General features: G+C 42.3%; 49 protein-coding genes and 2 tRNA genes (1 of these 51 running past the window's edge). 30 read left to right on the plus strand and 21 right to left on the minus strand.

What is annotated here, in order from left to right:
• The coding region (locus tag JWQ34_RS08390) for a WcaF family extracellular polysaccharide biosynthesis acetyltransferase (RefSeq protein WP_367278605.1) at nt 1-560 on the plus strand (560 nt) is incomplete at its 5' end.
• A 61-nt stretch (nt 561-621) separates the two neighbouring features.
• On the opposite strand, the gene obgE is transcribed toward JWQ34_RS08390, so the two are convergent.
• From obgE to JWQ34_RS08405, 3 genes are all read right to left on the minus strand, one after another.
• Nucleotides 622-1,623: a GTPase ObgE gene (obgE, locus tag JWQ34_RS08395; RefSeq protein ID WP_299356409.1), complete on the minus strand. Its 1,002-nt coding sequence runs from the start codon at nt 1,621-1,623 to the stop codon at nt 622-624.
• A gap of 128 nt (nt 1,624-1,751) precedes the next feature.
• Complete coding sequence (locus tag JWQ34_RS08400; RefSeq protein ID WP_299356411.1) at nt 1,752-2,327, minus strand: adenylate kinase; 576 nt, start codon at nt 2,325-2,327, stop codon at nt 1,752-1,754.
• A 56-nt stretch (nt 2,328-2,383) separates the two neighbouring features.
• Nucleotides 2,384-2,457: transfer RNA gene (locus JWQ34_RS08405), tRNA-Arg, on the minus strand.
• A 201-nt stretch (nt 2,458-2,658) separates the two neighbouring features.
• Here JWQ34_RS08405 and JWQ34_RS08410 point away from each other — a divergent pair.
• The 17 genes from JWQ34_RS08410 (at nt 2,659) to ilvA (ending at nt 21,869) form a co-directional block, all read left to right on the plus strand.
• Complete coding sequence (locus JWQ34_RS08410; RefSeq protein ID WP_299356413.1) at nt 2,659-3,042, plus strand: DUF2809 domain-containing protein; 384 nt, start codon at nt 2,659-2,661, stop codon at nt 3,040-3,042.
• Nucleotides 3,020-3,505: a hypothetical protein gene (locus tag JWQ34_RS08415; RefSeq protein ID WP_299356415.1), complete on the plus strand. Its 486-nt coding sequence runs from the start codon at nt 3,020-3,022 to the stop codon at nt 3,503-3,505. The genes JWQ34_RS08410 and JWQ34_RS08415 overlap by 23 nt, the downstream gene beginning before the upstream one ends.
• On the plus strand, nt 3,502-4,260 hold the full coding sequence (locus JWQ34_RS08420) for an oxygenase MpaB family protein (protein ID WP_299356417.1): 759 nt from the start codon (nt 3,502-3,504) through the stop codon (nt 4,258-4,260). Before JWQ34_RS08415 ends, JWQ34_RS08420 begins: the two co-directional genes overlap by 4 nt.
• A 69-nt stretch (nt 4,261-4,329) precedes the next feature.
• On the plus strand, nt 4,330-5,052 hold the full coding sequence (locus JWQ34_RS08425; RefSeq protein ID WP_299356419.1) for a DUF4369 domain-containing protein: 723 nt from the start codon (nt 4,330-4,332) through the stop codon (nt 5,050-5,052).
• A 55-nt stretch (nt 5,053-5,107) separates the two neighbouring features.
• The gene (locus JWQ34_RS08430) at nt 5,108-6,094 is read left to right on the plus strand and encodes an NAD(P)H-quinone oxidoreductase (protein WP_299356421.1); all 987 of its coding nucleotides are present in this window, start codon (nt 5,108-5,110) and stop codon (nt 6,092-6,094) included.
• Between the two features lie 232 nt (nt 6,095-6,326).
• A complete protein-coding gene (gene atpD / locus JWQ34_RS08435; RefSeq protein WP_299356423.1) occupies nt 6,327-7,832 on the plus strand; it encodes a F0F1 ATP synthase subunit beta in 1,506 nt (501 codons plus the stop codon).
• Nucleotides 7,833-7,913: 81 nt separating this feature from the next.
• The gene (gene atpC / locus JWQ34_RS08440) at nt 7,914-8,162 is read left to right on the plus strand and encodes an ATP synthase F1 subunit epsilon (protein WP_299356425.1); all 249 of its coding nucleotides are present in this window, start codon (nt 7,914-7,916) and stop codon (nt 8,160-8,162) included.
• Between the two features lie 571 nt (nt 8,163-8,733).
• The gene (gene ilvD, locus JWQ34_RS08445) at nt 8,734-10,443 is read left to right on the plus strand and encodes a dihydroxy-acid dehydratase (protein ID WP_299356427.1); all 1,710 of its coding nucleotides are present in this window, start codon (nt 8,734-8,736) and stop codon (nt 10,441-10,443) included.
• A 96-nt stretch (nt 10,444-10,539) separates the two neighbouring features.
• Complete coding sequence (ilvB, locus tag JWQ34_RS08450; protein ID WP_299356429.1) at nt 10,540-12,279, plus strand: biosynthetic-type acetolactate synthase large subunit; 1,740 nt, start codon at nt 10,540-10,542, stop codon at nt 12,277-12,279.
• A 12-nt stretch (nt 12,280-12,291) separates the two neighbouring features.
• The gene (gene ilvN, locus JWQ34_RS08455; RefSeq protein ID WP_299356431.1) at nt 12,292-12,897 is read left to right on the plus strand and encodes an acetolactate synthase small subunit; all 606 of its coding nucleotides are present in this window, start codon (nt 12,292-12,294) and stop codon (nt 12,895-12,897) included.
• A 126-nt stretch (nt 12,898-13,023) separates the two neighbouring features.
• Entirely contained in the window at nt 13,024-14,082 is a 1,059-nt protein-coding gene (gene ilvC / locus JWQ34_RS08460; RefSeq protein WP_299356433.1) for a ketol-acid reductoisomerase, read from the plus strand.
• Nucleotides 14,083-14,195: 113 nt separating this feature from the next.
• Nucleotides 14,196-15,380, plus strand: coding sequence for a 2-isopropylmalate synthase (locus JWQ34_RS08465; protein ID WP_299356435.1), 1,185 nt, complete (start codon nt 14,196-14,198; stop codon nt 15,378-15,380).
• Nucleotides 15,381-15,394: 14 nt separating this feature from the next.
• Nucleotides 15,395-16,801 carry a 3-isopropylmalate dehydratase large subunit gene (leuC, locus tag JWQ34_RS08470; RefSeq protein ID WP_299356437.1) on the plus strand — a complete coding sequence of 469 codons (1,407 nt, stop codon included), beginning with the start codon at nt 15,395-15,397 and terminating at the stop codon, nt 16,799-16,801.
• An 88-nt stretch (nt 16,802-16,889) separates the two neighbouring features.
• Complete coding sequence (gene leuD / locus JWQ34_RS08475; RefSeq protein WP_299356553.1) at nt 16,890-17,486, plus strand: 3-isopropylmalate dehydratase small subunit; 597 nt, start codon at nt 16,890-16,892, stop codon at nt 17,484-17,486.
• Between the two features lie 227 nt (nt 17,487-17,713).
• Nucleotides 17,714-19,231, plus strand: coding sequence for an alpha-isopropylmalate synthase regulatory domain-containing protein (locus JWQ34_RS08480; RefSeq protein WP_299356438.1), 1,518 nt, complete (start codon nt 17,714-17,716; stop codon nt 19,229-19,231).
• Nucleotides 19,232-19,371: 140 nt separating this feature from the next.
• Nucleotides 19,372-20,430 (plus strand): 3-isopropylmalate dehydrogenase, encoded by a 1,059-nt coding sequence (gene leuB / locus JWQ34_RS08485; protein ID WP_299356440.1) that lies wholly within the window; start codon nt 19,372-19,374, stop codon nt 20,428-20,430.
• 200 nt (nt 20,431-20,630) lie between these two features.
• Nucleotides 20,631-21,869, plus strand: a complete 1,239-nt coding sequence (gene ilvA, locus JWQ34_RS08490) for a threonine ammonia-lyase IlvA (RefSeq protein ID WP_299356442.1) — start codon at nt 20,631-20,633, stop codon at nt 21,867-21,869.
• A gap of 51 nt (nt 21,870-21,920) precedes the next feature.
• Here the strand turns inward: ilvA and JWQ34_RS08495 are convergent, their stop codons facing one another.
• The 7 genes from JWQ34_RS08495 to JWQ34_RS08525 form a co-directional block, all read right to left on the minus strand.
• Nucleotides 21,921-22,607: a hypothetical protein gene (locus JWQ34_RS08495; RefSeq protein ID WP_299356444.1), complete on the minus strand. Its 687-nt coding sequence runs from the start codon at nt 22,605-22,607 to the stop codon at nt 21,921-21,923.
• Between the two features lie 115 nt (nt 22,608-22,722).
• Entirely contained in the window at nt 22,723-24,825 is a 2,103-nt protein-coding gene (locus tag JWQ34_RS08500; RefSeq protein WP_299356446.1) for a M1 family metallopeptidase, read from the minus strand.
• A 152-nt stretch (nt 24,826-24,977) separates the two neighbouring features.
• Nucleotides 24,978-25,325, minus strand: a complete 348-nt coding sequence (locus tag JWQ34_RS08505; protein WP_299356448.1) for a Spx/MgsR family RNA polymerase-binding regulatory protein — start codon at nt 25,323-25,325, stop codon at nt 24,978-24,980.
• A 5-nt stretch (nt 25,326-25,330) separates the two neighbouring features.
• The gene (pth, locus tag JWQ34_RS08510; protein ID WP_299356554.1) at nt 25,331-25,891 is read right to left on the minus strand and encodes an aminoacyl-tRNA hydrolase; all 561 of its coding nucleotides are present in this window, start codon (nt 25,889-25,891) and stop codon (nt 25,331-25,333) included.
• A gap of 211 nt (nt 25,892-26,102) precedes the next feature.
• Nucleotides 26,103-26,690, minus strand: a complete 588-nt coding sequence (locus JWQ34_RS08515) for a 50S ribosomal protein L25/general stress protein Ctc (protein ID WP_299356450.1) — start codon at nt 26,688-26,690, stop codon at nt 26,103-26,105.
• A 110-nt stretch (nt 26,691-26,800) separates the two neighbouring features.
• Nucleotides 26,801-27,745, minus strand: coding sequence for a ribose-phosphate pyrophosphokinase (locus tag JWQ34_RS08520; protein WP_299356452.1), 945 nt, complete (start codon nt 27,743-27,745; stop codon nt 26,801-26,803).
• A gap of 148 nt (nt 27,746-27,893) precedes the next feature.
• Nucleotides 27,894-27,964, minus strand: a tRNA-Gln gene (locus tag JWQ34_RS08525).
• A 212-nt stretch (nt 27,965-28,176) separates the two neighbouring features.
• Here JWQ34_RS08525 and JWQ34_RS08530 point away from each other — a divergent pair.
• Nucleotides 28,177-31,305 (plus strand): DUF2723 domain-containing protein, encoded by a 3,129-nt coding sequence (locus tag JWQ34_RS08530; protein ID WP_299356454.1) that lies wholly within the window; start codon nt 28,177-28,179, stop codon nt 31,303-31,305.
• A gap of 163 nt (nt 31,306-31,468) precedes the next feature.
• Here the strand turns inward: JWQ34_RS08530 and JWQ34_RS08535 are convergent, their stop codons facing one another.
• Together JWQ34_RS08535 and JWQ34_RS08540 are read right to left on the minus strand one after the other, a co-directional pair.
• Nucleotides 31,469-32,425 (minus strand): acetyl-CoA carboxylase carboxyltransferase subunit alpha, encoded by a 957-nt coding sequence (locus JWQ34_RS08535; protein WP_299356455.1) that lies wholly within the window; start codon nt 32,423-32,425, stop codon nt 31,469-31,471.
• Between the two features lie 48 nt (nt 32,426-32,473).
• The gene (locus JWQ34_RS08540; protein ID WP_299356457.1) at nt 32,474-32,977 is read right to left on the minus strand and encodes a hypothetical protein; all 504 of its coding nucleotides are present in this window, start codon (nt 32,975-32,977) and stop codon (nt 32,474-32,476) included.
• Nucleotides 32,978-33,205: 228 nt separating this feature from the next.
• On the opposite strand from JWQ34_RS08540, the gene JWQ34_RS08545 reads away from it, so the two are divergent.
• The 3 genes from JWQ34_RS08545 (at nt 33,206) to JWQ34_RS08555 (ending at nt 38,739) form a co-directional block, all read left to right on the plus strand.
• Complete coding sequence (locus tag JWQ34_RS08545; RefSeq protein ID WP_299356459.1) at nt 33,206-34,414, plus strand: carboxypeptidase-like regulatory domain-containing protein; 1,209 nt, start codon at nt 33,206-33,208, stop codon at nt 34,412-34,414.
• A gap of 157 nt (nt 34,415-34,571) precedes the next feature.
• On the plus strand, nt 34,572-36,053 hold the full coding sequence (locus JWQ34_RS08550) for a glycine--tRNA ligase (protein ID WP_299356461.1): 1,482 nt from the start codon (nt 34,572-34,574) through the stop codon (nt 36,051-36,053).
• Between the two features lie 505 nt (nt 36,054-36,558).
• Nucleotides 36,559-38,739 carry a tetratricopeptide repeat protein gene (locus tag JWQ34_RS08555; protein WP_299356463.1) on the plus strand — a complete coding sequence of 727 codons (2,181 nt, stop codon included), beginning with the start codon at nt 36,559-36,561 and terminating at the stop codon, nt 38,737-38,739.
• Between the two features lie 177 nt (nt 38,740-38,916).
• Here the strand turns inward: JWQ34_RS08555 and JWQ34_RS08560 are convergent, their stop codons facing one another.
• The 7 genes from JWQ34_RS08560 to JWQ34_RS08590 form a co-directional block, all read right to left on the minus strand.
• Nucleotides 38,917-40,521: a RagB/SusD family nutrient uptake outer membrane protein gene (locus JWQ34_RS08560; RefSeq protein ID WP_299356465.1), complete on the minus strand. Its 1,605-nt coding sequence runs from the start codon at nt 40,519-40,521 to the stop codon at nt 38,917-38,919.
• Nucleotides 40,522-40,545: 24 nt separating this feature from the next.
• Complete coding sequence (locus JWQ34_RS08565; RefSeq protein WP_299356467.1) at nt 40,546-43,509, minus strand: TonB-dependent receptor; 2,964 nt, start codon at nt 43,507-43,509, stop codon at nt 40,546-40,548.
• Between the two features lie 626 nt (nt 43,510-44,135).
• Complete coding sequence (locus JWQ34_RS08570; RefSeq protein ID WP_299356469.1) at nt 44,136-46,328, minus strand: DNA/RNA helicase domain-containing protein; 2,193 nt, start codon at nt 46,326-46,328, stop codon at nt 44,136-44,138.
• Nucleotides 46,325-46,654, minus strand: a complete 330-nt coding sequence (locus JWQ34_RS08575; RefSeq protein WP_299356471.1) for a nucleotide pyrophosphohydrolase — start codon at nt 46,652-46,654, stop codon at nt 46,325-46,327. Before JWQ34_RS08575 ends, JWQ34_RS08570 begins: the two co-directional genes overlap by 4 nt.
• Nucleotides 46,655-47,592: 938 nt before the next feature.
• A complete protein-coding gene (locus tag JWQ34_RS08580; RefSeq protein WP_299356473.1) occupies nt 47,593-48,012 on the minus strand; it encodes an OsmC family protein in 420 nt (139 codons plus the stop codon).
• Nucleotides 48,013-48,116: 104 nt separating this feature from the next.
• Nucleotides 48,117-49,181: an NADH:flavin oxidoreductase/NADH oxidase gene (locus JWQ34_RS08585; protein WP_299356475.1), complete on the minus strand. Its 1,065-nt coding sequence runs from the start codon at nt 49,179-49,181 to the stop codon at nt 48,117-48,119.
• Nucleotides 49,182-49,261: 80 nt separating this feature from the next.
• Entirely contained in the window at nt 49,262-49,627 is a 366-nt protein-coding gene (locus tag JWQ34_RS08590) for a hypothetical protein (protein WP_299356477.1), read from the minus strand.
• A 150-nt stretch (nt 49,628-49,777) separates the two neighbouring features.
• On the opposite strand from JWQ34_RS08590, the gene JWQ34_RS08595 reads away from it, so the two are divergent.
• The gene (locus JWQ34_RS08595) at nt 49,778-50,116 is read left to right on the plus strand and encodes a single-stranded DNA-binding protein (protein ID WP_299356479.1); all 339 of its coding nucleotides are present in this window, start codon (nt 49,778-49,780) and stop codon (nt 50,114-50,116) included.
• Nucleotides 50,117-50,162: 46 nt separating this feature from the next.
• Nucleotides 50,163-50,450: a hypothetical protein gene (locus JWQ34_RS08600; protein ID WP_299356481.1), complete on the plus strand. Its 288-nt coding sequence runs from the start codon at nt 50,163-50,165 to the stop codon at nt 50,448-50,450.
• Nucleotides 50,451-50,551: 101 nt separating this feature from the next.
• Here JWQ34_RS08600 and JWQ34_RS08605 read toward each other — a convergent pair whose 3' ends face one another.
• A complete protein-coding gene (locus JWQ34_RS08605) occupies nt 50,552-51,256 on the minus strand; it encodes an SDR family oxidoreductase (RefSeq protein ID WP_299356483.1) in 705 nt (234 codons plus the stop codon).
• Nucleotides 51,257-51,274: 18 nt separating this feature from the next.
• Entirely contained in the window at nt 51,275-52,243 is a 969-nt protein-coding gene (locus JWQ34_RS08610) for a lysylphosphatidylglycerol synthase transmembrane domain-containing protein (protein WP_299356485.1), read from the minus strand.
• 201 nt (nt 52,244-52,444) lie between these two features.
• On the opposite strand from JWQ34_RS08610, the gene JWQ34_RS08615 reads away from it, so the two are divergent.
• The 6 genes from JWQ34_RS08615 to JWQ34_RS08640 form a co-directional block, all read left to right on the plus strand.
• The gene (locus JWQ34_RS08615) at nt 52,445-53,314 is read left to right on the plus strand and encodes a carbon-nitrogen hydrolase (RefSeq protein ID WP_299356487.1); all 870 of its coding nucleotides are present in this window, start codon (nt 52,445-52,447) and stop codon (nt 53,312-53,314) included.
• A gap of 126 nt (nt 53,315-53,440) precedes the next feature.
• Complete coding sequence (locus tag JWQ34_RS08620; protein WP_299356489.1) at nt 53,441-54,478, plus strand: agmatine deiminase family protein; 1,038 nt, start codon at nt 53,441-53,443, stop codon at nt 54,476-54,478.
• A gap of 48 nt (nt 54,479-54,526) precedes the next feature.
• Entirely contained in the window at nt 54,527-55,096 is a 570-nt protein-coding gene (locus JWQ34_RS08625) for a YbhB/YbcL family Raf kinase inhibitor-like protein (protein ID WP_299356491.1), read from the plus strand.
• Between the two features lie 122 nt (nt 55,097-55,218).
• The gene (locus JWQ34_RS08630) at nt 55,219-56,070 is read left to right on the plus strand and encodes a DUF5668 domain-containing protein (RefSeq protein ID WP_299356493.1); all 852 of its coding nucleotides are present in this window, start codon (nt 55,219-55,221) and stop codon (nt 56,068-56,070) included.
• 28 nt (nt 56,071-56,098) lie between these two features.
• Nucleotides 56,099-57,133 carry a sensor histidine kinase gene (locus JWQ34_RS08635; RefSeq protein WP_299356495.1) on the plus strand — a complete coding sequence of 345 codons (1,035 nt, stop codon included), beginning with the start codon at nt 56,099-56,101 and terminating at the stop codon, nt 57,131-57,133.
• A protein-coding gene (locus JWQ34_RS08640; RefSeq protein ID WP_299356497.1) for a LytTR family transcriptional regulator DNA-binding domain-containing protein crosses the window boundary here: on the plus strand, nt 57,134-57,671 show its 5' portion. The gene runs 209 nt beyond the window's last position; only the first 538 of its 747 coding nucleotides appear in the window; the start codon lies at nt 57,134-57,136; the stop codon falls past the right edge of the window.

The following is a 57,671-nucleotide window of genomic DNA, read 5'->3' on the forward strand; positions in this document are numbered from 1 at the left end:
TTAATATGCAAAAAAAATCAGATCTGGTATTGTACAATAATTACCCCTATAATCCGGGTGGCAATTTTATAAAACGAATATTGTGGCATTATATAAACGCCTTAGTTTTTAAAACCAGCTTGTTCCCATTTTATTGGATCAAGAATTTTTTATTGCGCTTGTTTGGCGCCAAATTAGGTAACATGGTTGAAGTTAAACCAGGCGTTAATATAAAGTATCCCTGGAACCTTACTATAGGGGATGAAGTTTGGATAGGCGAAAATGTTTGGATAGATAACCTGGTGATGGTTACTATAGGCTCAAATATTTGTATATCACAAGGTGTAATCTTGTTGACGGGGAGTCATAATTATAAAATTCCCTCATTTGATTTGATAACCGGTACTATAGTATTGGAAGATGGTGTTTGGCTTGGCGCAATGTCTATTGTCAACAAAGGCATAACGGTATCATCGCATGCCATACTTTCCGCCGGGTCGGTAGCAACAAAAGATCTGGATGCTTATGCTATTTATCAGGGCAATCCGGCAGTAAAAGTCCGCGACAGGGAAATAAATTAATATTAACTGTACCCAGGTACACATAGATACACGTGGTACCACATGGGTACACCTGAATACACTACTGATTATTGATCTCTTTCCAAAGCAGATCTTTCAGCTCAACAATATTCTTCTGAGCTACTGATGATATAAATACCGATGGTACATCCGTTGGTACCTGCGCTTTCATCTCCTCAATTAATTCATCATCCAGCATATCAGATTTTGTAATAGCTAATACACGGGGTTTGTGCATTAGTTCGGGGTTGTATTCGTTCAACTCTTTTAATAATATATCATACTCTTGTTGTATGGTACGGGTAGTATCAGCAGGCACCATAAACAATAATACCGCGTTACGCTCAATATGCTTTAAGAAACGTATACCTAATCCTTTTCCCTTTGACGCGCCTTCTATTATCCCCGGTATATCAGCCATAACAAACGATTTGTTGTTACGGTAAGCCACAATACCCAGGTTAGGTACCAACGTTGTAAAGGCATAATCAGCAATCTCCGGCTTTGCTGCAGTTACTACCGAAAGCAAGGTTGATTTACCGGCGTTTGGGAAGCCAACTAACCCTACATCCGCTAATATTTTAAGTTCGAGGATATTCCACACCTCCAGGCCTTCTTCGCCGGGCTGTGCAAAACGCGGGGTTTGGCGGGTTGCTGTTTTAAAATTAGCATTACCCAGGCCACCACGGCCACCTTTGGTTAATACCTTTGTTTCACCATCGGTATTTATTTCGAATAAGATCTCGCCTGTTTCCGCATCGCGGCATATAGTGCCAAGAGGCACTTCCAGTATCTCATCGCGGCCGGTTTTACCGCTGCTTAGTGAGCTGCTGCCCGGGTCGCCATCGCCGGCAATTACGTGTTTTCTAAATTTCAGGTGCAACAAAGTCCATAGTTGCGCATTACCGGTTACAATAATATGTCCGCCACGGCCACCATCACCACCATCGGGTCCGCCGGTTGCCGTACGTATGTCACGATGTAAATGTGCAGAACCTGCCCCGCCCTTACCAGAGCGACAACAAATTTTTACATAATCAACAAAATTTGAACCTTGAGACATTTTGATTTTATTTCGGATATCGGAATTACGATTTCGGATTTACTTTAATGGACTATTGATAACTAAGCAAGTAACAATATTTACGCTACCTGCATCCGAAATCGAACATCCAAAATCCGAAATTAGAATTACGCCTTGTCGGCAATAACAGCGCTTATCGAGTCAAAAATATCATGTATTGAGCCGATACCACTTATGCTTGTAAATTTATTTTGAGCCTTATAGAAGCCGGCTACAGGGGCAGTTTTATCATTATATTCTTTTATCCTTCTGCGTATAACCTCTGGGTTAGCATCATCCGGGCGGCCAGAACCTTTACCTCTTAATAATAAACGATGCTCTAACTCATCGTCATTTACTTCAAGTGCTATCATAACAGTAATAGCAGAGTCTTTACTTTTTAATAAGCTATCCAACGCTTCGGCTTGCGCAACTGTGCGCGGGAAACCATCAAAAATAAAACCTTCGGCATCCCTGTTAGCATCAAGTTTATTGCTTATCATGCCTATTACCACTTCATCGGGCACCAACATACCTGCATCCATCAGCTTTTTAGCCTCTAAACCAAGTTCGGTACCTTGTAGTATCTCATTGCGCAACAGATCGCCTGTTGATAAATGGATTAAACCATATTTTTCAATAAGATGTTGTGATTGAGTACCTTTCCCAGCTCCGGGCGGGCCAAATAATACTAAGTTGAGCATGCTTTTTTCAAATTAAAAGCCTTTCGGTACTATACTGAAAGGCTTAACTTTAAGGGTGCACTTGAAGGGAGTCGAACCCCTAACCTCCTGATCCGTAGTCAGGTGCTCTATCCAATTGAGCTACAAGTGCAGTATATCCGCTTTTTTTAACGGACTGCAAAAATAGGATTTCTTTTTAAAAGTGTCGAAATTATTTGAAAATTACTTCACTTTCTCTGCAATAGCCCCAAAATCAGCCCCTTTTAGCTTTTTCGATTATAAATTTATTGCATCCAAAGCTTGCTGGTGTAAATAATTATATTTTACTTTGCATTACAAAGTACTTTTAATAATGATATTTAATAAATTTTATTTCTTACTTACAGTATTGCTATTTATAACCGAAGTTTTTATTGGTCAATATTTGGATGATGCTATTATACGCCCCTACGGCGGTGATTTTTTGGTAGTGATACTGATTTACTGCTTTGTAAAGAGTTTTGTTAATACGCCGGTTATTGCCACTGCGATTAGTGTATTAATATTTGCTTACCTGATTGAAGTGTCGCAATACTTCCATTTAGTTAACCTGTTAGGTTTGGAACACATGCGGGCAGCAAGGATAGTGTTAGGCACCTCATTCTCATTTGTTGATCTGTTAACTTATACATTGGGAATCCTGGTGGTAATAATCATTGAAAAAAATTTAGATTATGGAAAATCAGTTAAAAAATAAACTACGGCACCATATACGGGTGTTGATCTGGATAGTAATAATAGGATTATTTTTAAGTGGCGTTACCGCTTTCCTTATCGAAACCGAATTAGCTTTACTCATTAACCACCCGCCATTGCAAAACCCAACAATGGCCATATGGCTTAATAAAGTTTACCAGGCCGTTAGTACTACCAATATTGATTACCCCTTTTTAAGCTACGGCACCGACTGGCTGGCCTTTGCGCATTTAATGCTAGCAATTTTATTTATAGGCCCGTTAAAAGACCCTGTTACGAATATTTGGGTAATTGAATTTGGGTTGATAGCAAGTGTAGCCATTTTCCCGCTGGCGTTTATTGCTGGTAACATTAGGGGCATACCCCTTTTCTGGACCATGATCGATTGTTCTTTTGGCGTGGTTACGCTTACTTTGCTGATACCATGCTACCGCGCGATTATTAAATTAAGGAGTTTGACATGAAATACTTTGTAAACGAGGATTCTATCGTACGTAAAATCTGGGGCAAGGCAGATACTACACTATTCATTTTTGCAGGGTCGGCGGCAGAGTTTGCCCTTAATAAAGCGGTAGACTGGTTATACTTTACCGGCCGTTTGCCTGCCGACCCACTTGGCCGGTTATTCTCTACCGTAACCTATGCACGGCAGATCATTTTTGCTGAAGAGGACGCAGCATTAGCATCAATTGATAAAATTACCGCTATACATAAAGGCGTTGAGCAAAGCCGCGGCGCGCAAATACCCGACTGGGCCTATCGCGATGTATTGTTTATGCTGATAGATTATTCTATACGTTCGTTTGAACTTTTAGACAGGCAACTTACCCTTGCCGAAAAAATAGAAGTTTTTAATGTGTTTAACCAGGTAGGCCTACGTATGGGATTGACCGGCTTACCGGCAAATTTTATACAATGGAAACAAATGCGCGAAGACCACCTGCAAAATAACCTGGCGCAAAGTACCTACACCCATCATTTATATCAACAATATAAAAAACACCTGGGCTGGCTTAGATATGCTTTACTGATAAAAGTACAATTATTACTGGTGCCCCAAAGGGTAATCGAGTTGCTGAACTTTGGTAAACCAACATGGATAAAGCCAATATTGAGCCTTTATAAATTTTTTAGACGATTAAAAATTGAAAGTATTTTAAGGAATACTTTGCTACCAACAGATTATAAAATACAGATAAAAAAACTAGACACTGTATAGCCATAATTATTTTATAAAATCTATTGCAAATAAAATTTTATAATTAATTTGGATGGATAAACCTGTATCATGAAAATCCTGCTATTTTTATTAGTTACCCTCACTTTGGGCACTGGTGTGACATATCCGCAGCAAAAAAAAACTACAAATAATTTTACGTTAACTGGCCATATTAGCGGTAAGCAAACCCTGCCTATTTGGTTTAGGTACCCTGATGGTAATGGTAAGATAATACAGCAGAAAGTAACTGTAAAAAATAATTTGTTTGTGATAATGGGTTACACCAGCAGCCCCGCCAATGTAGAGTTTTCGAATGATTTTGAACCAAACGGCAGGATAATTAAAAACTATTTTGGCGATTTGTTTATAGGCCCGGGTGCAATAACGGTACTTATGACTGGAGATGACCTTTCTAGCGCGAAAATAATCGGCTCTATGATGCAGGATGATTGGAATAAGTTAGAGCAACAAAAGCAGCCGTTGTATAAGGTGAGAGATTCTTTAAATAAAGAGATGTGGAAACTCTCAAGTGCTGGTAATACACCTAAAAACCATGAAGCGCACATGTTAGTGGGGCATAAAGTTAATATATGCGATGAGCAGCTAAAACAAGCAGACTATAAGTTTATTATCACACATTCAAACTCTTATTTAAGCGCCTATTTAACCAACTACTATTATGATTGGCAAAAGATTAAAGCCGATTCTGCAAAAATATTCTACAATACATTTACAACCCCGGTAAAATATAGCGTATCTGGCAGGTTATTACAAAAAGGGTTGGCAAAATAAAGCAACAAACATTCATTGATCTGTAAGGGTTTATTATGCTGATATTAGTTCTCCTATGAAAGCAATAATAATTACCCAACCCGGCGCGCCCGAAGTTTTGCAAATAGCCGAAAGGCCCATACCGCAATTTACTGCTAATGAAGTATTGGTAAAAGTTGCGGCTGCAGGCGTTAACCGCCCTGATGTTGCGCAGCGCAAAGGTCACTATCCCCCACCTGTTGGTGCACCGCAGGATATCCCGGGATTGGAAATAGCCGGGATAATTACCGAGGTAGGTAGCGGCGTTACCCGCTTTAAAATTGGCGATAAAGTTTGCGCCCTGGTTGCAGGCGGCGGCTATGCCGAGTACTGCAATGTACCCGAAGGACAATGCCTGCCTATCCCCGATAATCTAACTTTCATAGAAGCCGCATCCCTGCCGGAAACCTTCTTTACCGTATGGAGCAATGTGTTTGATCGTGGCCGCCTGCAACCCGGCGAGAGTTTGCTGGTACACGGCGGATCAAGCGGTATTGGCGTAACAGCCATACAAATGGCAAAAGCCATGGGTAGTGTAGTGTATGTTACCGCGGGCTCATATGAGAAATGTAAGTTTTGCGAAGACCTTGGCGCCACCAAAGCCATCAATTATAAAACCGAAGATTTTGTGGCTGTGTTGAAAGAAATCACTAATGGCAAAGGCGTTAACGTTATTTTAGATATGGTTGGCGGCAATTATGCGCCACGCAATCTGCAGGTATTGGCTGATGATGGCCGACTGGTAATGATTAATATGATGGAGGGCAAGGATACTCAGATCGATCTTTCGGTGATACTACGCAAACGGCTTACCATAACCGGCTCTGCTTTAAGGGCCAGGGACGTTGGTTTTAAAGCCGATATAGCGGCTTCATTGCAAAAAAATATCTGGCCGTTAATTGCATCGGGGCAAATAAAACCGGTTGTTAACGCCATATTTCCCGCCAGCCAGGCGGCCCAGGCTCATGCCTTAATGGAAAGCAGTAAACACATTGGTAAAATAGTTTTGAGTTTTGAGGGCTAAATTAGTTTATACAACTCATTAAATATTAGTGATTTATAAATCATAATTCGGTTTTTATAAAATATCCTGCTATAAGTAATAGTTTATATCGCTTTCATTAAAAAAAAGCCTAAAAAATCTTACTTTAAGTATTTTAATATTGTATTATAAACCTTAACTTTGCGCCCTGAAATAGCGCGAAAAGGTTTCAAGTTATTTTAAAAAAGTATATTTAAAAAATACCCGGTTATATATGCCAAACATTGGAAAAATATCACGGATCATCGGTCCGGTAGTCGACGTTAGTTTTGCAGAGAATGCACATCTTCCTAAAATTTACAGTGCGTTAGAGATCACTAAAGATAACGGCCAAAAGGTTGTTTTAGAGGTTCAACAGCACTTAGGCGAAGACCGCGTACGTGCGGTTGCCATGGATTCAACTGATGGTTTATTGCGCGGTATGCCCGTTTTAGACTTAGAATCGGCAATAAAAATGCCTGTCGGCGATAATATTAAAGGCCGTGTGTTTAATGTGGTTGGTGATGCTATTGACGGTATTGCTAACTTAGATAAAACCAATGGTCGTCCAATTCACGCGGCACCTCCGCGTTTTGAAGATCTTTCAACCGAGTCTGAAATATTGTTTACCGGTATTAAAGTTATCGACTTATTAGAGCCTTACGTAAAAGGTGGTAAAATTGGATTGTTTGGTGGTGCCGGTGTAGGCAAGACTGTATTAATCCAGGAGCTGATCAACAACATCGCGAAAGCGTATGATGGTTTATCAGTATTTGCCGGTGTGGGTGAGCGTACACGTGAAGGTAATGACCTTTTGCGTGAGATGCTGGAATCAGGCATTATAAAATATGGTGACGCATTTATGCATTCAATGGAAGAAGGTGGTTGGGATCTGACTAAGATCGACAACGAAGCTTTGAAAGAATCAAAAGCAACTTTCGTTTTCGGACAAATGAACGAGCCTCCTGGTGCACGTGCACGTGTGGCGCTTTCTGGTTTAACTATTGCCGAGTATTTCCGCGATGGTGATGCAGAAGGTAAAGGCCGTGATATATTATTCTTCGTTGATAACATCTTCCGCTTTACACAAGCCGGATCAGAAGTATCAGCGTTATTAGGTCGTATGCCTTCAGCGGTAGGTTACCAGCCAACTTTGGCAACAGAGATGGGTACCATGCAGGAGCGTATTACTTCAACCAAACGCGGATCTATTACATCAGTACAAGCGGTTTACGTACCTGCGGATGATTTGACCGACCCTGCGCCGGCTACAACCTTCGCCCACTTAGATGCTACTACCGTATTGTCACGTAAAATTGCCGAGCTTGGTATCTACCCTGCGGTAGATCCTTTGGATTCAACTTCACGTATCCTTAGTCCGTCTATCTTAGGCGACGAGCATTACAATACTGCTCAACGCGTTAAAGAAACTCTACAACGTTACAAAGAGTTACAGGATATCATCGCCATCTTAGGTATGGACGAATTATCTGAAGAAGATAAATTAGTAGTATCCCGCGCTCGTCGTGTTCAGCGTTTCTTGTCTCAGCCATTCTTCGTAGCAGAGCAGTTTACCGGCTTAAAAGGTGTGTTAGTTGATATTAAAGACACCATTAAAGGCTTTAACATGATCATGGATGGCGAAGTAGATCAATATCCTGAAGGTGCATTTAACCTTGTAGGCAGCATTGAAGATGCTATCGAAAAAGGTAAAAAATTATTAGAAGAAGCAAATAGCTAGTAGCAAATAATTAGTATCAAGTAGTAAGACAATTTAACCTTGCTACTTGATACTTGATACTAACTACTTAATACTAACAAAATGACATTAGAAATCCTTACTCCCGATAAAAAAGTGTTTGAAGGCGAGGCTACCTCGGTAACCCTTCCGGGCACTTTGGGTTTTTTTGAGATATTAAACCATCACGCACCTATCATCTCTACTTTACAGGATGGTAAATTAACCGTGCGTGGCAGTGGTAAAGAAGAAGTTTTTTTTATTAAAGGCGGTGTTGTTGAAGCTTCAAACAATATAGTAACTGTATTGGCCGAAGGTATAGAGCAACACTAAAATTTTATAAGACAATTTTTAAAGGCTCGGATAGTTTATCCGGGCCTTTTTTGTTTCGATCGTTTCTTATCAGCGTCGTAGCGCTCTTGACCGCTAGGGCCCATTACTTTTTGCTTGAGTGGCTGTTGCGCAACAGCCACTCAAGACAAAAGGAACAGCCTTAGCGGCAATTGAGCGTCACCAAGCGATAGGTAATCGAGCTGCTTGTCTTGGATAGACAACGTGCGACAAGTTTACCCTATAGTCAGCCTAAAAACACAACCCATTTTAACCAACTATTTTACCCCCTACCCCCATTTTAGGCAGAAAAAACGCCATTTGCTATGCATGCATAAAAACCATACCGAATACCGTTTTAAACTTTGGTATAGTAGCTTAAAAATATAATTCTGATTTTATTGCCATAATAAGAATTATATAGATATATTTAACTAATAAATAAGAATATAGTATTTATTTAAAAAAAGTTAGATATGCTATTGCCAGTTTTTTTGGGGATACCTATCTTAACAGTAACATAAAAGCAATCATCAGGAAACCTAAATCCTGCAACAAAAAATACTACTAAAAAATGAGTTCATCTAAAAGCACAACCGGCGTAGAATTAAATAAGTACAGCAAAACTTTTACGCAGGACCCTACCCAACCAGCCGCACAGGCCATGCTTTACGGCATCGGCCTGACTGATGATGACATGAAAAAAGCGCAGGTAGGTGTGGCAAGTATGGGCTATGACGGCAATACCTGCAACATGCACTTAAATGACCTGGCTAAGATTGTTAAGAAAGGTATTTGGGACGAGGATTTGGTTGGCTTGATATTTCACACTATTGGTGTGAGTGATGGTATGAGCAATGGTACCGAAGGTATGCGCTACTCGTTAGTAAGCCGTGATATAATTGCTGATTCGATTGAAGCCGTTACCGGCGCGCAATATTATGATGGTTTAATTACCCTGCCGGGATGCGATAAAAACATGCCTGGCTCTATTATGGCAATGGGCCGATTGAACCGTCCATCTATAATGGTATACGGTGGCACTATAAAACCGGGCCACTGGAAAGGTGAAGACCTTAATATTGTATCTGCTTTTGAAGCTTTAGGCAAAAAGATTGCCGGCACAATGGATGATATTGATTTTATGGGCGTAATTAAAAATGCCTGCCCAAGTGCGGGTGCCTGCGGTGGTGTATATACGGCTAACACTATGGCTGCCGCTATTGAAGCATTGGGCATGAGCTTGCCTTATTCGTCTTCAAACCCTGCGCTTAGCGAAGAAAAGAAAGCCGAGTGTTTAGCGGCTGGCAAAGCCATTAAGATATTATTAGAGAAAGATATTAAACCAAGCGATATCATGACCCGCAAAGCATTTGAGAATGCGATGGTGGTAATTATGGTATTAGGTGGAAGTACCAACGCGGTATTGCACATGATAGCCATGGCAAAAAGTGTTGATGTTAAAGTAACGCAGGACGACTTCCAAACTGTCAGCAACCGCATACCGGTACTGGCTGATATGAAGCCAAGCGGCAAATACATGATGGAGGATCTGCACAACGTTGGCGGTGTACCTGCGGTAATGAAATATTGCCTTAAACAAGGCTGGCTGCATGGCGAGTGTTTGACTGTAACCGGTAAAACTATTGCCGAGAACTTAGCAGACGTACCCGAGTTAGGCTTTGATACACAAAAAATTATATGGCCGGTTGAAGCGCCTGTTAAGGCTACCGGTCACTTACAGATACTTTACGGCAATATTGCCAAAGGTGGCAGCGTAGCCAAGATAAGCGGTAAAGAGGGAACTCATTTTGAAGGACCTGCCCGTGTGTTTGACGGCGAATTTGAACTGATAAAAGGCATATCAAGCGGCCGAGTCAAAAAAGGTGATGTGGTGGTTATCCGCAACGTTGGCCCTAAAGGCGCGCCCGGTATGCCCGAAATGCTTAAACCAACATCAGCCATTTTTGGCGCAGGCTTAGGCAGCTCGGTAGCTTTAATTACCGATGGACGTTTTAGCGGCGGAACACATGGATTTGTGGTAGGCCATATCACCCCTGAAGCTTTTGACGGCGGGGCGATTGCCTTAATTAAGGACGAGGATAAAATTATTATTGATGCGGTAACTAACCGGATCAATGTAATCTTATCAGACGAAGAAATGGCAGCCCGTAAAGCAGCCTGGATTCAACCCAAGTTAAAAGTTACAAAAGGTTTACTATACAGGTACGCCAAAACTGTTTCAAATGCAGCCGAAGGTTGCGTAACAGACGAGATGGAGTAAGGTTGTACGTATGACGTTATACGTTGTACGTATTCAAATCAAATAGAAAAACAAAACGTATAACATAAAACGTACTACGTATAACAAACATAAGGTATGGAAGTTGCACAACAGGAAATACTAACACAAGCGCCCGCAAAAGAAACCACAAAGGTTTCCGGATCGGTTGCATTATTAGAAGCATTAATTGCAGAAGGCGTTGATACCATCTTCGGTTATCCGGGTGGTGCCATTATGCCTATTTATGATGCTTTGTATGATTATAATGATAAGCTTAATCACATATTAGTTAGGCATGAGCAAGGCGGCACACATGCCGGCCAGGGTTATGCACGTACATCAGGTAAAGTGGGTGTGGTTTTCGCAACCAGCGGTCCCGGCGCTACCAACCTGGTAACAGGCTTAGCCGATGCACAAATAGACAGTACGCCATTAGTTTGTATCACCGGCCAGGTTTTCGCGCACCTTTTAGGTACCGATGCTTTCCAGGAAACAGACGTAATAAACATCACTACCCCGGTTACCAAATGGAACTACCAGGTAACTGATGCTAACGAAATTCCGGAAGTTATTGCCAAGGCGTTTTATATCGCCAAAAGTGGTCGCCCGGGACCAGTATTGATAGACATTACCAAAAACGCGCAGATACAGTTATTTGATTACGAAGGTTATACTAAGTGTAACCATATCCGCAGTTATCGCCCAAAACCAATTGTGCGCATGCAGTATATTGAGCAGGCAGCGGCTTTAATTAATCAAGCCAAAAAACCATTTATATTATTTGGCCAGGGTGTACTATTAGGCAGTGCCGAGCAGGAATTTAAAGCCTTTGTAGAAAAAAGCGGTATCCCTGCGGCATGGACCATTTTAGGTGCTGGCGCTATCCCTACGGGTCACCCTTTAAATGTGGGTATGTTGGGCATGCACGGTAATTATGGGCCAAACGTGTTAACTAACGACTGCGATGTGTTAATAGCCATTGGTATGCGTTTTGACGACCGCGTTACGGGCCGTTTAGATAAATACGCTAAACAGGCAAAGGTTATCCATTTGGATATTGACCCTGCCGAGATAGATAAAAACGTTAAAACAACCGTACCCGTTTGGGGCGATTGTAAAGAAACATTGCCTTTGTTAACCGCTTTAGTTGAAGAAAAACAACATACCGAGTGGGTAAAACTATTTAACGAATATACCCGCAAAGAAGTTGAAGCCGTAATACATGACGAACTGAACCCAACATCGGGCGAAATGACCATGGGCGAAGTGATAAAACAACTAAACGACCTTACCCACGGCGAGGCTATTATTGTTACTGATGTTGGCCAGCACCAAATGGTGGCTTGCCGTTATGCGCAGTTTAACAAAACACGCAGCAATGTTACCAGTGGTGGTTTAGGCACTATGGGTTTTGCATTACCAGCAGCCATAGGCGCTAAATATGGCGCACAAGACCGTACTGTAGTAGCCATTATTGGCGATGGCGGTTTCCAGATGACTTGCCAGGAATTAGGCACCATCATGCAATCGGGCGTTGATGTGAAGATCATCATCCTTAACAACCGTTTCTTAGGCATGGTGCGCCAGTGGCAGGAATTGTTTAATGAGCGCAGGTATTCATTTGTGGATATCCAAAGCCCTGATTTTGTGGCATTAGCTGCGGCATATCGTATACCGGGTAAATGCATAGCCGAAAGGGAGGACTTACAAGGCGCTTTAAAAGAGATGCTGGATAATAAAGGTTCATTCCTGTTGGAAGTGTTGGTTACCAAGGAAAACAATGTATTCCCCATGGTACCACAAGGATGCAGTGTTAGTGAGATCAGGTTGAAATAATCGAAGAAGACAATGAGCAACGAAGAAACAATACAGCAGGAATATAACATCACTATCTATACAGAGAACCAGGTTGGTTTGCTGAACAGGATAGCGATCATATTCACGCGCCGTAAAATAAATATAGATAGCCTGAATACTTCTCCATCAGAGATAGAGAGTATCCACCGCTTTAATATCGTAATAACCGAATCAGAAGAAGTAGTACGCAAGCTTACCCGCCAAATAGAAAAACAGGTGGAAGTTTTAAAAGTGTACTACCATACTAATGAGGATGTGATCTGGCAGGAACTGGCCTTATACAAGGTATCGACCGATGTAATTGCCGAGAAAGTTAGCGTTGAGCGTTTACTGCGCGAAAATGGTGCACGCGCGGTTGTTATCCGTAAAGATTATACCGTGTTTGAAACAACAGGCCATCGCGAAGAAACCGATAACCTGATCAACATACTGCAACCCTTCGGGCTGATAGAATTTGTGCGAAGTGCACGGGTAGCTATTATTAAAGATAGTGAAGGCTTTAACTCTAAACTACGTGAGTTTGAACGTTTAGAACCAGGCGAAGAAGTAATAGAAAACGAATATTTAAACAAGGGCAGCAAAGTATTTACCATGTAGCTCCCCAGCCCCCTAAAGGGGGACCAAAAAGGAAAGAGTAATTATTAAATAAAAAAGTAACATAAACCAATCGGTGTATCAACATTAAAAACATCGGTGTAATCAAAATCAATAAAAACAAAAATCATGGCAAAATTAATTTTCGGCACTACTGAAGAAAATGTAGTAACCCGCGAGGAGTTCCCTTTAGCAAAGGCACAAGACATTTTAAAAAACGAAGTAGTAGCTGTTATCGGTTATGGCGTACAAGGCCCCGGCCAGGCGCTTAATCAAAAAGACAACGGTATCAATGTAATTGTTGGTCAGCGTAAAAATTCTAAATCATGGGATAAAGCTGTTAGCGATGGTTTTGTACCGGGCGAAACTCTTTTTGAGATCGAAGAAGCTTTGGAAAAAGGCACTGTAATTTGTTATTTATTAAGCGATGCAGCGCAAATTGCTTTATGGCCAACTGTTAAAAAACATTTAACTCCAGGTAAAGCATTATATTTTTCTCATGGTTTCGGCATTACTTTCAATGAGCAAACCGGTATCATCCCTCCTGCTGATGTTGACGTATTTTTAGTTGCACCAAAAGGATCAGGGACTTCATTGCGTCGTATGTTCTTGCAAGGCCGTGGCTTAAACTCAAGCTACGCTATTTTCCAGGATGCTACAGGCCGTGCTTTCGAGCGTGTTATCGCTTTAGGTATCGCGGTTGGCAGCGGTTATTTATTCGAAACAGATTTCCGTAAAGAAGTATACAGCGATTTAACCGGCGAGCGCGGTACGCTAATGGGTTGTATCCAGGGTATTTTTGCTGCACAATACGATGTATTACGCAGCAATGGCCACTCTCCTTCCGAGTCGTTTAACGAAACTGTTGAAGAGTTAACCCAATCATTAATTCCTTTAGTTGCAGAAAATGGTATGGATTGGATGTATGCAAATTGCTCGACCACTGCACAACGTGGCGCTTTAGATTGGTGGAAAAAATTCCGTGACGCTACTAAACCGGTGTTTGAAGATTTATACAAAAGTGTTGCTACCGGTGTTGAGTCACAAAAATCAATCGACTCTAACAGCAAAACCGATTACCGTGAGAAACTGGACGCTGAGCTAAAAGAACTACGCGACAGCGAATTATGGCAAGCAGGCAAAACTGTACGCAGTTTACGCCCTGAGAATCAGGCTGTAGAAGCATAAGTTAAGTAGTAAGTATATAGTATCAAGTAGCAAGACTGGCAAAATAAAAGTCTTGATACTTGATACTCACTACTTGATACTAATTAAGATAATCAACAACAAAACAAAAAAATATGTTACACGATCCAAACCGAGTCTACGTTTTTGATACCACGCTACGCGATGGCGAGCAGGTACCGGGCTGCCAGTTAACTACCCCTGAAAAAATTGAGATAGCCCACGAACTGGAAGCATTAGGCGTTGACATTATTGAAGCGGGTTTCCCTATATCAAGCCCCGGCGATTTCCAGAGTGTGGTAGAAATATCAAAAGCTGTAAAGAACCCGATCGTTTGCGCATTAACCCGTGCTAACAAAGGCGATATTGACGCCGCTGTAGAATCATTAAGATATGCAAAACACCCACGTATTCACACTGGCATTGGCTCGTCTGATATGCATATCAAGAACAAGTTTAACAGCACCCGCGAAGAGATTTTAGTGCGTGCTGTTGAAGCTGTAAAATATGCCAAAAAATCTGTTGAAGATATTGAGTTTTATGCCGAGGATGCAGGCCGTGCCGATGTTCGCTACCTGGCTCAAATGATCGAGGCTGTTATTGCAGCTGGTGCTACCGTAGTAAACATACCCGATACCAACGGCTATTGCCTGCCCGACCAATATGGCGAAAAAATTAAGTTCCTGAAAGAGAACGTTAAGAATATTGATAAAGCCATTATATCTGTGCATTGCCATAACGATTTGGGTTTAGCTACGGCAAACTCCATTGCAGGCTTGCAAAACGGTGCCCGCCAAATAGAAGGCACCATTAATGGCATTGGTGAGCGTGCGGGTAATACCGCAATTGAAGAGGTGGTGATGATATTAAGGACACATCATGCTTTAGGCTTACACACCAACATCAACGCAAAGAATTTTTATGAGCTTAGCCGCATGGTTAGCTCGCAAATGCGCATGCCGGTACAGCCAAATAAGGCTATTGTTGGCAGCAACGCATTTGCACATAGTTCAGGCATCCACCAGGATGGTTTCCTGAAAAACCGTGAGAATTACGAAATTATCCGCCCCGAAGACGTTGGTTTTCCTAATGCGAGCATTGTGCTTACTGCGCGCAGCGGCAGGCATGCTTTAAAGTTCCATTTGGAGCGTTTAGGCATCAACCTTAATAAAGATGAATTGAGTGATGCCTATCACCGTTTCCTTACTTTGGCCGATAATAAATTAGATATTAATGATGATGACCTTTTATTGCTGATGACCGCCGATAACTCGTACGTTCAGGCTATGCAAAAAAGATAATAATAGAAATAAAAATGAGCAAGACATTATTTGATAAAGTGTGGGACACGCACGTAGTACGTAAAATTGACGGCGGACCGGATGTGTTATTTATTGACAGACACCTTATTCACGAGGTTACCAGCCCTGTTGCCTTTTTAGGCTTAAAAACCAGGGGCATAAGCGTTTTGTACCCTAACCGTACATTTGCTACTGCCGACCATAATACACCAACCATTCACCAGGACCAGCCGGTTGCCGATCCGCTATCAGCTAACCAGTTACACATGCTGGAGTCAAACTCGAAAGAGTACGGCATTAGCCACTGGGGATTAGGTCATCAAAAAAATGGTATCGTACACGTAGTAGGCCCTGAGTATGGTATAACCCAACCCGGCGCTACTATTGTTTGTGGCGACTCGCATACCTCAACCCACGGTGCTTTTGGTGCCATTGCGTTTGGTATCGGTACGTCCGAAGTTGAAATGGTTTTGGCTACCCAATGCATCATGCAGCCAAAGCCTAAAAAAATGCGCATTAATATTAATGGCAAATTAGGCAAGGCGGTTACACCTAAAGATGTGGCTTTGTTTATCATTTCGCAGTTAACAACATCAGGCGCTACAGGTTATTTTGTAGAATATGCTGGTGATGTTTTTGAGAACATGAGCATGGAAGGCCGTATGACCGTTTGTAACCTTAGTATTGAAATGGGTGCCCGCGGTGGCATGATCGCCCCGGATGAAACTACTATCAATTACGTAAAAGGCCGCGAGTTTAGCCCTAAAGGCGAGGCTTGGGACAGAGCATTAGCTTATTACAAAACCTTAAAAACTGATGCCGATGCGGTATTTGATAAAGAATTAACGTTTGACGGCACCACCATCGAACCCATGATAACTTACGGTACCAACCCGGGTATGGGCATGGGTATATCGCATGATATCCCTGACGCTGCCGATGTTGAAGGCGGCGCGGCTACTTATGCCAAATCATTAGGCTACATGGGTTTCCATGAAGGCGATTCAATGATTGGCAAACAGGTAGATTTTGTATTTGTTGGCAGCTGTACCAATGGCCGTATAGAAGATTTCAGAGCGTTTACATCGCTTGTAAAAGGCAAACATAAAGCTGATAATGTTACAGCATGGTTAGTACCGGGATCGCATATTGTTGAGGCACAAATTAAAGAAGAAGGCTTATTGGATATTTTAACCGAAGCCGGATTTGAACTGCGCCAGCCCGGTTGCTCGGCTTGTTTAGCTATGAATGATGATAAAGTACCTGCAGGCAAATACGCGGTAAGTACCTCAAACAGGAACTTCGAGGGCAGACAAGGACCGGGATCACGCACCATGCTGGCTAGTCCGCTTGTTGCAGCAGCAGCAGCCATCACCGGCGTAGTTACAGATCCAAGAACATTAATTGAAGAATTAGCATAAAGAGGTCCATAGACCATAGTCGATAGTCCATAGCTGACCGCTATCCAAGAACTATCGACTATGGACCATGGACTATAAACTAAAAAACATGGCTTACGATAAATTTAACATACTTACAAGCACCGCGGTACCATTGCCTATAGAGAATGTGGATACCGACCAATTAATACCTGCCCGCTTTTTAAAAGCTACGGAGCGCGTTGGTTTTGGTGATAACCTTTTCCGCGACTGGCGGTACAATCCGGACAATACGCCCAAAAAAGACTTTGTATTAAACGACCCTACCTATACCGGTAAAATACTGGTAGGTGGTAAAAACTTTGGTTCGGGCTCATCAAGAGAGCACGCCGCCTGGTCAGTTTACGATTATGGTTTCCGTTGCGTGGTGTCCAGCTTTTTTGCTGATATTTTTAGAGGTAATTGTCTAAACATTGGCGTATTACCGGTACAGGTTAGTCCGGAGTTTTCTGAGAAGATCTTCGCGGCGATATTTGCTGATCCGAAAACAGAGATCGAAGTAAACCTGCCAAATCAAACTATCACCCTTTTAGCCACCGGCGAAAAAGAAACGTTTGAAATTAACTCGTACAAAAAGAATAATATGCTTAACGGCTTTGATGATATTGATTATCTGCAAAGCATAAAAGGCGAAATTGAGGAGTTTGCAGCGCAGCTTCCTATTTAAATACGACTAAAAGTTCCCCTCTTTAGAGGGGGCGCGTAGGGCCGTGCGAAAGCAGGGGTGTGTTATACGAGCGAAAGGACACACCCCCTCCACCCCTCTCAAGAGGGGAATCACACAGCCCGCCGCTTTTTGCATTACATTATTAACACCAATCGAAGGCGTTTCACCATAGCTAAACGTTTTTACCTTAATATACAGTAGCTACCTTGGCAGCTAACTTAACTACAATGGAAAGAAGGAAGATAGAGATAATGGATACCACACTGCGCGATGGCGAACAAACATCGGGCGTGTCTTTTTCTATTTCAGAAAAACTAACCATCACCCAATTATTGCTGGAAGAACTTTGGGTTGATCGTGTTGAGATAGCATCGGCACGGGTATCAGAAGGCGAGTTTCAGGCGGTTAAAACAATTTCAACCTGGGCGGCCGCAAATGGCTATACTGATCGCATAGAAGTACTGTCGTTTGTTGATAATGGGGTATCTATTGATTGGATGATCAACGCCGGGGTAAAGGTGCAGAATCTTTTAACAAAAGGCTCGTTAAATCACCTCACCCATCAGCTTAAAAAAACACCCGAGCAACATTTTGCCGAGATAAAACAGATAATTGAGCTGGCCGCTAAAAATGGCATTGCCACCAATGTTTATTTAGAGGATTGGAGTAACGGTATGCGTAACTCGCCCGATTATGTTTACCAGTATCTTGATTTTATTACCAAACAACCGGTAAAAAGAATTTTACTGCCGGATACGCTGGGCGTTTTAACACCTGCCGAAACCTATAAGTTTTTATCGGCACTGATAGCTAAATATCCGGGTATCCATTTTGATTTCCATGCCCATAATGACTATGACCTGGGGACCGCGAATGTTTTGGAAGCCATAAAAGCCGGCATACATGGCCTGCACCTAACCGTAAACGGTATGGGCGAGCGGGCCGGCAACGCGGCATTAGCCAGTGCCGTAGCCGTAATAAATGATTTCGCGCCCGAGGTGGAAATTGCGTTGAAAGAGTCATCCATCTATACCGTTAGTAAATTGGTGGAGACCTTTTCGGGTGTACGGATTCCAACGAACAAACCTATTGTCGGCGAAAATGTATTTACCCAAACCGCAGGCATACACGCCGATGGCGATAACAAGAACAATCTGTATTTTAACGATTTGCTTCCGGAGCGTTTTGGACGCAAACGCGAGTATGCGTTGGGTAAAACATCAGGCAAAGCCAACATCGAAAAAAATCTGCAGGAACTGGGCCTTAAACTAAATGATGCCGACCTTAAAAAAGTTACCCAACGGGTTATTGAATTAGGCGATAAAAAAGAAACGGTTACTAAAGAAGATCTGCCTTATATCATATCCGATGTATTAGATAGCAGTTTGTATGACGAAAAGGTTATTGTAGACTCGTATGTACTGATGAACGCTATGGGTTTGCGCCCATCGGCAACTATATCGGTAAGTATTGATGGTGAAAAATTTGAAGAGAACGCGCAAGGCGATGGCCAGTTTGATGCCTTTATGAATGCGCTGGCCAAAGTTTATACCAAGAAACAAAGAACGTTACCCAAACTGATTGATTACGCCGTACGCATTGCCCCAGGCAGCAGCTCGGACGCGTTATGCGAAACCATCATCACCTGGGAAACGCCCGAGAAGAAATTTATAACCCGCGGTTTAGATTCGGATCAAACCGTTTGCGCCATTAAGGCCACGCAGAAGATGCTGAATATAATATAACAAAGCCGTCATTGCGAGCGAGGAACGAGCGTGGCAATCTCTACATAGGACATTCCCACATACAAAGTTCAGAGATTGCCACGCTACGCTCGCAATGACGTGTTGAATTAAATAGATAAATAATAAACATAACTATAAAAATGAAACTGAATATCGCCCTTTTAGCAGGAGATGGAATTGGACCAGAGGTTATTGACCAGGCTGTTAAAGTATCCAACGCTGTAGCAAAAAAATTTAATCACGAAATTGTTTGGACAGCCGCTTTAACCGGCGCTGCCGCTATAGATGCCGTTGGCGAACCTTACCCGGATTCGACCCACGAGGTTTGTATGGCTGCTGATGCGGTTCTGTTTGGCGCTATCGGCCACCCACGTTTTGATAATGACCCTAAAGCTACGGTAAGGCCGGAGCAGGGTTTATTGAAGATGCGTAAGAAATTAGGCTTGTTTGCTAACGTGCGCCCAACGTTTACTTTCCCATCGTTAATTGATAATTCGCCGTTAAAAAGAGAGCGTATTGAAGGTACAGATCTTATTATTCTACGCGAGCTAACCGGTGGTATCTACTTTGGCGAGCGCGGCAGATCAGAAGATCGCAACACCGCTTTTGATACCTGTACTTATACCCGCATGGAAGTACAACGCCTGGCTAAACTAGGTTTTGAAATGGCCATGACCCGTAGCAAAAAACTTTGCTGCGTAGATAAAGCCAACGTATTGGAAACCTCTCGCTTATGGCGCGAGACTGTACAGGATATGGAAAAAGATTATCCTGAAGTTACCGTTAGCTATGAATTTGTTGATGCCGTGGCTATGCGCCTGGTACAATGGCCAAGCAGCTACGATGTATTAATTACCGAGAATTTGTTTGGTGATATTTTGACTGATGAGGCATCTGTAATATCAGGTTCAATGGGTTTAATGCCATCGTCATCAATTGGTGTGCATACATCGCTTTTCGAGCCTATACACGGTTCATATCCGCAGGCAGCGGGTAAAGACATCGCTAATCCCTTGGCGACTGTATTATCAGCCGCTATGATGTTTGAAGATGCCTTCGGATTAAAAGAAGAAGCAGCATTGATACGCGAAGTGGTAAATAAATCATTAGCCGAAGGTATAGTAACCGAGGACCTTTCCGGTAAAAATAAAGCCTACAAAACCAGCGAAGTTGGCGATTGGTTGGCTAAGAATATATAATAATACAGGCGCGCGGGCTGTCACTCTGAGGCTCTCGAAGAGTGAGCGTAAAGGCCCTCGCACGTACCTTCGACAGGCTCAGGCTGACAACGCTCTTTGTATTGTGAGCTCAGCCAAATATATACTAACTTTGTATTCATAAAATACCCTGTAAAACCGTTATTAAACAATAACGGTTTTGCTTTTTAATACTAATACCCATGGATGTTAAATTAGATTTTGAAGCTGCCGCGAAGCGATTAGCCGATGTGGTTAAACACACTCCTTTAGAGTACAACGCCGGCCTGTCTAAAAAATACGACTGCGAGATATACCTAAAGCGTGAGGACCTGCAAATTGTACGCTCCTACAAACTACGCGGTGCTTACAACATGATAAGCCAGTTAACAGCCGATGAGTTAAGCCGTGGTATTGTTTGCGCCAGCGCGGGCAATCATGCGCAGGGTGTGGCTTTCTCCTGCAATAAACTGGGTACTAAAGGCGTAATTTTTATGCCCGAAATAACTCCCAAACAAAAAGTAAAACAAACAGAAATGTTTGGCAGCGGCAATGTAGAAATAATTTTAGTTGGCGATACTTTTGATGATTGCCTGTTAGAAGCGCTTAATTACACCAAAGCCCATAACATGACCTTCATCCCTCCTTTTGATAATTATAGTATTATTGAAGGGCAAGGCACTGTCGGTGTTGAGATATTGGCAGATCTGCCTGGTGTGGAGGTAGTAATAATGCCAATCGGTGGTGGCGGACTTGCTGCAGGTGTGGGTACTTATCTAAAAGAAAAAAATCCTAATATATTAATAGCCGGCGTTGAACCGGAAGGCGCACCATCTATGCTAAAAGCATTTGAACATGGCGGCCCGGTTACATTGCCAGAGATCAATCGCTTTGTTGACGGAGCCTCCGTAAAGCGGGTAGGTAATTTAACTTACGAGCTTTGCACCAAAGTACTGGACGATATGCTGCTGGTTGCCGAAGGCAAAGTTTGCACTACTATATTAAAGCTATATAATGAGGATGCTATTGTTGTTGAACCCGCAGGCGCCTTGTCGGTTGCGGTGCTGGATAGTTATGCCGATAAAATAAAAGGCAAAAAAGTGGTTTGCGTAATGAGCGGCGGTAATAATGATATTGCCCGCATGCAGGAGATCAAAGAAAAATCATTGCTTTACGAAGGGTTGAAGCATTATTTTATCATCCGTTTTCCGCAACGTCCGGGCGCGTTAAAGCTGTTTGTAAATAATGTACTGGGGCCTTATGATGACATCACCCGCTTTGAGTTCATCAAAAAAACCGAAAAAGAACAAGGACCTGCCTTGGTTGGCATCGAACTAAAAGATCCTGCGGATTATACAGGCTTGCTTAAACGGATGGAAGAATATCGTTTTGAGGTTATTGAGCTAAACAGGGATCAGACTTTGTTTGAGTATTTAGTATAGCCAATGAAAGATTTGACAACTTTTTAAAAGTTGTCAAATCTAAATCAGCAATTACTTCCCGTTCAAATCCTGCAAGTGCCTTTTCTCCGGTGGTAAAGCTTTATATTTTTGATATGAGTCGTTAATGTACATAGCTAAGGTTGGCCCATTATTATTCTTCACATAAGCATAGGTGGGGCGATAAATAGCCATAAAGTTTTGCAACTCAATCCCCTTTAGTGGTACAAGCGTTGCAACGTAACTTGCTGTATAATATTTATCTACATACCGTTCGCGTTCCTCGTTATCAAAGTAGCGTTTCATGCGGCGGGCATCCTTACCTTCTTTAGAGAACCAGGTACTTGGCGACATTACGTACACCTTGCTCTTTCTATATACGTCAGGATATTCAACCCGTGGATCAAAGTTTCTTTTATTGGTGCCATTAATATCAACCTGCATTAATGCGATACCTATCGGCCTCAATTCGATAGTTAAAGGTCTGGCATCTATTATAAAAACACTATCAGATATATAACCCGGCGAGTCAAAAATGATCAGGTGGTTTAAGTCGCTTTTTATCTCGAATCTACCGTTCTTATCGGCCAGCGCCACTTGCTTGTTGTTGGTATCATGAACAAAAACATTGGCTAATCTATCGTGGGTGCCGGCCTCAACTATTTCTCCTTTTATCAGCCATTGCGCGTTGGCGGTGCAGGCTATCAGCAATAATACAATAATTCCGATATAGCGTTTCATAGGTCTGGTAATTATACCCTTAAAGTAACTCAATTATAGTACCAATATTGGCATTTAACTATTTTTAACAAATAGATTACAAACAAAAAACCCGGCCTAAACCGGGTTTCTGTTTTTATTTCTTCCAAACGTTGTTTGATGGATTATAATCCGGCAGTGTAGCGTCAGGGTTATAAGTAACTGATTCTATCTCTTCGGTTGACGGGTATTTAAACGACCAGGTAACGTTACGCTCCCATACTTCGGCAGTATAATTTACGCGCTCGGTTTTACCGCTTACAAATTTAATATCCAGTACAACTGGCATGGCCATTTTCTCCAGGTTATCTAAAGTAATGATAGCGCCTTTGGTTGGGTCGTTATCCGGATATTTAACACCGCGCACGGCAACATCTAAGCGCCAGGTGTTTTCAAACCAACCTCTCCAGAACCATTGCAGGCTTTCGCCAGAAGCATTTTCTATTGTACGGAAAAAGTCATCAGGTGACGGATGTTTAAATGCCCAGCGGTTAATGTAGGTTTTAAACGCAAAATCAAAACGCTCAGGGCCTAATATCTGCTCGCGCAATAAAACTAAGCCCGCACTTGGTTTGCTGTATAGTAAAGTACCGTTATTGGTTTCTTTAAGGTTATCAGGATTACTCAATATCGGCTCCAAAGTTGGCCTGGTGAAAGCTCCCCAGGTAGCTATCTGGCGCTCGGGAGTGGTAGGGCGATAAAACTCACCTTTTAATGAGTTTTTGGTTGATAGTGTATTGATGAAAGTATTAAAACCTTCGTCCATCCATCCATATAAACGCTCGTTTGATCCTACGATCATCGGGAACCAGGTATGGCCAAACTCATGGTCGGTTACGCCCCAGCCGCCATTTAAACTGCAAAATACAATGCCGGGATACTCCATACCGCCTGCTTTACCGGCAACGCTGGTAGCATTAGGATAAGGGAACTCGAACCATTTTTTCGAGTTATACTCGATTGATGCTTTAATAAATTCTGTACTACGGCTCCACTGACCGCCGCCTGCAAGGCTGCTTTCAATTGGGTAGGCTGATATAGCCAACGTTTTTTTACCACTTGGCATATCCATTTTAGCGGCGTCAACAATAAATGATGCCGAAGCACCCCATGAAGCATCGCGCGCGTTTTTGATCTGGAAGTGCCAGGTCAGTTCTTTTTTTCCTGCCGGACGCGATGCCGGGTTGGTAACCTCATCCGCCGTACGGATCATTACCGTTTTATCGCTTTGCGCGGCTTGTGCCCAACGTTTTAGTTGTTCGGGGGTATATACGTCTTTAGGATTCAATAAGTCGCCAGAGCAAACTACAATGTCTTTAGCAGGCGCGGTTATGTTGATATCAAAATCGCCATACTCTAAATAAAACTCGCTTTCGCCGGTATAAGGCAAAGTGTTCCAGCCTTGCAGATCATCATACACGCACATACGCGGGTACCATTGTGCCACCTGGAAGATCTTCCCGTTTTTAGACTGGCCCTTTTCTGTACCTTGTAAGATAATACCCATACGGTCTGATCCATAATCAGGCGATACGAATGAGTATTCTATTTTCAGTTTCAATTGTCCGCCACTGGCAGCTAGCTGGCTTGGCAAAAACACCTGCATACGGGTATCATTGATAAGGAATCTGGCATCAACAGTGGCAGAGGTTTTACCCTTAACAATACTTAATACTTTAACAGATTTTATTTTGTAACCGGCATCAAACACCTGGCCCTGGCCCCAGTTACGGCTGCGTTGGTTACCGGTATTATCCAGCGGTACTTGTTTTACACCTCTCGAATCTTGCTTAAATAAATTTTGATCTAGCTGCATCCATATAAAGCCCAGCTTTTGCGGGCTGTTATTGGTATAAGTTAAAACCTCGGTACCGACAACTTCGTTAGCATCCTCATGCAAGGTTGCGGTTAGCTGATAGTCGGCGCGGTTTTGCCAGTATTTAGGGCCGGGTTGGCCATCGGCAGCACGCACATCATTACCATTTTTGGTATAGAAAAATGGTTTCCAGGTTTCGTGATAATCATACTTGGTTGGCGGGGCGTTCGGATCGACAACTTCAACAGCACGGCCCGCACGAGTTGGTTGTGCCGCAGCAGGTGTACCCGACTGTGTCCTGGTTGGTGGCGTAGATTGTGCATTAGCGGTGCCCAAACCTGCGCAAAAAGCCAGCATTAAACCGGCGGTAATGTTAAATTTCATTCAGTTAAATTTTAGTTTGAAGTGTAAAAATATAAAAATAAGCGTACAGAATTGTACGTAAGCAAATTATTACGAAAGGTGCCGTAGAAACGCAATGCATTGCGTCTCGTAATGATTTATTTAGGGAGACGCAAGGCATACGTCTCTACGGGTTATTTACCAAAATGCTGCTGGTAAACCGCCTCATCAAACCCGAAAAACAAGAAGCCACCGTCTTCAATAACAGGTCTTTTTATCATGCTGGTTTTTTGTTGCAGTAATTGCAATCCATCTGCTTTGGTTTTGATACTTTCTTTGATTGCGGGGTCCAGTTGTTTCCAGGTAAGGCCTGCCTTGTTCATAAACTTTTCGTAACCGGCTTTGGTATCCCACTCCTTTAGTTTCTCCGGGCTTATGCCCAGTTTTTTAAAATCATGAAACTCGTAAATAACCTGGTTGGCCTTAAACCAGTCGAGCGCTTTTTTAACTGTATTGCAATTGGGGATACCGTAAACTTTCATGATTGTTATTTATTATACTTAGTCATCGTCAACTCCGTCCCTATCGCGGCAAAGCTTTTTATCATTTCTATTGATTTATCTATCAGAGCAGGCAGCTCGGGTTGTTCATCAGCATCAAAGCCGCTTAATACATAATCTACCTGGCGGCCCTTGGGGTAATTATCGCCAACGCCGAAACGCAGTCGTGCGTATTCATTATTGCCTAAAGTAGCTTCAATATGTTTTAGTCCGTTATGGCCGGCGGCGCTGCCTTTAGGTTTAAGGCGCAGGGTGCCTAATGGCAGGGCAATATCATCAACCAATACCAATACATTTTCTATCGGGATCTTTAACTCCTTCATCCAATGGTTTAGCGCCTTTCCGCTAAGGTTCATGTAGGTGGTTGGTTTTATTAAATGGAGGGTGCGGCCTTTATGGCTTACTTCGGTATAGTAGGCCAGGCGCATGTTATGAAACTTTGCGCCCTCCTGCTTTGCCATTTCATCCAATATCATAAACCCAATGTTATGCCTTGTATCAACATACTCGGGGCCAATGTTACCTAAACCAACTACCAGATATTTCATACCATTACTAACCGGCACCGGCGGCTTTTTAGCCGGTGTCGCTTTTTTTAAATATTTACTAAAATAGGGACGTATGCCCATTAGCCCCCCGGCCCCCTAAGGGGGGAGCCAGATTAGCAGCGAATATATTAACATTAAATAAAAAAAGCGACTGGCTTATGCCAATCGCTTTAGTTTTCCCATATTCCCCCTTCAGGGGGTTAGGGGGTAATTATTTTTTACCGCCTGCTGCTGCTTCTTGCTCAGCCTGACGTAATGCACGTGAAGTTGTTACAGAAACAATAGTATCTTCTTTACTGTTTAAGATAGTAAGGTTAGGGAAACTTAATTCAGAGACCTTAACAGATTTACCTACTTCTAATTCGGCAATGCTAACATCAATAAAGTCTAAATGATCTTTAGGCAATGCTTTGATGCTTAGTTTACGCAATTTTTGAACCAATTTACCACCTACTTTAACACCTGGAGAAGTACCTGTTAAACGTACAGGGATCTGGATAGCGATAGGTTTCTTTTGATCCAATAATAAAAAGTCTACGTGGATGATCTGCTCAGTTAATGGATGGAACTGCAGATCTTTAATAATAGCTTGTGATTTAACACCAGCAATGTCAAGGTCGATGAAATGAACAACCGGAGTATAAACTACGGGTTTCAAATCAGCTGCGGACACCGAAAAGTGGGTTTGTGTTGCACCACCGTAAAGCACTGCCGGTACCAAAGCCTGGTAACGCAGCTCTTTCGCGTCTCTTTTCCCTACGTTCTCTCTTGGAGAACCGCTAATAGCAATTGATTTCATTGTTAATTATTTATTTGTTTTATTGTTAAGCCTCACATCGCGTAAGGATATTTTTAATCATTTTGGAGCCATTATTAAGTCTCCCCTACCGGGGGAGATTTAGAGGGGGCTTATTCTACTTTAAACAACTGGCTTATAGAGCCATGCTCGTTTACATTCATTATCGCCTTAGCAAACAGATCACCGGTTGATAACACGGTTATCTTCGGGCTGGTGTGTTTTAGCGGTATGGTGTCTGTAACTATCAGTTCTGCCAGGGCAGAGTTCTCAATAGTTTCATAAGCATCGCCTGATAATACCGGATGTGTACAAACCGCGCGAACGCTGCGTGCACCTTTATCCATGATCAGTTGCGCCGCTTTTGCTAACGTGCGTGCGGTATCACAAATATCATCTATCAAAACAATATCCTGGCCGGTAACGTCACCTATCAGGGTCATTGATTCAATTTCGTTGGCGCGTTTGCGTTGTTTATCGCAAATCACCACTTCGGCATTAAAGAACTTGGCAAAGCCACGTGCCCTGTATGATCCGCCCATATCCGGCGAAGCAATGGTTAATTTACTTAACTCCAGGCCTTTTATATAAGGCACAAAAATTATTGATCCATCCAGGTGATCTACCGGGATATCAAAAAATCCTTGTATCTGCGCGGCATGCAAATCCATGGTCATAATGCGGTCAATACCCGCGGCTACCAATAAATTTGCAACCAGCTTAGCGCCTATAGCAACGCGCGGCCTGTCTTTCCTGTCTTGCCTTGCCAAACCAAAATAAGGTATAACAGCGTTTACGTGATGGGCTGATGCACGGCGGGCGGCATCTATCATCATTAATAACTCCATTAAATTATCGGTAGGCTGATGGGTAGAATTTATCAGGAAAACATCACAGCCACGTACCGACTCATTAAAATGCGGCTGAAACTCGCCATCGCTAAAACGCGATAAGGCAGAATCGCCCAGATCATGGCCATAAGCATCAGCTATTTTGTGTGCCAGATCTTTCGATCCGGAACCTGCAAATAATTTAACTGTGTTAAACTGTAATGGCATTTTCTGATTTGGAATTTTGGATTTTCGATCTCGGATTTGCAGCCGACCTCTAAATTCCTTGTATCAATCTGTATAAACAACAATTTCGGATTTGAATCTTCCACGGACAAAATCCGAAATTGAAAATCCGAAATCCGAAATTGAAATGTTGCCCGACCAGGATTCGAACCTAGACAAACGGTACCAAAAACCGTTGTACTACCTTTATACTATCGGGCAATCTCCACCTCCGAAACATACGTTCCGAAAAGGAATGCAAATATAAGACGAAATTTTCAACTTCAAAATCTAAATTTTAAAAAAGTTCAAAACTCTTTGTCCTGCTGTAAATTATGTTAAAATATGCTAAATCCTCCCCTACCTAACTACAACATCAGGTTAGTTTTATTACTTTCGGTCTTGATAAAACCCATTACCTATACAATTTCGAAATGAAATACAATAAAATTAACAACCTGTTTGGCTGGTTAGCCTTCCTTGTTGCCTCAATAACCTACATTTTAACACTTGAGCCATCTGCCAGTTTTTGGGATTGCGGCGAGTTTATTGCCTGCGCATATCGCTTACAGGTAGCACACCAGCCGGGGGCACCTTTGTTTACCATGATAGGTAAAGTATTCTCCTTATTATCAATGGGTAATGTTACTAAAGTAGCTTACTGGACAAACACCGCATCGGCATTAGCCAGCGGTGCTACCATATTATTTTTGTTTTGGACCATCACCGCGCTGGCAAAAAAGATCCTCATTAAAAAAGAGGACGACCTGCACATCACCAATATTATACTAATTATGGGTGCCGGTATGGTAGGTGCTTTGGCTTATGCTTTTTCTGATACGTTCTGGTTTTCGGCGGTCGAGTCGGAAGTTTATGCGCAATCATCGCTTTGTACAGCCATTGTATTTTGGGCCATATTAAAATGGGATGCCCATGCGGACCAACCGCATGCCGATAAATGGATCATATTTATAGCCTATGTAATGGGCCTATCCATAGGTATACACTTGTTAAACTTACTGGTAATACCGGCTATCGCGCTGGTTATTTACTTCCGTAAATCAAAAGAGGCCAGCACCTGGGGTACTATTAAAGCTTTTTTATTGGGCGTTGTAATAGTGGCGGCAGTATTATGGGGTATTATACAATACACTGTGAAGGGTGCCGCTTTTAGCGACTTATTTTTTGTAAACACTTTAGGCCTTGGATTTGGCAGCGGAGCGATAGCGTTTTTCCTGTTATTATTCGCAACCATAATCGCAGGTATAATTTATACCGTTAAGCCATCAAACACTACCATTATTATAGCGGCCGCCTGCTTTGTAGCTACGCTAACTATTAGCGCGGGCATAATAGGTTTTATAATGGCGCTAGTGATAGCGGCTATATTAGAGTATGCCGTTAAAATACGCGAAAAACGTTTTGCCTTAAACAGCTTTTTAGTTTGTACTGCTTTTATATTGTTTGGCTACAGCTCTTTTGTAATGATTGTTATTCGCGCCAAAGCAGGCACCAATTTAAATAACAGTAACCCGCAGGATGCCTTTGCTTTAAACGGATATCTTAACCGTGATCAGTACGGCGACACGCCATTGCTTTATGGTCAGTTTTTCGATTCGAAACCTATTGACCAAACCGAGGGTGCGAACATCTATCGCCGTGGCGAAACTAAGTATGAAATAGTAGGTAAAAAACAAAATATCATTTACGACAGGAATACCATCTTCCCGCGGATGTTTAGCGAGAAGGCAGGAGATCCGCAATTTTATAAAGATTGGGTGCATTTAGATGAAGGACAAAGCCCAACATTTGCTGATAACCTTTCTTTCTTTTTTACATGGCAGGTTAACCAAATGTACACCCGCTATTTCCTTTGGAACTTTGTTGGCCGCGCTAACGAAATGGACGGACAGGGAAAAGGTATAGATGGCGACTGGATAAGCGGTTGGAATTTCAACAAGACTCTACCGTATTCGGTAACCAAAAGCAAAAGCTATAACCGTCTTTTCTTTTTACCGTTGATATTAGGGTTGATAGGTGTTTATTTCCACTTTAAGCGTAACCAAAAAGATGCGGGTGTGGTTGGTGTGCTGTTCTTCTTTACCGGCATAGCCATATTGCTATACCTTAACCAGGACCCTTTACAGCCCCGCGAGCGAGATTATGCCTATGCAGGTTCGTTCTATGCCTTTGCTATCTGGATAGGTTTGGCGGTATTGTGTATTGCCGATCTGTTAAGTAAAAAAGAAAGGAAATTAAATGCTGCTATACTATCAACAGTAGTTTGTTTAAGTGTAGGCCCAATTTTAATGGCTAACCAGGAGTGGGACGACCATGACCGCTCTACCAAACTTACGCCGCATGACATGGCTTATAACTACCTTAATTCGTGCGCGCCAAATGCCATACTGTTTACTTATGGCGATAACGACACCTACCCCCTATGGTATATACAAGAGGTTGAAAATGTACGCCCTGATGTACGTATTGTAAACTTAAGTTTGCTGGGTACAGACTGGTACATTAAACAAATGACGGGTAAGATGAATGAGTCGGCACCGTTACCGCTTAGCATGGCTTATAGCAAGTACAAAAATGGCACGCGCGATGTAATCTATTATAACGATGCCAAAATACCGGGATCATTAGAGTTAAAAGATGTGTTTGATTTCATCACGTCAGACAATAAAGCTGTGATGGCGCAGTTGGAAGATGGCAGCTCTGCAAATTATCTGCCTACCAAAAACTTTAAGATCACCATAAATGCCGATGATATTATAAAAACCGGTACGCTGCCTGCTGAGAAAAAGGACCAAATAATACCCGAAATGGATTTTACCTATCCGGGCAGTTTTGTTACTAAAGATAATTTAGCCATGATGGATATATTGGCGCATAATAACTGGAAAAGGCCGGTTTACTTTACCGTAACCTGCCCGCCCGATAATATGATGGGATTGGGCAAATACATGTATAACGAAGGTTTTGCATTCCGCCTGTTACCGCTAAAACCCGATACCACTGCAACGCCGCTGGAAGCTACGAATAGCATGGTAATGTATAATAACCTGTTTAATAAGTTTAAATACGGCAATTTTAAAACAGCCAGTTATTTGGATCACGAATCATTAACCCAGTTTTATCCCCTGATTAACCGTGTGTATTTAAATCTGGCCGAAGGTTTGCAGAAAGAAGGTCATACCGATCTGGCTAAAAACACCTTGCGTAAATTTAATGAGGTAATGCCTGATATTATACCGGTGCAGGAAGTAGCCGTACGTAAATTTTATATGGCCGAAACTGCTTATCGCATAGGCGACAAGGCACTGGCCGACAAATTGGTTAGCCGTGTGGCTGATTATATAATTAACTCGCTTAACTATAATTACACTATATTTAAAGACAATAAGCAAAGCGCCAATAGTGGCGAGATACAATTTGGAATATCGCTATTTAACGCGTTAACTGGCCTTACCAAAACTTATAACCCAACATTATACGCCAAGTACCAACCGCAATTAGATATTTATGTAAAAGATTTTGGGGTGAATATGAAGCAGTAAGCCCCTTACGCAAGCGTTTAAAACAAATAAAAAAAGCGGGTGAGCATAATGCTCACCCGCTTTTTTTATTTAAAATGTCATTGCGAGCAAAGCGTGGCAATCGCAAGGATGCAATGTGGATATTTTTCGCGATTGCTTCGTTCCTCGCAATGGCAAAAATTTTCTATCCTTCTACCACCACACCCATCGAGCAAAATTTATCTATACGCTCAGTAACCAGTTCGTTAACATCGCGCTCTTTAAGGGCTTTAATATCTTTTAGTAATTGTTTTTTAAGGATGGCTGCCATAGCAACCGGGTCTTGATGAGCACCGCCAATCGGTTCTTTTATCACACCGTCAATCAGCTTATTTTTAAGCATCTCAACCGATGTTAGCTTCAGCATTTCGGCAGCACGTTCTTTTTGCTCCCATGTTTTAAACAGGATGGTCGAGCAGTTCTCCGGAGAGATAACCGAGTACCATGAGTTATCCAGCATCATTACTTTATCGCCAATGCCAATACCCAATGCACCGCCCGATGCGCCTTCGCCAATAATAACACAAATTATAGGCACTTTTAAAATGGCCATTTCCAGCAGGTTGCGTGCGATAGCTTCGCCTTGTCCGCGTTCTTCAGCTTCTAAACCGGGGAAAGCTCCGGGAGTATCAATTAAGGTAACAACAGGTTTGCCAAATTTTTCGGCTAAACGCATTAAACGTAGCGCCTTACGATAACCTTCGGGGTTAGCCATACCAAAATTGCGGTACTGGCGCTCTTTAGTGTTACGGCCTTTTTGGTGACCGATGAACATTACTGTTTCGCCATTTAAGGTGCCGAAACCGCCAATAATAGCTTTATCATCGCCTACAGTACGATCGCCATGCAGCTCGATAAAATCATCGCACATTAACTCTAAATACTGTAAAGTGTAGGGTCTTTCGGGGTGGCGCGATATCTGCACCTTTTGCCAACCGGTTAGGTTGCCATATATTTCTTTCTTGGTTGATTCCAGTTTATTCTCCAGCTCGGTCACTGTTGCAGACATATCCAACTTGTCTTTGTCTTCAACCTGCTTCACTTTTTCAATCTGGTGAAGCAATTCTGCCAATGGCTTTTCAAAATCAAACGTAATCTTCATATCTAAATAATCAGGGCGCTAAATTAAATAAATCAAACGGCATATTCATCAATTACGTTTTTGTAAGCCCTCATACATTGCCATTTGCTGCTGCGATAGTAGTTTTTGTGTTGATAAACAGGCTTGTAGCAAGGCGTTTTTTAACTCGCCCTGGTATAAACCGTAGCGGTTGGCATAGAAAATAAGGTTGCCATCCACTACCCTGTTGTATCTAAACATGCTGTCCAGCATCCTTTCTGTATCAATAATTGAGCCGCCAATTTGCAACCGGCGGCGGCGCAGATAGGCACTGGCCTCGGTTAGTTTTTTAATTTGAATGGGGCTAAGGTCCAGTTGAACGCGCCATTTTAATACTTTATCGGGCAACGGGTAATGGTTCATTTCTGCAACGCGGGCCAGGTCCTCGCCTGCTTCACCTTTTAAATAAGCCTGGTATTGCTGGTAAGTTAAAGTACGTGCCGGCGAATGTTTGCCGGCAGTATCGGTATGGCTTTGTGCATAAATTGAGCCGCCGCACAGTATCAGCAAAAAAGAAAATATAGTTTTACGCATAGAATATTGTTTACCGATAAACACCGTTTTTGCCGCAAAGTTCAAATAATTTAATAATTCTCGCGCATGGCCGCTAATTGTAATTACCGGCGCGATTTTAATCAGCTATAAAAATGAAAAGGGCAATCCCGACTATCATATTTAACAATACTTTAACAGTGCCGCCACTCTAAAACAGAAAAGAATAGTTAAATTAGCGATAACTGATCACAGTACTATCTTAACGCTATGCAAATCAAACCTTTAATCACATTAACCCTATTATTTTGCTGCGGATTATCCGCTTTCAGTCAAACCAGGCTAAACGGCCGCGTTATTTCAATTACAGATAAACAGCCTATCCCCAATGTATCTATCAGCTTGCAAGGCAAAGATATTGGCACCGTTACTAATGATGAAGGCAGGTTTACATTAGTTGCGCCACTAACCCCGGCAGACTCGTTAGCTATTGATTACCTAGGCTATCGATCACAAAAAATAAGTTTGAAGAATATTAGTTTAAGCACAAACCTGGTTATACAACTGGATACTTTGGTGCAACAACTAAAAGAAGTCGCTGTTAAGCCACTCACCCTGCGCCAATTGCTGGATAGTATTACCCATCATAATCAAATGGCATTTTTAAACCCCATGAAGCTGAATGGTTATTACCGAGAGTTTGTATTTACCAATAATAAATGTACTGAATATTCGGACGCGCTGACCACCTATTTTAGGGGCACCAACAAACTTTCAGACGATGGGCAGTTAAAGATCATTGCCTCGCGCTGCGCCGAAGCGAAGGAGGATAATAAGGATAAAGATAAATCGGCCGCAAAAGAGTTTTACCTCGAATCTAAAGTAGCGCCTAATAAACTGTTTGAATATGCGATGCTATATGGTATGATAGATAAGTATTTTCCGGTTGAGGATTTGAAGAATTTTAGTTATTCAATAGAGAGCGTAGAAAACTCTACCGACCTGGTTGTTACCGTATCGCCAAAACCCGGCACAGATAAACTGCATAGGGTAACGTTCCATTTAGCTGATGATTTTACCATGCGATCTTACCGCTTAGAGATAGACCCTAAACGTATGCAGAATTTACCGGAACGCAGTTTGCTGGGTATTCACGTAAAATTATTAAAACGCTATGCCGAGGTTAATTACGAGCGATCAGGCAATAAGATATATCCTAAGTTTTTCAAGTTTGATGTGATGGTACACATCGGCGGCAAGTTTTTGGGGACGGCATTTGACCAAACCTACAACCCCAGGAGCGAGTATGTTACCACAGACATAAGTACCAACGACCTTAAACCCTTTGCCCGCGGCGAAGTGTATAAAAAAGGCAACCTCTGCAACAACGGCATCGCCATTAATGATACCTTACTGAAAGAGCATAATTTTATTACCCCGAGTCGTAAGGATAGTTTGGCGATAAGTTCGATGAGGTAAGCCCCTCACAACCCTCCTCGGAAGGGAGGGCTTTAAAAAAACACATGAAAAAGTCTCCCTACCGGGGGAGATTTAGAGGGGGCTTTAGAGAGGGCTAAAAAAAAGTCGCCCCTACCGGGGGAGATTTAGAGGGGGCTTGTATATATTTGCGCCTATTATGAGCAAGAATACCGACGAACTGTTTAAAAACGTTATCGCACACGCCAAAGAGTATGGCTTTGTTTTCCCAAGTAGCGAGATTTATGATGGACTTAGCGCCGTTTATGACTACGGCCAATTTGGTGCCGAGCTAAAAAACAACCTTAAAACCTACTGGTGGAAAAGCATGGTGCAAATGCACGATAATATTGTCGGGATAGATTCGGCTATATTTATGCACCCTAAGATCTGGAAAGCTAGTGGCCACGTTGACGGCTTTAGCGACCCCATGATAGACAACAAAGACTCTAAAAAACGCTACCGTGCAGACCAACTGCTGGAAGATAAAATAGAACGTTATAATAAAGACGGCAAAACCGAAAAAGCCGCCACCCTGCAACTTGACATGGACAACGCCCTCAAAACCGAGGACCTGCCCCGCCTTAAAGAACTGATAATCGAGCATGAAATTGCCTGCCCTGTAAGTGGTACCCGCAACTGGACAGACGTACGCCAGTTTAACTTGATGTTTAGCACCCAAATGGGTGCCGTGGCTGATGATGCCGATGTAGTTTACCTGCGCCCCGAAACCGCGCAAGGTATATTTGTAAACTATCTAAACGTACAAAAATCAGGCAGGATGAAAATTCCGTTTGGTATTGCGCAGATAGGTAAGGCGTTCCGTAATGAGGTTATTGCAAGACAGTTCATTATCCGTATGCGCGAGTTCGAGCAGATGGAAATGCAATACTTTGTGCGCCCCGGCACACAGAAGGAATGGTTTGAAAAATGGAAAGCCACCCGCCTGCAATGGCACCTGGCTTTAGGTACCGATGCTGCCAAATACCGTTACCACGAACACACCAAGCTGGCCCACTATGCCGATGCCGCTTATGATATCGAGTTCGAGTTTCCGTTCGGCTTTAAAGAGGTAGAAGGTATCCACAGCCGCACCGATTTCGATCTGAGCCAGCACCAGCAATTCTCGGGCAAAAAGATGCAGTATTTTGATCCGGAGGTTGACCCGGCTACCGATAAACCCTACGGCAATTATATCCCTTATGTAATTGAAACATCAATAGGTTTAGACAGGATGTTCCTGCTTACCATGATAAATGCTTACGAGGAAGAAGACTTGAGCACAGACGAGAAACAAGACAGCCGCACCGTACTGCGCCTGCATCCTTGCCTGGCCCCGGTTAAAGCCGCTATATTCCCATTAATTAAGAAAGATGGACTACCCGAAAAGGCCCGCGAGATAATGGACCAATTAAAACTCGACTTTAACTTACAATACGAAGAGAAAGATGCCATTGGCAAACGCTACCGCCGCCAGGATGCTATAGGTACGCCGTTCTGTATTACCATTGATCATCAGACTTTAGAAGATAACACCGTTACTATCCGCCATCGCGATAGCATGAAACAAGAACGCGTGCCCGCCGACCAACTGGATAAGATTATTGGCGATTTGGTGAGCTGGAAGAATTTGTTGAGATAAGAAGCCAATATTAGACTTAGAAGTTTTAGAAACTTCTAAGTCTTTTACTTTTTAAAGCCTATTCTGTCTCTTTCGTCCCACTTTCTTTGAGCAGCTTTTTCGTCAATTAAATTTTCCATCGCATCATAGATATGGTTTAATTGCGTATCATACTCGCCTAGCCTGTCTTTTATTTCCTGTAATTGCTCCCTTCATATCCATTTGCTACAAAGGCGCGCATAATGGCAATCTTGCTCTGTAAAAGCATAAGGTATTACGTTGTATATCGTTTGTTTTTAAATGCGGTAACAGTTTGTGACTGCATTAGATGATTGCCATGCGATGCGGTAACAAATTGTGACCGGATAATAATCCATTCGGATAGCGCGCGAGCCAGAGCATGTTTAATTAAAAATACTATTATATAAAGCCTGATTAATCACCTTTTAATCAGGCTTTTTTAATTATTATTTTCGGTATTTTTTAAATAATAACTTATACTTTAGCTTCTTAATATAATATATCATTGAAACCTTATTCCTTTTTACTTATAGTTTTGTTACTGGCCGGGCCCAAAGTGTTTGCAATACAGCAGAGCAAAGCCACGGACAGTCTGCGCAAACTGGTTTCATCCGCGCTGAAAAAGAACAGGCAACCTACTGACACACTTACCATACACCGCATTAACAAATTGGCGGGCAGTTTTTTCCAGTCGCAGCCCGATAGTACCTTATATTATGGCGAGTTAGCGGTCCGCCTGTCAAAAAAAATTAACTTTTTATTGGGTATGGCCAATGGTTATGTAAAAATAGCCGGAGTAAATATTTTCAGAGCTAATTATACGGCGGCGGCACAAAATTATAGTACCGCGCTGCGGCTTTATCAGCAGCTTGATAACAAAAAGGGTATTGCCGATGCCTATACCGGTCTTGGCCGCGTACAGTATTTTTTAGGCAAATACAACAACGCCTTACAACTGTATAACAAGGCACTACCTTTATATCTTAAAACGCCCGGCGAAACAGATGAAGGCGATTGCTACAACCAAATGGGCAACTCCTATGATAACATGAGCAATTTTAGCAAAGCGATTGATTATTATTTAAAATCGCTTATCATCAACATCAAACATAAAGATACCCTTGCAGCTGCCAATAAGTACAGCAACATAGGTGTTATTATGCAGGAGCTGGAGTTGTACCCAAAGGCCCTTAGCTACTACAGCCGCGCCCTTGCGCTTTGGGGAAAACTGGGCGACCAGCAAGGCATCGGCACCGGTAATCTAAACATTGGCGACTTGTACATAATCCAGGAAAAATATAAGGAAGCTATGCCTTATACCAATAAGGCGTATGCCATTTTCCGTAAAATGAATGATACCGAAGGCCTGGGGATGGTGTATTATGATCTGGGGCTGTATAACTACTATACAGGCCGAAAGGACACCGCCATATATTACCTTAACCTGGCCCTGCAATCGTCCATTAAAAAAAACATGTTGTTTAATACGGCCTATTCCTACCAGGGGCTGGCCAAGGTTTACAACTCCGAAAAAAAGTATGCGCTGGCCTATAAATACGCCATGGGTGCGCAGGCCGCGGGCCATAAGTTAAACAGCCTGTTGGTATTAACAGACGCTACCCTGCAGGTAAGCACCGCGCTGGCCGGCCTAAGGCGCTTTGAGGAAGCCTATCATGAGCACCAACAATACTCGGCTTATAAAAGCGACCTGAAGCATAACGAGGCCGTGCATAAAGTAATGTTGATTAACATGGAGCTTGACTTTGCCAAAAAGCAAAACAAAGTTACCGTCCAACAACATAAAAAAGAGCAGGACTACCAAACACGCCTGGCCCACCAAAATAGCGAGATCATGATCTCGGCCGGCCTTATTGTGATATTGACCATTGTGGCTTTAATGTATTATACCGGCCAAAGCAAACAGCAGACAATAAATAAACTACTTGAACAAAAAAATCAGGAAGTAATACAACAGCAAACCAAACTAAACGAACTAAACACCTTAAAGGACCGCCTGATTGGTGTTTTAGCGCATGACCTGCGCGCACCTATAAGCACCCTGCGCGGCCTGTTTAACCTCATGACCGAAGACGGCATAACCCACGAAGAGTTTATGGCCATGACCCCGCGTGTGTACGCCACCCTGGAGCATACCAGCGACTTTTTAGATACCCTTTTATTCTGGATAAACAGCCAGGTAGACGGCGCCGAAACCAAAACCCAAAACTTTGCACTTGCCAACCTGGTTAACCGCGAACTGCAACACCTGGACGAAAAGCTGAAACAAAAAGGCATAACCACCCAAACCGACATATCGCCCGAAGTCATAGTACTGGCCGACCCCAACCCCGTGCGCATTGTGATACATAACTTTTTAACCAACGCCATTAAGTTTAGCAACCGCGGCGGGGTAATACATATCTCGGCACAGGTACAGGACAGCAGCGTGGCATTTTGCCTGAAGGACCATGGCATAGGCATGGAAGCCGCCTACCTAACCAACCTGTTTAAAAGACAGGTAACCAGCAACACCGGCACCGAAAACGAAACCGGCACCGGCATGGGCCTGCTATTTTGCAAAGATCTTATAGAAAAACAACAAGGCACCATCTGGGCCAACAGCACCCCCGGCCAGGGGACAGAACTTTGCTTTAGCCTGCCGATAGGTAAGCTGGGTGAGGTGTAGGTAATATTAACAAAGCGACAGGAAGCCAGCTAATAACTAGCCAACTAACCATGGCGTTCCGTCTAAAGCCGGGCCGCTGTACACTTATACGGCTACAGTCCGCCTGTGGCGGATCAAATCAAATGTGCAAATAACATAAACAAAAACAGCCGGCTAAGCCGGCTGTTTTTGTTTATGTTATTTGGGATATCCCGGGTTTTGCGTTAGGGCTGTATTAGTTTTCAGCTCTGTTGACGGTATCGGGTAGATTCTTCTTGTTGGGTCGGTATTCATCGTCAGCACATCGTTTGGTAACGGATATTCAATTTCAAACTGACCAAACCTAATAAGGTCATTCCGTCGCCAGCCCTCCCATGATAGTTCGCGGGCGCGCTCGTCTAACAAGCCCGGCAGGTCAATGCTACCGGCTGTTTGCGCACCTGCGCGGGTACGTAATTTGTTAACCAGTGTTAAAGGTGTTTCTAATACGCCGTTAACGGAAGTTGGCGTAGCGCCGCGCAAAATGGCTTCGGCTTTCATTAAATATATGTCAGCTAACCTAAATACCGGCATATCGTTCCCATTTAAACGGTTAGCTGTTGTTATAGTAGGATCGGGATAATATTTTATAGAACGGATGCCGGTTGCCTGGCTGGCCTGAGTGTTACCCAAATCCATCGGTTTTGGTGGTACCAATGTCAACGTTGCGGTTATAACAATTTGGTTTGTAGTATTGGGGTAATAAGCCGGCTGGGTGGTAAAACCACCCGATCCATCCGGTACATACTGCGGGCCAACCAACCAGGTTTTGGTACGGAAGTCATTAGGTATATTAAAGCGGTTATAAAACTCGGGGGTAGTGCTCATAGCTATACTCAGGTTTGGAGTCGCAAGGCCGTAAGCCAGGTAAAGAGCCGGGTAAAATCCAAAACGGGTAAATTGGTTGGTACCTATTTGCTGATCGTAAGGAACGGCAAATATGGTCTCGTTTATTTGCGGGCCGTTATTGGGTAAAAATATATCGCGATACTTAGCATCTAAACTATAATTACTGTTTTTCTCTACACTATCAGCCATGGCAACCACTTCATTGCTACGGTCGGCACCGCCAGTATAAACCTGATTATTTAAATACAGTTTAGCCAGTAATGCAAATGCCATTTCCCTTGTAGGGCGGCCATATTGCAGCGTATTAGTTACCGTGCTGCTTGATTTCCTGGGCAGGATAGGGTATATCGCTTTCAGCTCGGTTTCTATAAAGGCGGCTACTTTAGCCCTTTGTTCGGTAGCAGGCAGGCCGTTTACCGGGAAGGTTGTAATGATAGGCACGTTACCATACAAATCCATCATAAAGAAATAATATAACGCGCGCATGGCCCTTATCTCGGCAGCGTAAGCTGTCTTAACCGACTCGGGCGAGGGGGCCGAATTAACGAGTGTTAACAAACGGTTACAGGTATTAATACCGCTAAAACCCCATTGCCAAACGCCTATAACGTTAGGGTGATCAAATGTCCAGGTATGGTAATGCAGCTGACGGTATTGGCCACCATCATCATAGTTACCATCGCGCGCCGGTATAATGGCCTCGTCGGTTGATAATTCCTGCATGCGCCAGTAAGGCACACCGTAGTTAGACGAAAGGTTGGAGTACATGGTACCCAGCAAAGCTGTATAATCAGCCGTGGTTTTTGGAAAGTTAGCTTGTACATACTGTGATTCTACAGGCACATCTAACTTGGTGCATGAGCCTATGGTGGCTAAAGCTGCACATCCCGCTAAAAATGAATATATCTTTTTCATATTGTTTTTATGTCTTTGATTAAATTAGAATGACGCGTTTAGGCCAAATAAAAATGTACGTGTTTTCGGATAAAAGTTATTGTTATCAATACCCGGTGTTAAACCGCCTATATTAACTTCAGGGTCAACACCGCGGTACTTAGTTATCACAAATAAATTATCGCCTGTTACGTACAACCTGATAGCTTTAAAAGCACCTGTTTGGGTTTTAATAGTGTAACCCAATGTAGCATTATCTAAGCGCAGGTACGAGCCGCTCTCCAGGAAACGGTCAGATATCAAATATCCGTTCACATCTGTAAATGCTTCATTCAGCGTAAAGGTTGGGATGTTTTGCAGTTTAGAATCTGTAGGGTTATTTAAGTTAGCCAATGTTGCGTTCAATATTTTGTTGCCCGTTACTGCACGTACCAGGAAGTTCAGGTCGAAATTCTTGTAATTGAACGTGTTGCTCCAGCCATATATCATTTTTGGCTGGGCGTTACCTGCAATACGCTGATCTGTGGTTAATGGTTGCGTAGGTATAGTAGCACCGGCTGCATTTTGATAAGTACTTATACCTGCAGCATTTTTACCCATGTAATGGTATAAGTAAAATGTACCAATAGGCTGGCCGGGTTGTACTATCTGGCTAAAGTTACCAGACTGGCCCTTGCCGCCTAATTGCGCGGTGTAAAACGCAGGCAGGTTATAAATATCTTTCGATAAGCTTTCTACCACGTTTGTGTTATGCGATACGTTGAAAGAGGTTTTCCAGTTAAAATCGCCCGATCTTACAGCAACAGCAGTTACACTAAACTCGACACCCGAGTTTTTGATATTACCCGCGTTTGCCGTAAAGTATGGAAGGAAGTACTGGGTTAATGATACGGGGTACTGGTTATAGATTAGGTTACTGGTACGTTTGTCATAATAATCAAATGAACCCGTAACGCGATTTTGGAACAAGCCAAAATCCAGACCAATATTAAGTGTTCCGGTAGTTTCCCACTTTAAATCAGGGTTAGGATTTGATATCGGGCCAATAGCATTTAAAACATTGCCGTTATACAAAAACTTAGTGTTAGCACTGCCATAAACTAATAAAGGCGTAAACGGGTCAAAACCCAGGCTGTTACCTGACACACCGTAACCGACTCTTAATTTTAAATCGCTTATGGCAGGTAGTTTTTGCATAAAGTCTTCGCTGATAATTCTCCAGCCTGCTGATACCGCCGGGAACCAACCGTGACGTACATTCAAACCAAAACCTGAAGAACCATCTTCTCTTAAGGAGGCCTGTAATAAATACCTATCATTAAACTGGTATTGTGCACGGCCATAAAAAGATATCAGCCTTAAGGTTGATATAGGCTTTAGCGGATCAAACACAATTTGCGATAATTGGCTCGGGTTTGAAAGCGACAGGTTATTATACGTTACCTCATCGTTTGAAAAACCCTGCGTTTGCACGCCAAAACCATCGTTATTGCGGTTTTGCTGGTATGAATAGCCCGCTAATAATTGTAACGAGTGTTTACCAAAGGTCTTATCGTAATTAAAATACGATTCAATGATATTGTTAGTGTTTATGTACGACTGACGCTTAGCAACACCATTTAAACCTATAGCCAGGCCAGACATGCTGTTCTGATAGCTATTATAGTCATTCTGGTCGCGCTGTATAGATCCGCTGAAGGTAAACCTCAACCCGTCAATTATATCTACCTGGGCAATACCGTTTATCAACGTTTTATTATCATTGGTTTTAATAGTGTTGTTATTTAATAAAGATAGCGGGTTTAAAGTACCGCTGCCTGTACGCTGGTAGTTTTCTTTGTAGCTGCCATCCGGATTGTAAGGGCTAACCGTTGGCAAATAAAACAACATGCCCGGCAATACATTGCCCTGGAAAATGTCATTTACATCAGAGTTGGTGTTGGTAACATTTAACCCCAGCTTTAAACGGTCATTAAAAAACCGTTGGTTAATGTAGCCCCTGTAAATGGTACGCTGTAATGAGGTACGTTTAAGTACACCATCATTTTTAAAATAGTTTACGCTTGCGCCATAATCAGAGTTTTTGCCGGCACCACCATAGCTGATGTTATGGTTTTGCGAGTAACCGATACGCTCTACCAAACTTTGCCAATCGGTGTTTGATCCATCATCATCAAGCGGGTTTTTAAGGGCGGGTACATTATTACTTGCCAGGTATTGGCGCAACTGGTCGCCGGTTAACATATTTATTTTTTTGGATACACTTTGTATACCTGCATACCCGCTGTATGATAGGCGTGTTTGGCCGGTTTTAGCTTTTTTGGTAGTGATCATTATTACTCCGTTCGCCGCGCGCGAACCGTAGATGGCTGTCGAGGCCGCATCCTTTAACACATCAATACTTTCAATGTCTGACGGTGCTACTACATCAATAGCCGCACCGGGCACCCCATCTATGACATAAAAAGGGTCCTGCGCACCGCCTTCGCGGAAAGTTGACGCACCCCTTAAAATAACAGTGGGCTGTTTATTCGGATCATCACTCCGGGTAATGTTTAAGCCGGCTACTTTACCCTGCAATAACTCTGCCGGGGTAGTGGTTACACCCATATTAAACTCTTCGGCTTTTAAGGTGGATATGGACCCTGTTACATCTTTTTTGCTTGACGTACCATAACCAATAACTACAACATCTTTAAGCTGTTTAGCATCAGGCACAAGGCTAACATTTAGGATGCTTACGCCATTGGTTTCCATGTCTTTTGCCAGGTAACCAACAAAGCTAAACCGTAACGTAACATTACCGTTTACTTTAATGGTGTAGTTACCATTAGCATCGGTCATTACCCCCGTGTTGGTACCTGCAATTATTACAGAAACGCCGGGGAGCGGTTCATTCTTTTCGTCTTTTACGTTGCCGGTAATTGTTCGGCCAGGTTGCTGGGCAAGCGCAGCTACGCTTAACATTAAACAGCAAACTATTAATAATCGCTGGTAAATTTGTCTCATAGTGGTTAAAGATTGGGGTTATTGTAAATTAATTAAACATATTTAAATTTTAGGCAAAGCACGGGTTATACTGTTATTTCAAGATCAATTAAGTATTAGCTTTAAATAAATTTTTAGATTAAACTAATGCTATATTATGTTTAAAAACAGCACAGAATTAATCTTGATTTAACATTGGTTAACATGTTTTACGATAGCTTTAGGTTTAAAAGTTATTCGAAGGTAACAACTTTGTTATTAACTTGTTTAATTTTTTTCACGTGCAAACCAACTTTTTTATCAAAAAGTTTGCTTTATAGCTCGTTGCGTTATTGTTATTTATCGCTTTAGCGAAGGGCATAAAGCTCACGCTACCGATAGGGACGTGGGAGGAGGTGTAGTAAATATTAAAGCGATAATAAACCAACTGCCAACTAATAACTGCCAACTGAACAATGGCGTTGCCTTACAGGCCGCGCTGTACGCTCATACGGCAACAGGCCTTAGGCGCAAATAGGCCGGTATCCGCCGCCATCGCTAACGCAAATTTGCTAAAATACCGCATCCCTCACCCACCCGTCTTTGCGAGGAACGAAGCAATCTCTGCACATGCAAATCAATTGAAGCTTGTTGTCTGAAATATAAGTTTATAATACACATTCAAAAAGTCCTATTACTTGCAAGTACGCAAGCTCATCTTCGGATATAACTATATCTTCATATTCGGGGTTATAGGAACGGGGTTTTAATATAATTGATTCATGGTTCCATTGGTCTCCATCAACTTTTTTTGTACTTATATATTCTTTAACTGTATAGCTTGAACCAAAATCAGGATCTTGTATACTTGTAGACCCAACTAAAACAATTTTACCATTTCTGGAGCCTCCATTATCTTTTCTAAACAAACAAAGAGAACCGTTTGGAATTATTTTATTCATTGACTCACCAACTACAGTACAAGCAAATAAATCCTCTGACGGTTTAAATCTTGCAGGCTGTTTTATCCAATCTCTATCTTCTACCGGTACATTTTGTAATTCGCTAAAATTACCCGCGGCAGCTTTTAGATTGTAAATCGGAATTGAGTTAACATGAGGTATTACATCTTCATGATTCAGATATTTAATAGTTTTGGTCGTGCTGCTTTTTTCAATATGACTAGCAAAATACTCTCTCAAATTTTTATCACAGACATATACATAAGTACCTTTAATACCCCTTAGCATTATTGTTTTATAGATATTTATTATAAAGTCTTTTAACTGAGAAGGATCGCTTATTGACTGTTTGCCGTTTTTATCAAAGTAGTTATCCTTTAAGATCACTATTTCGTTTTTCACTTTGTCATATGTGATCTCATTGCCCAGTATTATACCTGTATAATTCAAATCATAACCTTGTGTTGTATGAATACATCCAACCTCATCTAAAGCATTATCCGAATTTATAAAGTCATCCGAAACGCTATTCCATTGTAGCTTAGAGTTTTCAATTTGGATATCATAAACACTTTTATCATTTTTCGAGATCCAGGGCCAGGAATAACCCGCTATTAATCTTGACAAGCCACTTTCCGCATCCCTAAGCCTGATTTCATTGATCATCGCCACAATTGAGTCAAATAGAACAAATTCATATTCTTTTGATTGGTATATCTTTTGAGAAACCGGTAGCTTACAATTTAATAGATTACTGATATAGTCAACATATCCATTACCACCTTTCACCCTGAATTGAGATTTCAGAAATTCAACTTTAGTTAATGGCGATAATTTTAGTTTATCAAAATCTTCTTTTTTTACATCAGAAGGTTTAATAGATTGATTTTCATCATAGAACAGGATCGTCTTATTTGATTGTTTAACAACCCAATCTAATTCACTGCAATTATCTTTATCCAATCCAAGCTTTTGGCAGACAACATCAAATGCATGGAAGTACGTTCCCAAATTTATCCTTCTTCTTAATCTATGTGACTCATCAACCATCACAATATCGAATTGATTTTTCACCAACTCTGCTGGGCCTATCACCATTCCTGCGTTTAGGCCCTTTATGTTCTTGAATACCTTTTTTAAAGTATTTCTAAAGGAAGACATTGGTACAACCAATGCCATTGTAGGGTTTGGGTATTTTGCTTTTAAAGCTAGAATTGTTTGAATAAATTCAGTTTCATCGTCGCCAAATTCTTTGAAATTAAAGTCATCATTATTTGATTTGAATAATTTGAATAAGAATACAGCCAGGATCGTTTTGCCTGTTCCCGCACCACCATTAACTATGACGTTTTTAATAGCAGGATCAAGTAAACTTTTGAGAATTATCATTAGCCCATCGCGTTGTTCGATGGTCAAGCTTTTATATGGCGAGTATTTAAATAGATCTGAATTATCTATATGTTCAATAGAGTGTTTAGCTATCCCTTCGGATGTTAATTTATCCCAAATCGATTTAAAAATATCCCAATAGACTTCTTTCTTTTGGTAATAGTTGTGGTTAGCCAAACCTATATTTCCGTTCATCAATTTATATTGACCATCGCCGGAAATATATTTTATCAAATTTGATTCAATATCTAGTGTGGCAGATTTATTGAACTTTTCGCTAGAAATTAAATGAACAGTAGATAATGTGCTTTTGGAATTGCTTTTTAGGTGTGCGCTCATTCTGGCATATGTATCTGTCGTTTCGCCAACATATGCTTCCTTTATAGCGCCATCACTTAAAATATATACAATTGGCCATAAGTCTTTTGCATGATGAGAATTTTGGAAATCATTAAACAAGTTGGAGTTAAAATCATACCTTCTTATTTCAAAGGGATTAGTTAATATCATAACTCGTTATATTTTTTTGCCGTTCCTTTAGCTTTTTCTACAGGATATTTTTCAGCATTTTTTTTGATTTTATTAGTCACAATTTCATTGATATCGAAATTGTATTTTTCCGCTAGGAGTAATGCATAGCCAATTACATCAGCTAATTCATCTTTTACTTTTTCTACATTTGCTTCGTTGGCATTTTTCCATAAAAACAATTCATTAAGCTCAGATGCTTCAATTGATAGAGCCAATGCAAGGTCTTTAGCGTTATGAAATTGAGCCCACTCCCGCTCTTCTCTAAACTTTGTTAATTCCTCAATTAGTTTGTTCCAATCTTGCATTATGGTAGCTTTATATAACTTGAAAAGTATTTACTAAAGTATAACTATTTTTGGGTAAATAAAAAGCCTATGTGTTCCCCAAGCTGGCGCAAGTATGTCGGGTAAGCCTGTGCGAAAAGGCTACTTGTGCCTACAACCAAGCAAATAGGTAAAACGGCACAAGTAGCTGGCCCGCTTGCCACCGCTACATACTTGCGCCAGCGTTGGGGATTGCTTCCGTTACAGCAATGACGCGCGGTGAGTGGTCGGACGGTTATTGTGCTTGTTGCAGGTGTTATGCACCCCGGAGACGCGAAGCTTCGCGTCTCTACAAAAAATCATTGTAATCCTCAAATCAAATAAATCAGCGGTTCAGACAAAAGGCCCATGCGCATCAGCCGCGTTAGCGATGGTAGCGGATACCGGCCCCGCGCCTAAGGCCTGTAGCCGTATGAGCGTACAGCGCGGGCCGCAGGCAACGCCCTTATTACAAATACCGGCATGTTGGTTTTGTTGGTAATAACACCAACAAAGGTGGGTATGAGGGTGTAATGGCAATACCGCTACAGGCGGGTAAATGCGGGTATATACGTGTTATACTCGACAAAACACACCCTTCCGCCTCATCTGGCGCGCATGCAGCGGTGGCCTGAAGGCAATGTACCCGTCTGTAAATTCAGGACGGGTCATCAGTAAAAGTGTACCAAACTGTATCATGAAACCGGACTAATAAAATTAGATTATTGATTACCAGGCACATGCAAAAACAGGTGTACCAAAGTGTATCACCGGGACACATTCACTGTGGTACACTTAACAACAAAGGCCACAGGTATACCCCATGGCCTTTTAAAACGTATTGTCATCTCGAGCATAACGAGAGATCTATACATTGTCAATTAGCGCGTGTATAGATTTCTCGCTAGCGCTCGAAATGACAGGGTGGTTATGTGTTGTTGTTATTGGTAAGTCACATTAAGCGTAATAGGCACATTCAACGCCTTGCTGATGATGCAGTTGGCTTTGGCGCCTTCGGCTATCTCTTTAAATTTAGCTTCGTCTACCCCCGCAATGGCAGCGCCTTTAAGCTCCAAATGTATGCCTACAATGGTTAAGGCCTGCATATCCAGGTCCAGGATGGCATCGGTATTCAGGTCGCCCGGCGTAAACCCAGCCTGCGACAGGGCCGCGCCAACAGCCATGGTAAAGCAGCCTGCATGAGCGGCGGCAATCAACTCTTCGGGGTTGGTGCCAATGCCATCGGCAAAGCGGGTTTTAAATGAGTATTGGGTATTGTTAAGTATAGTGCTCTGGGTGGTGATCTCTCCCTTACCATCCATTAAAGTGCCGGCCCAATGGGCATGTGCGGTGCGTTTCATGTTAGTTTATGGTTTAATTGTTATATATGTAAAGATAGTGATTTGAGTTATGAGTTGGGAGTTTTGAGTGGTGAGTTTGTGTTTTCCTACTCACTACTCATAACTCACCACTTAGCTCGCTCGTATTGTACCGGCCATTGTACTTCGTGATGCCCCAACTGGTGCGCGGCACGTAGCGGGAAATGCGGGTCGCGCAGCAACTCTCGCGCTATGAACACCATATCGGCCTGCCCGGTTTGGATGATGTCATCGGCCTGTTTAGGTTCGGTGATTAGTCCAACGGCGCCGGTCAGTATGCCGGTGGTGCGCACAGCCTCGGCAAACTGCACCTGGTAGCCGGGTTTCAAAGGTATCTTAGCCATCACGTTCCCACCCGATGAGCAGTCTATCAGATCGACACCCATATCCTTCAATATTTTTGCTAACGCGATGGAATCTTCGATAGTCCAACCGCCTTCGGTCCAATCACTCGCCGAGATCCGCACGAACAGCGGATTGCCAACAGGCCAAATCTCTTGTACGGCCTCCACCACTTCCAGCAGCAAACGGATCCGGTTATCAAATGATCCGCCATACTCATCCGTACGCTTATTACTTAGCGGCGAGTAGAACTCGTGCAGCAAATAGCCATGCGCGGCATGGATCTCTATCACCTTAAACCCAGCGGCAATAGCGCGGATTGTGGCAGCTTTAAAGTCGGCCTTAACCTTTTCTATGCCGGCTTTGTCCAGTTCCTGCGGAGCTTCTTCGGTATCCGCAAAAGGCACCGGGCTTGGGCCAACAGCTTTCCACCCATTCGGCTGATTGGACGGGATCTGCGCGTTGCCGTTCCATGGTAACTCATGGCTAGCCTTACGACCCGCGTGGGCCAGTTGGGTGCCAGCTATAGCGCCGTGCTGGTGGATGAAGTCGTTAATTTCCTTTAGCTTGGCAATGTGCTCGTCTTTGTAAATGCCCAGGTCGCCATAGCTTATACGCCCCTCGGGCGATACGGCAATAGCCTCCGTAATCACCAACGATGCCCCTCCTACCGCCCTGCTGCCCAAATGGACTAGGTGCCAGTTGCTGGCGAAACCGTCCTCGCTGCTATACTCGCACATCGGCGATACAGCTATGCGGTTCTTAAATTCAATATCTTTTATTTTTAATGGGGAGAACAGGTGTGGCATGTCTATATTTTTTCAGCAAATATGGAGACTAACATTTATAGCCATCTCACGGTTTTGTAAAATACCGGTGTTTATGGTGTTTAATCGATCTTTTCTTCGCGTTTTACCAGCAACACTTCGTCATTTTCGAGCGGTAAGTAGCCAAATTCGTAACAAAAGTGGTAGGTCTTGCCGTTTTGGGTATCGTACTTATTGGTGAGGTATTTAAAATTAAAACCCTTGGCGGCCATCTTTGCAGTGGTGGTTTTGGTCTTGCCGGTGGGGTTCATTTCTTCCAATATCCTGCGGTTACGCTTTAGGATGTTGTTGATATTGCGCACCATATTATAGCTATCACTATTCAATTGGTTATTATAGTTATTGCGGCAAAGGTCGTTACAAAACTTTTTATCGGCACGGCCGTGGATGGGTGTACCACAGTCAAGACATGTTTTTGGAGATTCCATAAAGCTAAGGTACTCAATATTATATTCGTTTGCAAACGGTTGCAAATGGATATTGTCGACTATAAACGTTTATTAACCGACTAATTTTTGATGACTACTGCACCTTTGTACTGTCAATTAAAACAAGTAGAAATATTAAACGTAAAAATCATGAACTCATTAAAAAACAGCGTACGCCTTGTAGGTAACTTGGGCATGGACCCGGAAGTAAAAATTTTTGACACTAATAAAAAGTTGGCTAAGCTATCATTAGCCACAAGCGAGAGTTATAAAAATGACAAAGGCGAAAAAATAACAGACACCCAATGGCACAATTTAGTAATATGGGGTGCCCAAGCTAAAATAGCCGAAGACATCCTTAAAAAAGGTGATGAAATTATTATTGAGGGCAAGATAAACAACCGTAGCTACATAGATAAAGACGGTAATAAAAAATACACTTCAGAAATTGTGGTGAACGAGTTTTTGAAAGTGAGCAGCAAGAATTAGCCTGTAATTTTGATATTAAATCCTAAACCTTATCATTATATTTGTTATGTACTTAGAAGCAAAAGAAACCGCCCGGCTATATCAGTTGTTATCTGATAAATTAGGTAACGATACTACCGAGGCTATGTTTAAATACATTGATAATAAAACAGAACGATCTGTGGAAGCAACTATCCAGACATTGGCTACTAAAGATGATCTTGCTAAGGTTAAATACGACTTGAGTAAAGAAATGGGTGAGTTTAAAGCCGATTCTCTAAAATGGATGTTTATCTTTTGGGCGGGTCAGGCTGCTACTACTCTGGGCATTATCATGTTATTTTTGAGGAAATAAACTACAATACAAGGCATTAAACCCATAACAAAGTGTCCACTTTACTTAGTGGACGTACACTTGATATTAAACCTAACGCATCAATTATATTGATGCGTTTTTTATGGCGTACTCACCGCCACCGGCAATATCTTTCCGTTAAAAAACTTATGACCGGTTAGGGCAAAATCAGCAATGTATTTACCCATCTCAAAAGCCATTACGGGCGATTGATAGCCAGGAAAAGCCTTCTCCAGCATTTCAGTTTGGGCAGAGCCTAAGGCAAGACAATTAACTTTTATCCCTTGTTCTGCAAACTCTTGTGCCAGGCACTCGGTAAGGGTGTGTAAGGCTGCCTTACTTGCAGAGTAAGCTGCTAGTCCCGGAAACTTAACGCTGCCTTGGTAGCCACCCATGCTGCCAATGTTTACGATGTGTGATCCCGCAGGCATAAATTTTTGCAGGCTCTGAATGATGCGTACATGCCCTATAAAATTACTTTGCAGCATTTCAACAAAGTCTGTTTCTAACAACTCGGCAAATGGCTTGTTTATTAACACACCGGCATTGTTTATCAATATGTCTATCTGCCCATCAAAATTACTGGTGATAAACTGTTGCAGACCGTCATAATCATCATGCACAATATCAAATGTTATGGGGTATAACGTACCATCCGGATTTAGCCCGGCGCATATTTCGGCAAGGCGCGTTAGTTTGTCTTGCGACCGTGCTAAGGCAATCACCTTATGCTTACCCGATAAGATCAACTCTACTACCGCCTCAAATCCTACCCCGCTGCTGGCTCCTGTTACAACAATATTCATTAGCTAATTGATATTAAATTATGCTGATTGATTTTCTTCTTCGATAACTATATCACCTTTAGGCAAACCTTCTTCGAGACGGCTTGGCCTCAACACATAATAGGCACCCAGCAAAGCCACTAAAAGCGATATGATATAAAATGATCCCGGCAGGAAAACCGCCAGGGTATTATCCATCGGGAAAACTTTGGTCAACTGGGTAAAAACGGTTTCACGAATACCTGCTCCGCCCACGCTGATAGGTATAATCGTAGCTAACGCCGATATTAAAAACGATAATAAATAGGGTGAAAATTTACTATGAAAATCTTGCCCCAATAATATAAATACGATCGCCAAAACCTGTAAACCTTGTACCACAACGGCTTTTGCATGCCCGGCGAAAAAGTAATGCGTGTACTCTCTAAAAAACTTATAGGCTACAAAATAATATATGGCCGATGCGACTGCGAAAATCCCTAACGGGATACCGATATGAATATCGATCTGAGGTATTAAAAATATCAACACAACGGTTATTAAACCGATGGCCCATAACCCGCTCAGTCTATCAAACATTATGGCCCAAAAAACCTTTTTACCTGGCAACTTATAATTTTTATTCAGCATCCATATTTTATAGCCATCGCCACCTATGCCGCCCGGTAACAGGAAGTTATAGAACAGTCCCACCATATATAAACGGAAATTAAAACGCGGATCAAGCTTTAAATTGATGGATTTAAAGAAACTCATTAACCGCCATGACGAAACAATTATCGACAGAAAAAAACATATCAGCGCGGCTAACATCCACCAGTAATTAGCGTGTAATAACCTGTATTTTACATCTTTAAACGGCACGTGCCTGAAAACAAAGTATAGCAGAACAGATGTTACTGCAAATTTTAAAAGTGTTTTGGCGATATTCCAAAAAGTGCCTTTCCAGTTTTTCGGGTGGATTTCTTCCTCTACCTCGTCTATGATACTTTTGTCTACTTCTGTCATTGGGCGCAAAGGTAGTAATTTAGAGATTAGTGGTTGAAGATTAAAGATTAGTGATTGGTTAATTAATGTTAATTACTATGCTACAATTATATTGTTACAAGAAATATTGGTCATACGTGACATAACCAACACCAACTAATCTTTAATCTTTAATCAACTAATCTTAAAAAAACCTATTTTTGCACACAAATTTTTAGGGGAATGAGTAAAGTACAGGTAGGTATAGTGCAGATGACTTGCATTGCCAACAAGCATGAAAATTTACAGAAAGCCATTGCTAAAGTAAAAGAAGCGGCTGCAAAAGGAGCGCAGATAGTTTGCCTGCAAGAGCTGTTTACATCGCTTTATTTTTGTGATGTGGAGGACCATGATAATTTTTTACTGGCCGAAGCTATTCCGGGTCCCTCAACTGATGAGTTATCAAAAGTTGCTGCTAATTTGGGCGTTGTTATTATAGCATCGCTGTTTGAAAAACGCGCGCAGGGTCTTTACCATAATACCACCGCTGTTATTGATGCGGATGGTGCCTACTTAGGTAAGTACCGCAAAATGCATATCCCTGATGACCCGGGTTTTTATGAGAAATTTTACTTCACTCCCGGCGATTTAGGTTACAAAGTTTTTAAAACCAAATTTGCTACCATAGGCGTGTTGATCTGCTGGGACCAATGGTACCCCGAAGCTGCACGTATAACCGCTTTAATGGGTGCCGAAATACTGTTTTACCCTACTGCAATTGGCTGGGCCACTACACAAGATGAAGCTACGAATGTAGAGCAGTATAACGCATGGCAAATCATCCAACGTTCGCACGCGGTTGCTAATGGTGTACACGTAGTTAGTGTAAACCGTGTTGGCGAAGAAGCAGGCGTTAAGTTTTGGGGTGGATCATTTTTTGCAAATCCGTTTGGTACCATCATACATCAAACATCACACAGTAATGAAGAAGTTATCGTACAGGAACTGGATTTGAATAAAACCGATTACTACCGTACACATTGGCCGTTTTTGCGCGATAGGAGGATTGATTCATATCAGCCAATTACAAAGAGACTTTTAGACGAAGATTAAATAGTAAAGCGTCATTGCGAGCGTAGCGTGGCAATCTCTGCAACAGACAGTTATAGTGCACATTGATTGGCAAGTGCAGAGATTGCCACGCTACGCTCGCAATGACGCTTATAAAGATATTTTACCATGAATCACCCAAAACAACAAGGTTTTACATTCCCTGCCGAATGGGCTAAACATAGGGCCACTTGGCTAAGTTGGCCGCACAAGGAAGAATCATGGCCGGGTAAATTGATGACCATTTACCCAAAATACTGTGAGTTTATTAAAGTATTGACCGAGGGTGAGTTGGTGCGCATTAATGTTAAAGATGAGCAGATGGCCGCTTTTGCCAAACAGCAATTGCAATTAGTGGGTGCCGATCTGAGTAAGATTGAGTTTTTTGAATTTGCTACTAACGATGCCTGGTGCCGCGATCATGGCCCTGCGTTTTTGATCAATCCGGATACTAAACAAAAAGCCATTGTAGACTGGGGTTACAACGCCTGGGGTGGTAAATATCCGCCATTTGATCTGGATGATGTTATCCCTACCAAAATTGGCAACCATTATGGCTTACCGGTTTTTCATCCGGGTATTGTGATGGAGGGTGGCTCGGTTGATTTTAACGGTGCGGGTACTATTTTAACCACTACCGCCTGTCTGCTTAACCCAAACCGTAACCCGCATTTAAACCAGCAGCAGATAGAAGAGTACCTGTATAACTATTACGGTGCAGAGCAAATTTTATGGCTGGGCGATGGTATTGTAGGCGATGATACCGATGGCCATATTGATGATATTACCCGTTTTGTAAACGAGAGTACGGTAGTTACCGTTGTTGAAGAAAACAAACACGATGACAACTATCACTTACTGCAAGAAAACCTATCCGCGTTAAAAACCATGCGCCTGCTAAACGGCAAACAATTGGATATTATTGAACTACCAATGCCCGACCCGGTTATATATGATGACCAGCGCCTGCCGGCATCATACGCTAACTTTTACATCGGCAACGCCGCTGTGGTAGTGCCTACTTACCGTTGTGCTAATGACGATAGAGCCCTTGAGATTTTACAAGGTTGTTTCCCTGACAGGAAAGTTGTCGGTATTGATTCTACCGATATTATCTGGGGATTGGGCAGCTTTCATTGTTTAAGCCAACAAGAGCCGGAGGTGTAGGGTTGTTTCAATCGGTTAATAATTTTAGCTTTATACAAACTAACAACCATGAAAAGATCGACAATTATTTTTGCTTTGCTAATAAGCACCATAACTATAACCTTTGCGCAACAACCCAATTTACCAATGCGGTTAACCACATCGGCATTTGCTGATGGCGCTCTAATCCCTTTAAAATATACACAAGCATCACCAACCGGCACGGCAGTATCGCCCGAATTTACCTGGAACACCGTACCGACCGGCACCCAAAGTTTTGTATTATGGATGCATGATGTTGACCTGGCTATAAATAAAAAAATGGATGATAACCTACACTGGCTGGTATGGAACATTCCCGGCACTACAACCTCTTTACCAGAAAATGTACCTGCCGGCGCACAACTTGCCGATGGTAGTTACCAGGTAAGCAACGCTGTTGTGGGTTATCGTGGTCCTGGCGCCGCGGCATCCGGTCCGTTGCATCATTATGTATTTGAGTTGTTTGCTTTAGATATCAAACTGGATGAAAAAGGCATGGCTACACCGCTTGATACCAAGACCAATATCTTTAAATTAATGCAGGGCCATATTATCGGCAAAGCGGCATATATTGGATTGTTTCATCGGCCTCAATAGTTAAGTAACTTTTCACCGAAAAAATCCCCGCGTTTACCGAGTTCTTTCAGGATAATCGCCAATTTTAGTTTTGGCTAGCTATATTAGTGCCTTACTTTTGAGTAAGATTTAAATTAGACATCATGAATAACGATATAAATAATATAGAACATCAAAACGGACCCAATCGCGGGAAAGTTTTAGCAGGCATAGCTTTGCTTCTAATAGGCGCAGCCTTATTGTTAAATCAATTTGACGGTTTCCCCTTCCTGCACTGGGTAATTAGCTGGCCAATGTGGTTGATTGTTTGGGGGCTTTATATGGGTGGTAAAAGTAACTTCCGCAACACGGGCTGGTTAGTAATGGTACTTATAGGCGGTTACTTTTTGGTCGATAAAATTATACCCAGCTTTGATGCGGGCGCGTTTTTCTGGCCGGTAGCATTAATAACAGCCGGAATATTTTTTATACTAAGGCGCAATAACCACAAACAAGATTATTGGGATAAAAAAGACTGGAAACGTAAATGGGAAGCCAGCAAATACGGCTTTGGCAATCCAAACCCTAATCCAAACGAACCTATAGTTGATTATACGGTTGGTGCCACACCTAACGAGCCTAATACCCCGCCAAGCACTGGTACCGGTTTTACCGGCGATGAGCATCTGGAGACGATATCTATATTCGGTGGTGTAAAAAAGGTTATCTTTTCTAAGAATTTTCAGGGTGGCGAGATCGTAAACATATGCGGCGGTTCTGAACTTGACTTTACGCAGGCTGATATTAGCGGCCGTGTTTATATTGATGTAACCCAGGTGTTTGGCGGCACTAAAATTATTGTACCCGCACACTGGATGATCGTATCAGACATGGCATCCATATTTGCCGGTTTTGATGATAAAAGGATAAGGACAAGCGCCCCTTTAGATAGCAACAAAGTATTGGTACTAAAAGGTGTATCGATTTTTGCTGGCATAGATATACGCAGCTATTAATTATCAACCATTACATAACTAACGCATTTTGGCGGTATCACAATCATTAACATTTTCAAAAATACGTTGGGCAATGTTGGCCTGCGGGCTTGCGTGGGCAGGTTTGCAGGCTTACATTATCCATGGTTTTGGATTTTTGTGGTACACTGCCACTACAGATAGTGGCATTAGCTCCATACTGCTTGCCGCCGCCTGCTGGTTAATTAATAATAACCTGCGCTACTATCAGCCCGGTAAAGGCAGTTATATTAATATATTGATATGGTGCAGCGCATTAGCTGCAGCCTGTACAGCGGGTTGCCGTTATATATTGCCTTTTTTAAATGAGGGCGTGGTATATGCCAACTTTATGATGCAATCGCTCGTCATCAGGTTTTTTACTGATTTTTTGGCGATAGGCTGGATGGCCATGATCAGTATGATCTGGTACTCGCAGATAGACCAGAAAGAAAATGAGAAACGCAAAGCTGAAGCCGAGCAATTGGCCCGGGATGCCGAATTATATAACCTTCGTCAGCAATTACAACCCCACTTTTTATTTAACAGCTTAAATTCCATCAACGCCCTTATCGGTTTTAAGCCCGATGAAGCGCGTAAAATGATACACCAGCTATCAGACTTTTTGCGTGGTACCCTTAAAAAAGACGATCAGTTACAGGTAACCTTAAACGAAGAACTACAACATCTAAACTTATACCTCGAAATAGAGAAAGTACGCTTCGGCCATCGCCTTAAAACGGAAATAAGCTGCGATGAGCGCTGCGGCGAAAGTGTTATGCCTGCTATGTTATTACAGCCATTGGTTGAGAATGCCATAAAGTTTGGTTTATATGATACTACGGATGATGTAGTAGTAAGCATCCGCGCCGAATTAGAAGGTAATTACCTGGAACTTATAGTTCAAAATCCATACGACCCTAAGACCTCGCGCCCACGCCAGGGAACCGGTTTTGGTTTAAGTGGTGTACAACGCAGATTATATTTACTTTTTGCACGTAATGATTTAATGGAAACTCACGCAAATGATAATATATTTACAACCATAATTAAAATACCGCAGTAAATGATACGTGCATTATTAATTGACGATGAGCCACTGGCTCGCATGGTTGTAAGAGAGTACCTGCAAGGTTTCCCCCAGATAGAAGTGCTACAGGAATGTGGCGATGGTTTTGAGGGCCTTAAAGCCATACAGCAACACCAGCCAGACCTTATATTTTTGGACGTGCAAATGCCCAAAATAAACGGCTTCGAGATGCTTGAACTGGTTGATGAGCAACCGGCTGTAATATTCACCACCGCTTTTGATGAGTACGCTATCAAAGCCTTTGAGGCGCACGCTACCGATTACCTGTTAAAACCATTCAGCAAAGATCGTTTTAATAAAGCTATAGAGAAATTTCTGGCACAAGCACCACATACCGTTGCGCCAAAGCAAGAGCAGGAGCAGTTGTTGCAAACCGCCTCCCACTCGCCTGCCCAGCATGAGCGTATTGTGGTAAAAACCGGCACCAAGGTAAAGATAATCCCCGTTGCTGATGTACAATATCTGCAAGCTGATGATGATTACGTAAGCGTATTTACGCAGGAAGGCTCATACC

This window comes from Mucilaginibacter sp. (assembly GCF_028288185.1).
GTDB lineage: Bacteria > Bacteroidota > Bacteroidia > Sphingobacteriales > Sphingobacteriaceae > Mucilaginibacter.

Excerpts from the sequence above, each read along its gene's own strand:
- obgE (WP_299356409.1), bottom strand. The coding sequence starts at position 1,623 with ATGTCTCAAGGTTCAAATTTTGTTGATTATGTAAAAATTTGTTGTCGC.
- JWQ34_RS08400 (WP_299356411.1), bottom strand. The coding sequence starts at position 2,327 with ATGCTCAACTTAGTATTATTTGGCCCGCCCGGAGCTGGGAAAGGTACT.
- JWQ34_RS08410 (WP_299356413.1), top strand. The coding sequence starts at position 2,659 with ATGATATTTAATAAATTTTATTTCTTACTTACAGTATTGCTATTTATA.
- JWQ34_RS08415 (WP_299356415.1), top strand. The coding sequence starts at position 3,020 with ATGGAAAATCAGTTAAAAAATAAACTACGGCACCATATACGGGTGTTG.
- JWQ34_RS08420 (WP_299356417.1), top strand. The coding sequence starts at position 3,502 with ATGAAATACTTTGTAAACGAGGATTCTATCGTACGTAAAATCTGGGGC.
- JWQ34_RS08425 (WP_299356419.1), top strand. The coding sequence starts at position 4,330 with ATGAAAATCCTGCTATTTTTATTAGTTACCCTCACTTTGGGCACTGGT.
- JWQ34_RS08430 (WP_299356421.1), top strand. The coding sequence starts at position 5,108 with ATGAAAGCAATAATAATTACCCAACCCGGCGCGCCCGAAGTTTTGCAA.
- atpD (WP_299356423.1), top strand. The coding sequence starts at position 6,327 with ATGCCAAACATTGGAAAAATATCACGGATCATCGGTCCGGTAGTCGAC.
- atpC (WP_299356425.1), top strand. The coding sequence starts at position 7,914 with ATGACATTAGAAATCCTTACTCCCGATAAAAAAGTGTTTGAAGGCGAG.
- ilvD (WP_299356427.1), top strand. The coding sequence starts at position 8,734 with ATGAGTTCATCTAAAAGCACAACCGGCGTAGAATTAAATAAGTACAGC.
- ilvB (WP_299356429.1), top strand. The coding sequence starts at position 10,540 with ATGGAAGTTGCACAACAGGAAATACTAACACAAGCGCCCGCAAAAGAA.
- ilvN (WP_299356431.1), top strand. The coding sequence starts at position 12,292 with ATGAGCAACGAAGAAACAATACAGCAGGAATATAACATCACTATCTAT.
- ilvC (WP_299356433.1), top strand. The coding sequence starts at position 13,024 with ATGGCAAAATTAATTTTCGGCACTACTGAAGAAAATGTAGTAACCCGC.
- JWQ34_RS08465 (WP_299356435.1), top strand. The coding sequence starts at position 14,196 with ATGTTACACGATCCAAACCGAGTCTACGTTTTTGATACCACGCTACGC.
- leuC (WP_299356437.1), top strand. The coding sequence starts at position 15,395 with ATGAGCAAGACATTATTTGATAAAGTGTGGGACACGCACGTAGTACGT.
- leuD (WP_299356553.1), top strand. The coding sequence starts at position 16,890 with ATGGCTTACGATAAATTTAACATACTTACAAGCACCGCGGTACCATTG.
- JWQ34_RS08480 (WP_299356438.1), top strand. The coding sequence starts at position 17,714 with ATGGAAAGAAGGAAGATAGAGATAATGGATACCACACTGCGCGATGGC.
- leuB (WP_299356440.1), top strand. The coding sequence starts at position 19,372 with ATGAAACTGAATATCGCCCTTTTAGCAGGAGATGGAATTGGACCAGAG.
- ilvA (WP_299356442.1), top strand. The coding sequence starts at position 20,631 with ATGGATGTTAAATTAGATTTTGAAGCTGCCGCGAAGCGATTAGCCGAT.
- JWQ34_RS08495 (WP_299356444.1), bottom strand. The coding sequence starts at position 22,607 with ATGAAACGCTATATCGGAATTATTGTATTATTGCTGATAGCCTGCACC.
- JWQ34_RS08500 (WP_299356446.1), bottom strand. The coding sequence starts at position 24,825 with ATGAAATTTAACATTACCGCCGGTTTAATGCTGGCTTTTTGCGCAGGT.
- JWQ34_RS08505 (WP_299356448.1), bottom strand. The coding sequence starts at position 25,325 with ATGAAAGTTTACGGTATCCCCAATTGCAATACAGTTAAAAAAGCGCTC.
- pth (WP_299356554.1), bottom strand. The coding sequence starts at position 25,891 with ATGAAATATCTGGTAGTTGGTTTAGGTAACATTGGCCCCGAGTATGTT.
- JWQ34_RS08515 (WP_299356450.1), bottom strand. The coding sequence starts at position 26,690 with ATGAAATCAATTGCTATTAGCGGTTCTCCAAGAGAGAACGTAGGGAAA.
- JWQ34_RS08520 (WP_299356452.1), bottom strand. The coding sequence starts at position 27,745 with ATGCCATTACAGTTTAACACAGTTAAATTATTTGCAGGTTCCGGATCG.
- JWQ34_RS08530 (WP_299356454.1), top strand. The coding sequence starts at position 28,177 with ATGAAATACAATAAAATTAACAACCTGTTTGGCTGGTTAGCCTTCCTT.
- JWQ34_RS08535 (WP_299356455.1), bottom strand. The coding sequence starts at position 32,425 with ATGAAGATTACGTTTGATTTTGAAAAGCCATTGGCAGAATTGCTTCAC.
- JWQ34_RS08540 (WP_299356457.1), bottom strand. The coding sequence starts at position 32,977 with ATGCGTAAAACTATATTTTCTTTTTTGCTGATACTGTGCGGCGGCTCA.
- JWQ34_RS08545 (WP_299356459.1), top strand. The coding sequence starts at position 33,206 with ATGCAAATCAAACCTTTAATCACATTAACCCTATTATTTTGCTGCGGA.
- JWQ34_RS08550 (WP_299356461.1), top strand. The coding sequence starts at position 34,572 with ATGAGCAAGAATACCGACGAACTGTTTAAAAACGTTATCGCACACGCC.
- JWQ34_RS08560 (WP_299356465.1), bottom strand. The coding sequence starts at position 40,521 with ATGAAAAAGATATATTCATTTTTAGCGGGATGTGCAGCTTTAGCCACC.
- JWQ34_RS08565 (WP_299356467.1), bottom strand. The coding sequence starts at position 43,509 with ATGAGACAAATTTACCAGCGATTATTAATAGTTTGCTGTTTAATGTTA.
- JWQ34_RS08570 (WP_299356469.1), bottom strand. The coding sequence starts at position 46,328 with ATGATATTAACTAATCCCTTTGAAATAAGAAGGTATGATTTTAACTCC.
- JWQ34_RS08575 (WP_299356471.1), bottom strand. The coding sequence starts at position 46,654 with ATGCAAGATTGGAACAAACTAATTGAGGAATTAACAAAGTTTAGAGAA.
- JWQ34_RS08580 (WP_299356473.1), bottom strand. The coding sequence starts at position 48,012 with ATGAAACGCACCGCACATGCCCATTGGGCCGGCACTTTAATGGATGGT.
- JWQ34_RS08585 (WP_299356475.1), bottom strand. The coding sequence starts at position 49,181 with ATGCCACACCTGTTCTCCCCATTAAAAATAAAAGATATTGAATTTAAG.
- JWQ34_RS08590 (WP_299356477.1), bottom strand. The coding sequence starts at position 49,627 with ATGGAATCTCCAAAAACATGTCTTGACTGTGGTACACCCATCCACGGC.
- JWQ34_RS08595 (WP_299356479.1), top strand. The coding sequence starts at position 49,778 with ATGAACTCATTAAAAAACAGCGTACGCCTTGTAGGTAACTTGGGCATG.
- JWQ34_RS08600 (WP_299356481.1), top strand. The coding sequence starts at position 50,163 with ATGTACTTAGAAGCAAAAGAAACCGCCCGGCTATATCAGTTGTTATCT.
- JWQ34_RS08605 (WP_299356483.1), bottom strand. The coding sequence starts at position 51,256 with ATGAATATTGTTGTAACAGGAGCCAGCAGCGGGGTAGGATTTGAGGCG.
- JWQ34_RS08610 (WP_299356485.1), bottom strand. The coding sequence starts at position 52,243 with ATGACAGAAGTAGACAAAAGTATCATAGACGAGGTAGAGGAAGAAATC.
- JWQ34_RS08615 (WP_299356487.1), top strand. The coding sequence starts at position 52,445 with ATGAGTAAAGTACAGGTAGGTATAGTGCAGATGACTTGCATTGCCAAC.
- JWQ34_RS08620 (WP_299356489.1), top strand. The coding sequence starts at position 53,441 with ATGAATCACCCAAAACAACAAGGTTTTACATTCCCTGCCGAATGGGCT.
- JWQ34_RS08625 (WP_299356491.1), top strand. The coding sequence starts at position 54,527 with ATGAAAAGATCGACAATTATTTTTGCTTTGCTAATAAGCACCATAACT.
- JWQ34_RS08630 (WP_299356493.1), top strand. The coding sequence starts at position 55,219 with ATGAATAACGATATAAATAATATAGAACATCAAAACGGACCCAATCGC.